This is a genomic window from Pelosinus baikalensis, assembly GCF_020819555.1.
GTDB classification, from domain to species: domain Bacteria; phylum Bacillota; class Negativicutes; order DSM-13327; family DSM-13327; genus Pelosinus; species Pelosinus baikalensis.
The window spans coordinates 57,672-102,892 of sequence record NZ_JAJHJB010000019.1; the positions used below are offsets into that span (position 1 = coordinate 57,672).

General features: G+C 40.5%; 42 protein-coding genes, 1 tRNA gene and 1 other RNA gene (1 of these 44 only partly in view). 33 read left to right on the forward strand and 11 right to left on the reverse strand.

Features of this window, described 5'->3' with window-relative positions; translation table 11 throughout:
* Nucleotides 1–409, reverse strand: partial view of a flavodoxin family protein gene (locus LMF89_RS14215; RefSeq protein WP_229535670.1) — the 5' portion only. The gene continues 260 nt to the left of window position 1, outside the view; the window shows 409 of its 669 coding nt (coding positions 1–409); its start codon is at nt 407–409; the stop codon falls past the left edge of the window.
* A 123-nt stretch (nt 410–532) separates the two neighbouring features.
* Between LMF89_RS14215 and LMF89_RS14220 the strand changes: the two genes are divergently transcribed.
* The 6 genes from LMF89_RS14220 (at nt 533) to LMF89_RS14245 (ending at nt 5,170) form a co-directional block, all read left to right on the forward strand.
* On the forward strand, nt 533–862 hold the full coding sequence (locus LMF89_RS14220) for a winged helix-turn-helix transcriptional regulator (protein ID WP_007955077.1): 330 nt from the start codon (nt 533–535) through the stop codon (nt 860–862).
* Nucleotides 863–1,287: 425 nt separating this feature from the next.
* Nucleotides 1,288–1,578, forward strand: a complete 291-nt coding sequence (locus LMF89_RS14225; RefSeq protein WP_229535671.1) for a hypothetical protein — start codon at nt 1,288–1,290, stop codon at nt 1,576–1,578.
* A 466-nt stretch (nt 1,579–2,044) separates the two neighbouring features.
* Nucleotides 2,045–2,917: a 2-hydroxyacid dehydrogenase gene (locus LMF89_RS14230; protein WP_229535672.1), complete on the forward strand. Its 873-nt coding sequence runs from the start codon at nt 2,045–2,047 to the stop codon at nt 2,915–2,917.
* An 86-nt stretch (nt 2,918–3,003) separates the two neighbouring features.
* A complete protein-coding gene (locus LMF89_RS14235; protein WP_229535673.1) occupies nt 3,004–3,852 on the forward strand; it encodes a hypothetical protein in 849 nt (282 codons plus the stop codon).
* 56 nt (nt 3,853–3,908) lie between these two features.
* Entirely contained in the window at nt 3,909–4,424 is a 516-nt protein-coding gene (locus tag LMF89_RS14240; protein WP_229535674.1) for an ECF transporter S component, read from the forward strand.
* Complete coding sequence (locus tag LMF89_RS14245) at nt 4,421–5,170, forward strand: AIR synthase related protein (protein WP_229535675.1); 750 nt, start codon at nt 4,421–4,423, stop codon at nt 5,168–5,170. Before LMF89_RS14240 ends, LMF89_RS14245 begins: the two co-directional genes overlap by 4 nt.
* 134 nt (nt 5,171–5,304) lie before the next feature.
* On the opposite strand, the gene LMF89_RS14250 is transcribed toward LMF89_RS14245, so the two are convergent.
* From LMF89_RS14250 to LMF89_RS14285, 8 genes are all read right to left on the reverse strand, one after another.
* The gene (locus tag LMF89_RS14250; protein ID WP_229535676.1) at nt 5,305–6,429 is read right to left on the reverse strand and encodes an amidohydrolase; all 1,125 of its coding nucleotides are present in this window, start codon (nt 6,427–6,429) and stop codon (nt 5,305–5,307) included.
* 29 nt (nt 6,430–6,458) lie between these two features.
* A complete protein-coding gene (locus LMF89_RS14255) occupies nt 6,459–7,352 on the reverse strand; it encodes a S66 peptidase family protein (protein ID WP_229535677.1) in 894 nt (297 codons plus the stop codon).
* Between the two features lie 272 nt (nt 7,353–7,624).
* Nucleotides 7,625–9,217, reverse strand: coding sequence for a peptide ABC transporter substrate-binding protein (locus LMF89_RS14260; RefSeq protein ID WP_229535678.1), 1,593 nt, complete (start codon nt 9,215–9,217; stop codon nt 7,625–7,627).
* Nucleotides 9,218–9,292: 75 nt separating this feature from the next.
* The gene (locus LMF89_RS14265) at nt 9,293–10,084 is read right to left on the reverse strand and encodes a serine hydrolase (protein ID WP_229535679.1); all 792 of its coding nucleotides are present in this window, start codon (nt 10,082–10,084) and stop codon (nt 9,293–9,295) included.
* A 9-nt stretch (nt 10,085–10,093) separates the two neighbouring features.
* On the reverse strand, nt 10,094–11,092 hold the full coding sequence (locus LMF89_RS14270; RefSeq protein WP_229535680.1) for an ABC transporter ATP-binding protein: 999 nt from the start codon (nt 11,090–11,092) through the stop codon (nt 10,094–10,096).
* Nucleotides 11,092–12,102 (reverse strand): ABC transporter ATP-binding protein, encoded by a 1,011-nt coding sequence (locus LMF89_RS14275; protein WP_229535681.1) that lies wholly within the window; start codon nt 12,100–12,102, stop codon nt 11,092–11,094. Before LMF89_RS14275 ends, LMF89_RS14270 begins: the two co-directional genes overlap by 1 nt.
* A 10-nt stretch (nt 12,103–12,112) precedes the next feature.
* On the reverse strand, nt 12,113–13,024 hold the full coding sequence (locus tag LMF89_RS14280) for an ABC transporter permease (RefSeq protein WP_229535682.1): 912 nt from the start codon (nt 13,022–13,024) through the stop codon (nt 12,113–12,115).
* Nucleotides 13,025–13,029: 5 nt separating this feature from the next.
* Nucleotides 13,030–13,962: an ABC transporter permease gene (locus tag LMF89_RS14285; RefSeq protein WP_229535683.1), complete on the reverse strand. Its 933-nt coding sequence runs from the start codon at nt 13,960–13,962 to the stop codon at nt 13,030–13,032.
* A 634-nt stretch (nt 13,963–14,596) separates the two neighbouring features.
* Between LMF89_RS14285 and LMF89_RS14290 the strand changes: the two genes are divergently transcribed.
* The 6 genes from LMF89_RS14290 to LMF89_RS14315 all read left to right on the forward strand — a co-directional run bounded on the left by LMF89_RS14290 (nt 14,597) and on the right by LMF89_RS14315 (nt 20,788).
* On the forward strand, nt 14,597–14,932 hold the full coding sequence (locus LMF89_RS14290) for a L,D-transpeptidase (RefSeq protein WP_229535684.1): 336 nt from the start codon (nt 14,597–14,599) through the stop codon (nt 14,930–14,932).
* Between the two features lie 590 nt (nt 14,933–15,522).
* Nucleotides 15,523–16,788, forward strand: a complete 1,266-nt coding sequence (locus LMF89_RS14295) for an S-layer homology domain-containing protein (protein ID WP_229535685.1) — start codon at nt 15,523–15,525, stop codon at nt 16,786–16,788.
* Between the two features lie 74 nt (nt 16,789–16,862).
* Nucleotides 16,863–18,299, forward strand: coding sequence for a glycoside hydrolase family 1 protein (locus LMF89_RS14300; RefSeq protein ID WP_229535686.1), 1,437 nt, complete (start codon nt 16,863–16,865; stop codon nt 18,297–18,299).
* Between the two features lie 458 nt (nt 18,300–18,757).
* Nucleotides 18,758–20,047: a PTS cellobiose transporter subunit IIC gene (celB, locus tag LMF89_RS14305; RefSeq protein ID WP_229535687.1), complete on the forward strand. Its 1,290-nt coding sequence runs from the start codon at nt 18,758–18,760 to the stop codon at nt 20,045–20,047.
* 114 nt (nt 20,048–20,161) lie between these two features.
* Nucleotides 20,162–20,467, forward strand: coding sequence for a PTS sugar transporter subunit IIB (locus LMF89_RS14310; protein WP_229535688.1), 306 nt, complete (start codon nt 20,162–20,164; stop codon nt 20,465–20,467).
* Between the two features lie 21 nt (nt 20,468–20,488).
* Nucleotides 20,489–20,788, forward strand: a complete 300-nt coding sequence (locus tag LMF89_RS14315) for a PTS lactose/cellobiose transporter subunit IIA (RefSeq protein ID WP_007935638.1) — start codon at nt 20,489–20,491, stop codon at nt 20,786–20,788.
* Between the two features lie 161 nt (nt 20,789–20,949).
* Here LMF89_RS14315 and LMF89_RS14320 read toward each other — a convergent pair whose 3' ends face one another.
* A complete protein-coding gene (locus LMF89_RS14320) occupies nt 20,950–22,281 on the reverse strand; it encodes a 6-phospho-beta-glucosidase (RefSeq protein WP_229535689.1) in 1,332 nt (443 codons plus the stop codon).
* A 198-nt stretch (nt 22,282–22,479) separates the two neighbouring features.
* On the opposite strand from LMF89_RS14320, the gene LMF89_RS14325 reads away from it, so the two are divergent.
* The 11 genes from LMF89_RS14325 to LMF89_RS14375 all read left to right on the forward strand — a co-directional run bounded on the left by LMF89_RS14325 (nt 22,480) and on the right by LMF89_RS14375 (nt 36,969).
* A complete protein-coding gene (locus tag LMF89_RS14325; RefSeq protein ID WP_229535690.1) occupies nt 22,480–22,806 on the forward strand; it encodes an aminotransferase class I/II-fold pyridoxal phosphate-dependent enzyme in 327 nt (108 codons plus the stop codon).
* A 248-nt stretch (nt 22,807–23,054) separates the two neighbouring features.
* On the forward strand, nt 23,055–25,865 hold the full coding sequence (locus tag LMF89_RS14330; protein ID WP_229535691.1) for a sigma-54-dependent transcriptional regulator: 2,811 nt from the start codon (nt 23,055–23,057) through the stop codon (nt 25,863–25,865).
* 92 nt (nt 25,866–25,957) lie between these two features.
* The gene (locus LMF89_RS14335; RefSeq protein ID WP_229535692.1) at nt 25,958–27,250 is read left to right on the forward strand and encodes a PTS sugar transporter subunit IIC; all 1,293 of its coding nucleotides are present in this window, start codon (nt 25,958–25,960) and stop codon (nt 27,248–27,250) included.
* Between the two features lie 75 nt (nt 27,251–27,325).
* The gene (locus LMF89_RS14340) at nt 27,326–27,634 is read left to right on the forward strand and encodes a PTS sugar transporter subunit IIB (protein ID WP_229535693.1); all 309 of its coding nucleotides are present in this window, start codon (nt 27,326–27,328) and stop codon (nt 27,632–27,634) included.
* Between the two features lie 21 nt (nt 27,635–27,655).
* A complete protein-coding gene (locus tag LMF89_RS14345) occupies nt 27,656–28,000 on the forward strand; it encodes a PTS lactose/cellobiose transporter subunit IIA (protein WP_007955143.1) in 345 nt (114 codons plus the stop codon).
* Between the two features lie 307 nt (nt 28,001–28,307).
* A complete protein-coding gene (locus LMF89_RS14350) occupies nt 28,308–29,726 on the forward strand; it encodes an aldehyde dehydrogenase family protein (protein WP_229535694.1) in 1,419 nt (472 codons plus the stop codon).
* 39 nt (nt 29,727–29,765) lie between these two features.
* Nucleotides 29,766–31,004, forward strand: a complete 1,239-nt coding sequence (locus tag LMF89_RS14355; RefSeq protein WP_229535695.1) for a PucR family transcriptional regulator — start codon at nt 29,766–29,768, stop codon at nt 31,002–31,004.
* 245 nt (nt 31,005–31,249) lie between these two features.
* Nucleotides 31,250–32,569 carry a 4-aminobutyrate--2-oxoglutarate transaminase gene (gene gabT / locus LMF89_RS14360; RefSeq protein ID WP_229535696.1) on the forward strand — a complete coding sequence of 440 codons (1,320 nt, stop codon included), beginning with the start codon at nt 31,250–31,252 and terminating at the stop codon, nt 32,567–32,569.
* Between the two features lie 93 nt (nt 32,570–32,662).
* Nucleotides 32,663–34,072 (forward strand): amino acid permease, encoded by a 1,410-nt coding sequence (locus LMF89_RS14365; protein WP_229535697.1) that lies wholly within the window; start codon nt 32,663–32,665, stop codon nt 34,070–34,072.
* A gap of 690 nt (nt 34,073–34,762) precedes the next feature.
* Complete coding sequence (dapA, locus tag LMF89_RS14370) at nt 34,763–35,641, forward strand: 4-hydroxy-tetrahydrodipicolinate synthase (protein WP_229535698.1); 879 nt, start codon at nt 34,763–34,765, stop codon at nt 35,639–35,641.
* Nucleotides 35,642–35,937: 296 nt separating this feature from the next.
* Nucleotides 35,938–36,969 (forward strand): HD-GYP domain-containing protein, encoded by a 1,032-nt coding sequence (locus LMF89_RS14375; protein WP_229535699.1) that lies wholly within the window; start codon nt 35,938–35,940, stop codon nt 36,967–36,969.
* Between the two features lie 311 nt (nt 36,970–37,280).
* On the opposite strand, the gene LMF89_RS14380 is transcribed toward LMF89_RS14375, so the two are convergent.
* On the reverse strand, nt 37,281–38,144 hold the full coding sequence (locus LMF89_RS14380; RefSeq protein WP_007955171.1) for a MurR/RpiR family transcriptional regulator: 864 nt from the start codon (nt 38,142–38,144) through the stop codon (nt 37,281–37,283).
* Between the two features lie 431 nt (nt 38,145–38,575).
* Between LMF89_RS14380 and LMF89_RS14385 the strand changes: the two genes are divergently transcribed.
* From LMF89_RS14385 to LMF89_RS14430, 10 genes are all read left to right on the forward strand, one after another.
* Entirely contained in the window at nt 38,576–38,911 is a 336-nt protein-coding gene (locus LMF89_RS14385) for a GntT/GntP/DsdX family permease (RefSeq protein ID WP_229535703.1), read from the forward strand.
* A gap of 53 nt (nt 38,912–38,964) precedes the next feature.
* A complete protein-coding gene (locus tag LMF89_RS14390) occupies nt 38,965–39,090 on the forward strand; it encodes a hypothetical protein (RefSeq protein WP_229535704.1) in 126 nt (41 codons plus the stop codon).
* A gap of 109 nt (nt 39,091–39,199) precedes the next feature.
* Nucleotides 39,200–40,741: a gluconokinase gene (locus LMF89_RS14395; protein WP_229535700.1), complete on the forward strand. Its 1,542-nt coding sequence runs from the start codon at nt 39,200–39,202 to the stop codon at nt 40,739–40,741.
* Nucleotides 40,742–40,938: 197 nt separating this feature from the next.
* Nucleotides 40,939–41,028 (forward strand) — tRNA-Ser (locus LMF89_RS14400).
* A 34-nt stretch (nt 41,029–41,062) separates the two neighbouring features.
* Nucleotides 41,063–41,271, forward strand: an RNA gene (ffs, locus tag LMF89_RS14405) — signal recognition particle sRNA large type.
* A gap of 172 nt (nt 41,272–41,443) precedes the next feature.
* A complete protein-coding gene (dnaX, locus tag LMF89_RS14410) occupies nt 41,444–43,174 on the forward strand; it encodes a DNA polymerase III subunit gamma/tau (protein WP_229535701.1) in 1,731 nt (576 codons plus the stop codon).
* A 3-nt stretch (nt 43,175–43,177) separates the two neighbouring features.
* A complete protein-coding gene (locus LMF89_RS14415; protein ID WP_007935593.1) occupies nt 43,178–43,504 on the forward strand; it encodes a YbaB/EbfC family nucleoid-associated protein in 327 nt (108 codons plus the stop codon).
* Between the two features lie 3 nt (nt 43,505–43,507).
* Complete coding sequence (gene recR, locus LMF89_RS14420) at nt 43,508–44,104, forward strand: recombination mediator RecR (RefSeq protein WP_007955184.1); 597 nt, start codon at nt 43,508–43,510, stop codon at nt 44,102–44,104.
* A gap of 53 nt (nt 44,105–44,157) precedes the next feature.
* A complete protein-coding gene (locus tag LMF89_RS14425; RefSeq protein ID WP_007955185.1) occupies nt 44,158–44,451 on the forward strand; it encodes a DUF2508 family protein in 294 nt (97 codons plus the stop codon).
* Nucleotides 44,452–44,688: 237 nt separating this feature from the next.
* Nucleotides 44,689–44,967, forward strand: coding sequence for a pro-sigmaK processing inhibitor BofA family protein (locus LMF89_RS14430; RefSeq protein WP_007955186.1), 279 nt, complete (start codon nt 44,689–44,691; stop codon nt 44,965–44,967).
* Nucleotides 44,968–45,221: the final 254 nt, after the last annotated feature.

Here is a 45,221-nt window from a genome sequence, read left to right on the forward strand (position 1 = left end):
CATGAGTTACATTCATAGTATAGATAAAGCCGGTTGGTATTTTTCGACCAAATATAGTTTTGTACCCAGATGTATATGTTTGATAGGGGAACATTAATCTTTCCATAAAAGATCTCATATTACCAGTAACTGATTCAAAATATATTGGCGAACCAAGAATAATTGCATCTGAGGTTGCTGCTTTTTCGAGAATCGGTGTTAATCCGTCTTTAAAAGCACATTTTCCATAGCTTTTACCGTTTTTTAATTTACAGGCAAAACAGCTAATGCACCCTTTGTAATCTAAGTCGTAAAGATGAATTAATTCTGTTTCAGCTCCATGTGATGCTGCGCCTTCAAGTGCTTTCTTAAGTAAAGTTGCAGTATTTTTAGTCTTTCTCGGACTTCCATTGATTGCTATTATTTTCATATAAATACCTCCCTAAGTTCAATCTTGACTTTATGTTTCAAAGTATATATTCTTATAGGAAGATAATCAAGTATGCACAAATTTGTTATATACTAACCTTTTGGTTAGCATGGGGAGGCTATCATGGTAGATTTTGAGAGTAAATTTGGGAAATGTCCGATGTACTACACAATGTCAGCAGTGGAAGGTAAATGGAAGTGGATTATCCTGTGGGAAATTTATAAAGCCGAAGTAATACGGTATAACAAATTGAGAGAAGAACTTCAGCCGATTGCACATAAAACATTAAGCAAACAGCTAAAGGAATTGGAAGCGAGTAAATTGGTTCATCGAGAACAATATAATGAAGTACCTCCCAAAGTTGAGTATTCGTTAACCAATGAAGGCAAAACGTTAATTCCCATTCTTGATCTCATGTACCAATGGGGAGAGAAGCATATCGATATGGAGTAAGCCGAAGGGATAAAAAAGAAATAACGCCAGCTCAAAGACGGCGGTTATTCTTAACCCTATAATCTGAGCTAACCGCTCCCGGTTAGAAGCCTGTGGGCTGGCGTGTTAGAGCACGTCAGTCCTTTTCTTATATTCATAGAAATAAAAATATGCAGTCGGTATGAAAAAATCTTGCCCGAGTAGGGACATTGGTTATTTTTGTATTAATATTTTGTGAAATATTAAAATCTATATCTTTCAGGAGAGGTAATGATTCTCAAAATGGTTTATCCTAATGGTAAGTGTGATTAAAAGGACAAGTCATTTGTTAATTGCATGATAGCTAAAAGATGCTGTTATTACACCAAATAAATAAAGATAATAAAAAGGAAATTACTGCACAATAAGATCAAGGGGATAAACAAAAAAAACGGGAGGGAAACAACGTGATTGTTTTTGATGAGGCTGTTGTAAAAAAGATACTGTTAGAAGAAGGGTATTCAGATGAGGGTGAGATAGACATGATATTTAATGAATTAAGTATCATTGATGCAAGTTTACAAAGAGTACTTGATGCCTATCTGGCAGATCGAACAATCGTAGATGAGTTTAAGGTGGAAGGTCTAACGATAAATATAATCATGAGTAAGTTTAAATGTGATTTTTGGAAGGCATTAGGCTTTATGAATACAAGTATTACAAACCATCAACTGGCTAAGGAGCTATATGATATGTAGCCAATGAATTGGGATTCATTGGAGATGGATAGGGGAGCCCTGAAAAGACAGGATGATAGGAACCATACTGCCAGGAGTTGCAGCTGCTTGCAGTGAAGACTTCTGGTTTTTATGTTCAGAATCATCTGTAAAAGGCAGAGATGGCGGTAGCGTCTTGTGAAGGAGTACTGCATGTTAAGCTTTTGTGTTTTAGCATTAGATGTTTAAGGCGCAAAGACGCTATTTAAAAATTTTGGATCATACAGGATGAGAATCGTTAAAGAGTCTTATTGTCATGCAGGATTTTGTATAGACTTGGCAAATAGAAGGAATATAGATATTGAGATAAAGATAGGGGTGTTGAAGATGAGTAAACCGAATGTAGTAGTCATTGGTGGACTGATGACTCCAGCATTAGAACGACTGCAAAATTTTTGCAGTATTAAGCAATGGAAGACAAGAAAATGACATTCCCCGAGATATTTTATTGGAATGGGTTGCCGATGCTGAAGGTCTGATTGTAAATAATAGTGTGGCAGTAAATGAGGAATTGTTACAGAATGCACCGAGGCTCAAAGTGATCGCTCAGATGGCTGTGGGATATGACAACGTTGATATCGAAGCTTGTTCAAAATACAATATACCCTTTGGCAATACGCCGGGAGTTCTTGTTGATGCTACTGCTGACCTGGCATTTTCTCTTTTGTTATGTTCAGCGCGGCGAATTCATGAAGGGTGGGATTTTGTAAGGGCAAACTCTTGGGCTCTTGGTCATAAACTATCTTTTGGTATTGATATTGCTGGTAAGACTCTCGGAATCGTCGGTATGGGGCAAATTGGAGCTGCAGTTGCTCAAAGAGCAAAGGCATTTGGCATGAATGTGATCTATTATAATCGGAATCGTCGTCATGATGATGACAAGATTGGTGTAGCATATCAATCTTTTGAGAATCTATTGGACAAATCCGATGCGATTATCGTCTTGACTCCTCTGTCTCAAGAGACCAGAGGCTTATTTGGTAGAGAAGAGTTTCGAAAAATGAAATCTACGGCTTATTTCATTAATGTATCAAGAGGTCCAGTAGTGAATACAGATGCATTAGTGGAGGCCTTGCAATCAGGAGAAATTGCTTATGCGGCCCTTGATGTTACTGATCCAGAACCTGTGGCCCAGGATCATCCCTTGCTGAAGCTTTCTAACATTCTCATTACACCTCATATCGGCAGCGCAACGGTAGAAACTCGTACTGCAATGGCACAGATTACCGTCGATAACCTTCTTGCAGGATTGGCAGATAGGCCTCTGGCAGCTTGTGTGAATGCAAGCAGGATCATTGGAAAGAGTGAGAAGTCGTTATAATTGTATTTAGATTGTTTAATTTAATCCGAATCAGGTAATAGTATCAATGATCGCATGGCGATATTATAAAAGGTGAGGAGATCAAAATGCTGTCTTCTGCTTATTGGTACTATGGGCTAATCATGATAAGCCTGATTCTTGTAGCAGCATCACTCGTTTATAAAAAAGACTGGAAAATCCTCCTATTGCATTTGCAGACAAGCGCCGTGATTCACCCCTTTGAGATCGTCATTTTAATTTTATTGAATGGGTATCATTACTTCCCTGGTATTTTGCAGGATGCAAGGTTGGATAACTACTTGGGCTCCTATATATCTAATTCATTGATTGTTCCGGCTTCTGCTGTTGCAATCAATGCTTTTTCACTTTCCTGGAATTATGTAATTAGTATTGCGGCTGTTTTTACTGGGTTAGATTGGTATTTTACAGAACTAGGAATCTATCAGCACTTCTGGTGGAGATCTTTTTATACTGGAATTGGGCTTTGCATTCTTTATGCAATTAGTAAATGGATTTGGCGAGGGCTGCATGATAAAGAGCCTTCTTTCGTTTTTAAGTTTCTTACCATTTATATGATTTATGCATCCATCCACAATTTAATTGTCTTTATTCTGAATGAAGGAGGACGATTATTTAGATTTGATGTTAACTGGTTTTCAGATCCAGAGAAAGGTCATCAGATTTTTTTCTTCCTCCATTTGATAATCACTAGTATTATTATTACAATGTGTATTGGCCTGCGATTACGATTTCGTTATAGGCTAATGGGGATCGTTGTTTTAGTCGCACTCAATTGGTTTCTTGGGCAATATCATATTTTTGTTCCCTCTGCGGAAAATATTTCAGCAGTTCAGTTCATCCTAGTTTCCATGCTAGCACTACCTCTTACCATTCTCCTTTTTAAACTAACCAAATTAAAATATTTATTTCCGTAATATAAGGAATTCACACTCATAGCTATTTTGAGTATATAGAAAGCGGGAGAGGAAATTTGAAAACAAAAGAAATCGTTTTGACATCTCTATTTATCGCACTGAGCTTTATTGGAGCTAACATAAAAGTTATGGGTAGTATTGCTTTTGATTCGATGCCAGGATTTTTAGGAGCACTGCTGCTTGGTCCGGCCTATGGTGCTTTCATTGGTATGATGGGACATTTGTTGACGGCGCTGCTGTCCGGATTTCCATTGTCCTTTCCTGTTCATATTGTCATCATGATCGATATGGCAGCAACAATGGCAATTTTTAGTCTTGTTTATCGCAAGGTGGCAGAGGGTGAGGAGTTTTCTCTAAAAGCAATCACCCTAGCGGGAGTTTTGGGGGTTATCATGAATGGGCCAGTCTCACTGCTAATGTTAACTCCATTGTTGCTGCCTGTGATCGGTATAGCAGGAATGATCGCGTATCTGCCTGTACTTTCAGGTATCGCGACGCTTAATATTGTCCTTGCATGCCTTGTATATAAGTTGTTGCCCAATAGGATAAAAAAGGTTAGGAAGAAAATATGAAGGTACAAAAAGTAAGAGATTTGACGTTGATTGATTTGGGCCAGGCAAAAACCATAGTAGTTGCTTGTGACAGCTGTGGTGGAATCGGATTGAAAGAGTATGATGTTCTTAAGGTTTCTCCTTTTGTTACTGGAAAGTACACCGCAAGGGTTGCTCTTTTTGAGATTCTGTGTTCAGGAGCAGAGGTCGTTTGTTTGGCTAATACCATTTGCAATGAAATGGAAGTCACAGGTAAAAAAATCATAGCAGGTATTGAAGAGGAATTAGAAGAGGCTGGTATTGGTAAAATTGTACTGACGGGAAGTACAGAAGAAAATTTTGCAACTTTTGCAACTGGTTTCGGAGTTACGGCTGTGGGACTTGTCGAAAATAAAAATCTAAAAGTGAATAATGTTAAACAGGATGCTTTGCTGGTCGCTATTGGGAAACCCAAAGTTGGAGAAGAAGTACTAAAAAGTGAAAAAGGGGATATCGCCGGTTATCAATTGATAAAAACGTTGCTTGGCTCTGAACGTGTATATGAATTGGTTCCTGTAGGTTCTAAAGGAATCTTGTATGAGGCACAGCAATTAGCTGAGAATAATAATATGCATTTAATTTTACATAGTGGGATACAAATCGATATTCATAAATCTGCAGGACCAAGTACTGTAGTTGTAGCAGCAATGGAAGAGGCTTTATTCTATCAAATGGATCTTCCGGGAAGTATCGAAGTAATTGGAATGCTTCGACATGTAAAGCGTTAATAAAAAAGATAATGAACCGCGAAGGTCGCGAAGAAACACAAAGAACAGGTCGGAATCGTATGGATATTCCGACCTGTTCTTCATCATCTTCGCGGTTCAAAAGGTTTTGTTTTTAGTAATAGCAAATATAATCTCTATAAATCAAGCAAATCAATAGCCGTCATGGCCATCGCTTTCGCTCCTATTAATAATCGCTCCTGAGCATAGGGTGATCCTGTTGCTGTGGCAAATTCCGGTGTGTGTGCTGAAAGGTTGCTTCCAATGAAAATATCGGGATGGATGGTAGGTGCCGCGTGACTGACATTACCTACATCGGTGGAGCCATCTGCATCATTTGGTTCTAACAGGGTGACTTTCTCACCCAGCAAGGTCATATTTTCTTGGAAGAATTTCATTAACTCAGGATCATTGATCAGCTCTTTGAACAAAGGCTCATAATGTACAACTTCAACCCTTGTCTTTGTGGCTAGTGCGATGCCATCTGCCAGCCTTCGTACTGCAGGAATCACGGTTTCTTCTAAATAGTGAGATGATAAAGCCCGTATGGTAAATTTCCCTTCTGCCTCATCCGTTACAATGTTAGGAGCTGTTCCTCCTTTGGTGATAATTCCTGCTAGGATGGTTTCTTGAGTAAAGGTTTGGCGTAAGGGTTTAATGCCTTGATAAAACATGACAAGGGCATCTAGAGCATTGACCCCTTTATTTGTTTTGCTGGCTACATGGGCAGGGCATCCGTGAAAGGTTACTTTTAAGGGATGAGTGGCATAAGACGTGCCACCCATGTTGTTGCTGTCTCCAGGATGAATAATGATGGCTGCCCTTAAGTCATCAAAGATACCATCAGCAGCCATGGAGACTTTAGCACCGCTGGTCTCCTCTGCAGGGCAGCCAATCAAATAGGAAACGGCCCGATCTTTTGCCACCGCCGCAAATGCTGCTGCTGCACCCCAGCTCATAGCGGCAATGAGATTGTGTCCGCAGGCGTGACCTAGTCCTGGCAGCGCATCATATTCAGCGAGGAAAGCAATTTTAGGTCCGCTAGTTCCTTTGTGGGCAATAAAGGCCGTTTCGTAACCGCTAATATTTTTTTTCGCAAGAAAGCCTTGCTTTTCAGCTGCGCTAATAAGTCGCTGAGCTGCCTGATATTCCTGGCCGCTCAGTTCAGGATTTTCGTGTAAGAACAGGCTCATATCGATAAGCTCTGGAGCCATAGCATCCACTGCGGCAATTACTTGTTCTTTCCATGCTTTTTTATCCATGATTGTCTTTCACCTCAGTTCCCCGGTCTTTAATCCGTAGTAGCAGTTTCAATAATCTCGAAGTTGTTTGAAAAAGAATTGAGTATCCCTGTGACTCCTAAGGGAAGCGTTGCTTTATCAGCAGTATGCCCAAAATGCAAATGATAGAGTACGGGTTTTTGTAAATTTCCTAAACGATCCCGCAAGACTTCTTCTACAGTGAAGTCAGGCGGTTCTAATTCTAATTCACAGTTGGCGCATACATCGAATACAATTCCTGCTGTATCTTGCAGTTTACCAGCTAACAGCAATTGGGTCAGCATTCGGTCTACGCGGTAGGGGGCTTCGGCGACTTCTTCCAGACACAGAATTTTTCCCCGGGTATCAATTTCATAAGGAGTTCCAAGAGTGGCTGTAATGAGGCTTAAATTTCCTCCTGTCAGTTGTCCCCGGGCCTCTCCCTGGGCGATAAAGCTGGGAGGCAATGAATCAGCAGGGTTTAGAATGGGACCGAGAGGCTCAGAAACCGTAATCGCTCGGGATAAATAATCCCAAGTATAATCTGTCAGACCTGTTCCCATATCTGATCCTACCATGGGTCCATGAAAGGTAACGAGGCCTGTATTTTGCCTGATACTTGTGTGTAGGGCGGTTATATCACTATAGCCAACAAATACTTTAGGATGGGTGCGTATCATGTCATAGTCTAATAATTCTAATAGCCGCATGGTACCATAGCCGCCCCGCAAACAAATAATGCCATTAATATCAGGTGAGGTAAACATAGTATTGATATCCGCTGCCCGCAAGGCGTCTGATCCTGCTAAATATCCGAAGGTTTGGTCGATTGTTTTTCCTAGATGAACATGAAAGCCTTGTGCTTCTAGCCATGCTATGCCTGCCAGAGTGGACTCTTCATCCCCAGGGCTGGCGGGAGCAACCACACCGATCGTGTCTCCAGGCAAGAGGCGCTTCGGTTTAATTTGAGGAATAGAAAAAATAAGATCACCTCCTATATGGAAATATTTTTTATAGAACTAGAATTTATAAGTTTTTTAAGTGAAAAAATATAAGTAATTATATGAACCACAAAGGCATAATGCCGCTGCTGCGGCACACAAAGGAGTACACGAAAAATATAAATAAGCCCCTTTGTGTCCTTTGCGTTTGTGGTTCGATTGTTTTAAATGTTTTTAAAGGACCAGTCAACGTTTTCTTACTTCTCTATATATGCTGTTTTGAAATCAGCAAGACCAAGTACAGACCAGAAATAGCCTTTCACATAGGGTCTCGCAACAAATGGCTGGGTTGTGTAATAAAGGGGAAGGATCACTGCATCATCAAAGAGAACTTTCTCTCCATCATGCATGATCTGCATACGAACCTTTTGATCCATTGTGGATTGGGCCTTTTCTATCAGGTTATTATATGCTGGATTCTTATACTTGGCATCATTGGTGGGATCGTTAAATACATCCATAAAGGTCATGGGATCGGCATAGTCACCGACCCAAGAAGCCCGGGCAACTTGAAATTCACCTTGGGTTCGTGATTCTAAGAATACTTTTGATTCCTGATTGGCTAAGCTCGCGGATACCCCCAAGTTCTGTTTCCACATTTCTTGAATCGCTTCGGCAATGGATTTATGTATCTCGCCAGTATTAAACAAAATGGTAATAGGAGGCAATCCCTGTCCGCCGGGGTAGCCGGCTTCCGTTAATAGCTTTTTAGCTAACTCGATATCTTCTATGGCATAATTTCCGCCTTCTTCACGAAAATCTTTACCAGTAGAAGGATTCGTAAGACCTGGTGCCACCCAAGCGTAGGCTGGTTTTTTCCCACCTTTGATTACATTTTTCACAAGTGCATCGCGATTAATGCCCAAGGTAAGAGCTTTACGTACTTTAGGATTGTCAAAGGGAGCCTTTTGGGTATTAAATACATAGTAATAGGTGCCTAAGTAAGGTGATATTTGGAGAAGTCCCTCTTTATTCAGGCGGTCATGCTCTACAACAGGCGGCTCCACCATCATGTCAACTTGCTTATTTTCGATTAGTGATAGCCGGGTAGATTGGGAATCACTAATTGGCCATTCCATTTTTGTTAGTTTCACAGCTGCTGCATCCCAGTATTGATCATTTTTTGCAAAATGAATTTGCCCACTGTGAACCCAATTGGTTATTTTGAAGGGACCATTACCAACTAAGGTATTTACTTCATTAGCCCATTTGTCCGGGCTGGCAGTTACTGTTTTTGAATGAACTGGATAAAAGGCATGGAAAGCTGCTAAACTTAGAAAATAAGCTGTAGGTTTTTCTAAAGTCACTTCCAAGGTATGCTCATTTAAGGCTTTCACCCCTACAGCGTCAGCTGCTGCTTTCTTTTCATTGTAAGCTTGGGCGTTTTTTATGGAGAATAACATATAGGCATTTTCAGAAGCAAATTCAGGATTTAAGACTCGCTTCCAGGCAAACTCAAAATCTCCTGCAGTTACAGGATCACCATTGGACCATTTTGCATTTTGGCGTAAATAAAAAACATATTTCAGGCCGTCAGGAGTTACCTCCCAGCGTTCCGCCACGCCAGCTGCAGGTTGGTCTTTTGCATCCAGGCGGGTCAAACCTTCAAAAATCTGCAATTCGACTAGGGATTCTGGAATGGCTGTGGACTTGGCAGGGTCTAAGGTTGCCGGTTCTGCCTCTAAGGCATAGCGAAGCACCTGCTCGTTGCTGTCAGATTTACTACAGCCTACTGTTAGGCTAAGGAGCATTACTAGCATCATCATAGCTAGAAGGATTTTCTTATACATTGTTTTTCCCCCTTAATGTGAAAATGAATTCTCGCCAAAACAACCATCAGGAATGGACTTTCTTGCCAGGGCATCTTACTTGGTTTGGATACGCCCAAAATGTTCGTATATTACCTTGCCAAGGGCGGCAACTAGCTGAAGTCCTTCTACATTAGCGGGAAGATCAGCAGTCATGATGCAAATGATAAAAGGTCCGCCGGGTAAGAATAGGATTCCTCCATCATGCTCCACTCCCGGGAGAGTTCCTGTTTTATGAGCAATTACTATTTCTTCTGGTAAGAAAAAGGGTAATTTATCTCTAACTTGCTGCCTGGATAAAATATCAATCATTAGTTTGCCATAATCAGCAGGAAGATCGGTATGATCGTAAATTGTTGTTAATAAACGTATGATATCTGCTGAAGAGGTTTCGTTTTCCTGACCTGCTGCAGCGGCGGCAAAATCCATCATTTGGCGGCGCAGTACTGTTGATTTTAATCCCAAACGCTCCATGGTTTGGTTGACTGCGCTCATACTAAGAAGATCAATGAGCATATTGGTTGCTGTATTATCACTGAGGATGATCATTAAGGTGACAAGTTCTCGAATCGTCATAGAGATACCTGGCCGCAATTCTTTTAGAATACCAGCTCCATCTACGCGCAATTCATCCTTTACAATCAGAAGCTGTTCAAGGTCGATTCTGCCAGCTGCTGCTTGGCGCATTACTTCATACATAATAGGGAGTTTTATCATACTCGCTGCGGGGAAGACCATATCAGGGTTTAATGCGAAATGCTGTCCACTGGAATGATTCAGAATCACCATTCCCCAGCGGCCCCTGTATGCTGCTAAGGTAGCTTCGATTTTTTTTTGCAATTCTTTCATTATTTTCTCCTAAATCGTAGAGTCTTTTAGCTCCTTTTTTGAAATGAGATGGCATGCTGCCATGTGCCCAGCTCCTATATCTTGCAAGACGGGCTCTTGCTCAGAACATAAGGTCATAACATGGGGACAGCGAGAGGAAAACCGGCAGCCGGCAGGAGGATTAAGAGGGCTTGGAACATCGCCTGTTAAGGGAATACGCTGCCGCTTGGCCTCTGCTAATGGATCTGGAATGGGTATAGCGGATAGTAGTGCCTTAGTATAAGGGTGCTGAGGTCTGCGGTATAATTCAACGCTATCGGCCAGTTCCACAATTTTCCCCAGATACATGACCGCCACCCTATCGCTGATATGTTTTACCATGGCTAGGTCATGAGCAATAAACAAATAAGTCAGTCCTAGTTCGTCCTGCAAGCGTTCTAATAAATTAACCACTTGGGCTTGAATCGAAACATCTAAGGCAGAAATCGGCTCATCGCAAATGAGAAAACTTGGCTCTACCGCCAATGCACGGGCAATGCCGATTCGCTGCTGCTGACCGCCGCTAAACTCATGAGGAAAGCGGCTCATATGTTCTGCACTGAGTCCCACCATTTGTAAGAGATTTAGTATTCTCTCTTTTCGTTCCCCAGAGGAAGCTAACCTGTGAATGTCTAGGGGTTCACCGATGATATCACTCACCTTCATGCGAGGATTTAGCGATGCATAGGGGTCTTGAAAAATCATTTGCATTTCACGGCGCAATTTCTTTTCTTCCATTAGATGATTGATATTTTTTCCATGAAAGAGAATTTCTCCAGCGGTAGGTTTATACAATTGAAGAATCGTTTTTCCTGTGGTGGATTTGCCGCAGCCGCTTTCGCCCACGAGGCCGAGGGTCTTACCCTTTTCAATGGAAAAGCTCACGTCATCTACCGCTTTTAGGTAAGAGGCAGGGCGTCCCAAAAAATCGGTGTCAGTAATGAAATACTTTTTAAGATTACGCACTTCCAGTAGCGCTGTCTGTTCCATTAGGCTGTTTCCTCCCGTTTTGGCTTAGGTGCATCGGGATGCTGCAGCCAACAGTGTACCATATGCTCCTTAGTCAGTACTGTTGTTTCAGGATAAAGCTCCTGACAGATAGACATGGCGTGAGGGCAGCGGGGATGAAAAGGGCATCCGGTTGGTGGTGACAAAAGATCAGGAGGCTGACCGGGGATGATAGAGAGTTTTTGTTTTTGCATCATATCGATGCGAGGTAAGGATTGTAAGAGTCCCCAAGTATAAGGATGCTGGGGCTGGTGAAAAATGTCGATTGCCGTACCTGCTTCTGCAATTTTACCCGCATACATTACAATGACACGGCTGCACAGACTGGCAATGGCACCAAGATCATGGGAGATTAAAATAATGGCGGTATTTAGTTTTCCCTGAAGATCTTTCATTAAATCTAAAATTTGTGCTTGTATCGTAACATCCAGGGCCGTAGTGGGCTCGTCGGCAATCAATAGTTTCGGATTGCAGGAGAGAGCCATGGCAATCATGACCCGCTGGCGCATACCGCCGCTGAATTGATGGGGATATTCTTTAATCCTCTCTTCGGGAGATGGTATGCCGACCAGGCGCAGCATTTCTACTGCCCGTGCATAGGCATCTTGTTTATTCATATGCTGATGCAGCTGCAGGGATTCTCCAATCTGCATTCCAATCGTAAGGACTGGGTTTAAAGACGTCATAGCATCTTGAAAAATAATACTGATATCATTGCCACGAATTTTTGCCATTTCTGCCTCAGATTTCTGCAATAGATCATCTTTTCCAAAATGGATTTTACCTTTGGCATAGCGGCCAGGAGGCGTAGGAATAAGCTGCATAATGGAATGGGCAGTAACACTTTTGCCGCAGCCTGATTCGCCAACGATGCCGATGGCTTCCCCTGGGTAAACCTGAAAACTAATACTATCCACGGCCTTTACTTCACCTGCATAGGTATCAAAAGACACGGTTAATTCTTCTACTGTAAGCAATGGGTTGCTATTCATTCTATACCTCCTAACGCCGTACGCGAGGATCTAAGGCATCCCGCAGCCCATCCCCTAAAAAATTAAATGCCAGCATGGTGATGCTGATTGCCATTGCGGGAAAGAACAATTGGAAAGGATAGGAACGCAAACTGGTGATTCCCTCAGAGGCCAGCACTCCCCAGCTGGCCATAGGAGCGGCAACTCCTAAACCAATAAAACTTAAGAAGGCTTCGGTAAAGATGGCTTCGGGAATCGCCAGTGTCATGGTAATAATAATGGGACCCATACTGTTAGGAATCAGATGGTGGAATAAAATTCTCCAGTTGCTTGCTCCGAGAGTCCTTGCCGCAAGCACATAGTCTTGTTCTTTCAGACTCAAAATCTGGCCGCGGACAATCCGTGCCATACGCAGCCAGTACGCAATGCCCAATGCGATAAAAATATTGATTAGGCCAGGTTCTAAGACTACCATTAGCAATATTACATACAGTAAGACTGGTATACCATATAAGATGTCAACGATATTCATCATGACCTTATCAATACGTCCGCCAAAAAAGCCGGCGATACCCCCATAAATTACACCGATAGTAAGATTCAGTATGCTGGCGACAATACCGATGGACAGAGAGATTCGTGCACCATACAGAACACGAATAAACAAATCCCGACCAAGATTATCCGTACCGAACCAATGCTCAGCGCTGGGAGATTGGTTGGTTGCCATGAGATCTTGGTCAGAGTAAGAAAGAGAAGACAGCCAGGGACCTGCAAGGGCAATGAGAAGAATGAGCAGTATGACATAGAGTCCGATCATGGCAAGTTTATTCTTTTTCAAACGACGCCAGGCATCTTGCCGATAGGTCATACTAGGACGAATATGGTTTGTGGCAGCATCCTTTTGCAGAATGGGTTCAAATGAGTGACTATTAAGATGCATTGCTGTTATTCCCCCTGTTTCCCGTTTAGTTTAATACGGGGATTGAGCAGCGGATAGATCAGATCCACGATAAGATTTAAACCAATAATCAAGACGCTGTAAAAAATGGTCACACCGAGAATTACGGTATAGTCCCGGTTATAGATACTGGTAACGAAATGCCGTCCTAAACCAGGAATCGCAAAGATATTTTCAATAATGAAACTTCCCGTTAGAATCCCTGCAGCCGTAGGTCCGATATAGGTGATTACTGGAATTAAGGCATTTTTCAGTGCATGACGATAGAGGATGAGGGCAGGGGATAAGCCTTTTGCTCGGGCGGTCTTAATATAATCCTGGGCCAGAACCTCTAGCATGCTGGAACGGGTAAGGCGGGCGATGAAAGCTGTCGGTTGTCCCGCTAAGGTTAAGGCTGGTAAAATCATGTAAGTAATGCCACCCCACATGGCAGCAGGTAATAAGGAAAGCTTGATTGCAAATATATATATAAGTAGGGTAGCAAGAACAAAACTAGGTACGGAGACACCCAAGGTGGCAAAAAACATAGTAGCATAATCCTGCCACTTATTTTGGCGCAGAGCTGCTATGGCACCAGCGGGAATTCCCAACAGAATAGATAAGGCAATGCTCACCATACCCAACTGCAAGGAGACAGGAAAGCTTTCACGAATGAGATCGTTAACCGTACGACCTGCGTACTTAAACGAAGGCCCTAAGTCAAAGCGGATTAGATTGCCCAAATAGTCTATGTATTGTTTCCATAATGGGTCATGCAGGCGATAACGCTCTTCAATATTTTTCAAAACAGCCGCAGGAATATTCTTTTCGCTAGTAAAAGGTCCGCCGGGGATGGCATGCATTAAGAAAAATGTAATCGTAATGATGGCGAGCAGGACTAACAGAGAATTAAAGATGCGAATTAGCATGTAACGTAGCAAATAGGGGACTCTCCTTCCTGAATACAATAAAAAGGCATACTTACTGTACACCTTTTTATGAATTAATTATAGGCTCTCTTAGATAAGGTGGACTTATGTAGTATCCTTTTTATTTGATAAAGCTTTAAAGGTATGATACTGATTCTATAAAAACGTTTTAAAGTCCTTCTAAGAGATAGTATTCTTATTCTACATTTTTTAATACCCATGGTGATGATGCCCTATTTTGTACCATTGTAAAATGAATCCAATACCGCCTTAGATAAAAGTTTGATTGAAGAGCATTTACAATTGATTAGGGAATTAAAGGAAGAAAATAAAATAATGTGGAAAGTTATCGATACCTATATAAAGTCTCCATACAAAAAAAAGATTGAGCCTCCTGCACATAAGAAGAAACACTTAATCGCTAAATATAAGAATTGTAAGTGAAATAGTTTTCTGACGCTTACTATTTAGCATACAAAAAAATGGTCTGTATCTCTTACATTGAGTAGCAGACTATTTTTATGCGATCTATTAAGTCATACATACAAATTACAGGATCTGTTAGGTAAATATTACATAATAGAATTATATTTTTGGATTAGGCATTATATAGTCCACTTGCATATGTTATAGAGGAGGTGATGAATTGGCGTATTCAATTACTGTAAATTTGTCAGCCAAGCGACTTACCCTCTATCGGGATGGTTCCCAAGTCCGAGCTTTCCCTGTTGGTGTTGGTAAGAAAAATACTCCCACACCAATCGGTAACTATTACATTGCGAGTAAGATGGCGAATCCGGGTGGAGCATTTGGCGCTATGTGGATGGGGTTAAATGTTCCCCATTATGGTATCCATGGAACCAATAATCCATCATCAATTGGTAAGATTGTATCCCGTGGCTGCATTCGTATGTATAATAATGACGTCCTTGTGCTATCGCGATTGGTGTCCATCGGTACACCAGTAAGAATACATTATTAGTGAGGGATTCTTTACTAGTAGGAAGTATAATCTTTTTCTTGAAGAATATTGTCAATTGCCAAAGTTAATACACTATGTGATATAAGCGAATGAAAAAGGACGAAAAGAATACACATCCAATTTTAGAAAAATACACACATCATTTGGAGAAGATCATTTCAAGCTGCCAATACATATTTTGGCGGCTTTTTTATTTTATAAAAAATTCCCCAAGGCTTGTATCCTTTATAGGAAAGAGCTATTCTTGAGCTTTTCTTTAAAGATGACAGATTTTTTTGAAAACATTGGCATAGTACTTGCAAAAAGTAAGAGTGAATGTAAAAAACAATTTTAAAGAGACCGATTGAATTCCAAGAAAAATAGGGTAACGCCAGAGCTTCTTGTGAAGATCATTAATTGCATCATGCTGATCCAGGAAAGGAGGCCTAATGAGTTAGAGACGTAGGATCAGTATATGAGGTAATGGTAGATATGAGCTTGTTGGTTAGGGGATATGTAAGGAAATGTAGAAACTTAGATACATCCCTCTCCAATAAAGGTCAGTTGTACAAGCAATGAACAGGTAAATTAAACCTAAGGAGAGATTGTAAATGAAAAAAAAGTTAGTCGCTTCCCTTGCAGCTGCAATGATACTTGGTGTAGCTGGTACGTCCTTCGCAGCGGTAGTAAATCCTTTCTCTGATGTACCTGCAAAACACTGGTCTTATGACGCTGTTACAAAGTTGGCTCATGATGGTATTTTAGACGGATATGGTGATGGAACGTTTCGCGGTGATAAAACCATTAGCCGTTATGAAATGGCTATTATCGTAGCAAAGGCAATGTCGAAAGTCGATCAAGCTGATGCAGGCAACAAAGCTCTTATTGAGAAATTATCCAATGAATATGCCAGCGAACTTGATAAATTGGGTGCTCGCATGACGACTGTGGAAAATAAGGTTGATAATGTAAAATGGAGCGGCTTCGTCCGCGGGAAATATGACAGCGATACCAGTGATGGTCATAATATTAGCGGAGGTAACAAACATTACTTCTTGGCATTGGAAGGAACCGCCAAAATCAATGATCGATGGGAAGGACATTTTGCAAGTGAAACAAGACATGACTACACGACTAGCGGCTGGGGCGGCGTAAACCCTCCTGATACGAATGAGGGGGATGGTACCTGGTTTAGAATCTGGGCCTCTGGTTCCGTTGGTGAAGTAGGTGTCGCGGCTGGTCGAAAATGGTTCGGCTATGGGGATAATATGGTGTGGGGCCATGAAGCAACAGGTATTTGGCTGGATATTCCTACAGGGACATTTAAAACCAGTTTGTTTGCTGCGAAACCTACACAAGGAAATGGCGCAGTAAGCCTTAATGATGCTTATGATACCAATATTTACGGCGCTAACTTCAATGGAGATATAGCAAAAAATGTAAATTTTAACTTACTTTTAGGTGGCAATAAAGATGATGGTGAACAGCAAATGAGTCGCTGGGGTGGAGCAACAGTTACTGCTAAGATTGCTCAGGATTTGAAATTGACAGGCACTTATGCTAAGACGAATGCAGATGATTTTAATAAAACCCATCACATTAGACTGGATTACAAAGGAACAGATCTCAATAAACCTGGATCTTATGGGGTTTATGCTAGATTCTTCAAATTTGGCCGAAATGGCGACCCTTCACATGATGATGAGTGGGATTCGTTGAAAAGTGACTCCAGAGGTTGGATTGTAGGTGTGGATTACGTAGTTGGGAAAAACATCCAATGGACAAATCTTTACTCCGATCAAAAAGTAGATATTTCCAATTCCGCTAAAGAGTATAACAGAAAACTGTTCCGCACCCAGTTTGACCTTCACTTCTAATTCACATATGCAAAAGACCGCTAACAAGTTGTTAACGGTCTTTTCAGACTTAAAAAGTACAAGGAGAGATAAATATGATTCATAAAACAATAGCAGATTTTCCGAAGGACTTTTTGTGGGGAGCAGCTTCCGCGGCATATCAGGTAGAGGGCGCTTGGAATGAAGACGGTAAGGGGCCTTCTAATTGGGATGTGTATGTAAGGTTTCCTGGAACAACTTTTAAGGGGACGAATGGAGATGTGGCGGTGGACCATTATCACCGCTATAAAGAAGATGTTGCGTTAATGGCCCAAATGGGGTTGAAAGCTTATCGATTTTCCATTGCTTGGACTCGTATTTTCCCCAAAGGGCGAGGTGAGGTTAATGAGACTGGCTTACGATTTTACGATGATCTAATCAATGAGTTGCTTAAGAATCAGATAGAACCGATTATCACCTTATATCATTGGGATTTGCCTCAGGAACTGCAGGATGTCTATGGCGGGTGGGAATCGCGGGAAATTATTGAAGACTTTCATAACTACTCCGTAACCCTCTTTAAAAGGTATGGTGATCGAGTCAAATATTGGGTAACACTAAATGAGCAAAATGTTTTTATTATGCATGGTTATTTAAATGCCATTCATCCACCTAAAGTTGCCGATCTTAAGAGAATGTATCAGGCAAACCATATCGCCAGCTTAGCAAATGCAAGAGTCATTGCGTCCTTTAGAAACTATGTTCCTGAAGGAAAAATCGGTCCGAGCTTTGCCTATGGTCCTGCCTATGCTCATACGGATAAACCAGAGGACGTTCTGGCCAGTGAGAATGCAGAAGACTTCAACAATCATTGGTGGATGGATGTATATGCCTGGGGGGAATATCCAAAGGTGATTTGGAATTATCTTACCAGAGAGGGGCTTGCCCCTAGCCTAGAAGAGGGTGATTTGGAAGTATTAAAAAAGGGCAAGCCGGACTTTATGGGAGTCAATTACTATCGGACGACTACGTATGAGATGAATCCACTTGATGGTGTTAGTTCCGGTAAGATGAATACGACGGGCAAAAAAGGAACCACACCGGATACAGGCGTGCTAGGCTTATTTAAAACTATCAGAAATCCCAATTTGGAGGCAACAGACTGGGATTGGGAAATTGATCCTATGGGTTTACGAATTGCCTTACGCAGAATTACCAGCCGATACAGGCTGCCAATTCTTATTTCTGAAAATGGCTTAGGGGCTTTTGATGTTCTAGAAGAAAACAATGTAGTAAATGATGAATATCGAATTGCTTTTATTCGCAGACATCTTGAAGAATGCCAGCAGGCAATTACTGACGGAGTGGATTTATTAGGATATTGCGTTTGGTCCTATACAGACTTATTGAGCTGGCTAAATGGTTATCAAAAACGATATGGTTTTGTATATATAAACCGGGATGAAGATAGTGAGAAAGATATGAGGCGAATCAAGAAAAACAGTTACTTCTGGTATCAAAAAGTGATTGAAACCAACGGGAAGCAATTATAAGAAATCCCAGATGCTTATGTAAGCCGAGAGTACCTGCCAAATGATATTTCTGGCAGGTACTCTTGCACTCTGTTCGCAATGACAAAAAATAGTTATAAATAATCCCCTTTCTGTCCTTTGCGTTTTTGTGGTTCGATTCGTTTTATGTTTTAAAGGACGAGAAGCATTTTTCTTTAGGCAGTTACAGACTTCATCAATGAAAAATAATACACGTTACTTGAGAAATAACCCAATATCTTTAAATGCAATACAGATGATCCTAGACATAAATACACATCGTAAGTAAGGTGATAGGACTGCATTATGGCGCCAAGTAAAATAAGGGATGGATAAGCCATCAAGGCTTTACTTCCTTCATATAGAATCATGCAATGACCCCTTTTTATAGACTTACTGCGTATTGGCATGTATCTTGCAAAACATAATACCGAGTAAGATAAAAAAAGGAGTGTTGCTTTATGGACAAATTTATCAAATGGCTTGAAGAGTACTATGCACCTGTTGCAACTCGCATTGGTGAGCAACGACACTTAAAAGCAATCAGAGACGGTATCGTATCCTTAATACCATTGCTCTTAATGGGGTCGTTGTTTCTAATTATCGCCTTTCCTCCCATTCCTGCATTGGCGAAAATGGTTGAACCTTACGTAGCAAGTCTATGTTCGGTTAATAATGCCACAATGGGACTTATGGGATTAATGGCATCATTTTCTATCGCCTATTCATTGGCTAACTCGTATAAAATGGACCCATTAGGAAATGGATTAATCAGTGTTGCTACCTTTATGCTGGCTACCCCATTTACCAAAGATGGTAATATTACCGCAGGATGGATGGGAAGTAAGGGTTTGTTTGTAGCCATGATCATCGCCATTTTTGCAGTTGAAGTACAACGTTTTATGATTCGAAAAAATTTAGTTATCAGAATGCCGGAGGGCGTGCCTCCAGCGGTTGCTCGTTCCTTTATGTCTCTGATTCCCGGTTTTATTACGGTCACTGTTGTTTGGTTCATTAACAGCGTATTATCTCTTAGCGCAACCAATGTACAGGATATCATTTATAAAATACTGGCAGCACCTCTTCTGAGTCTCGGCGGCAGTTTGCCAGCCTTCTTACTTGCCATATTTTTCGCTCAATTATTGTGGTCTATCGGTATTCATGGAGCAGCTTTAGTAGGTGGCGTAATGAGTCCAGTTTATTTAACACTTGCTCAGCAAAATGCTGCAGCGAAAGCTGCAGGACTGCCTGTTCCTAACATTGTTTGTCAGCAATTATGGGACGTATATGGAAATATTGGCGGTTCAGGTGCCACCTTTGCCTTGGTACTCATGTTAATCTTTGCAGCAAGATCTACACAATTAAGAGCTCTTGGTAAATCTGGGATAGGACCCGCGTTCTTTGCTATTAATGAGCCCATTCTTTTTGGTATGCCGATTGTTATGAATCCTGTGTTAATGATTCCCTTTATCTTTGCCCCTCTTGTCTCGATAACTATTGCCTATTTTGCAATGGATGCTGGTCTGGTAGACAAGTTATTTGCTATGGCACCATGGACGACACCTCCAATCATTAATGCTTTTCTCGATTCAGGTGATATGAGATCAGCAATATTACAATTATTCTGCTTTGGGGTTACCGGTGTTATTTATTATCCTTTCTTTAGGATGTGGGATGATGCTAAATACAAAGAAGAAGCGGGTGCAAAACAAAACAAAAAAAGTGACCCTAATGTCATTATCGGAGCCTAAATGAAGAGTGTCGCGATGCTATGTTCGAGGATGTTTGAAATAATAGGGCGTTCATAGCATCGTGATAAAACATTGAATCGTATGTCTGATATTAAGAGAGAGAGGTATGTCATTGTGAAAATACTATTAGTGTGTGCATCTGGGATGTCTACTAGCTTATTGGTGACTAAAATGCAAAAAGAAAGTAATGAGAATGGCAGCAATGATGAAATTTTTGCTTGTTCTGTAGATCAGCTGGAAGAATTTATCGATAATTGTGAAGTAATTTTGATCGGTCCCCAAATCAGATATAAAGCAAAGGCCATTGGCGAAATTGCTGCTGGCAAGAAGAAAGGCTTTGCAGTCATTGATTCTGTAAGCTATGGCATGGTAGATGGCAAAAAAGTTCTTGAGCAAGCATATGCATTAAGACAATCGTAATTTTTATAGAAGGAGATAAACATGGAGAAGGAACAAGTCGCTTTTACAATTATATTGCATGCGGGCGATGCCCGCAGTCATGCCTTGGAAGCATTGAAATATGCGCGGGAAAAGAATTTTATTGCAGCAGAGGAGAGTATTGCCCAGGCAAAGAAACAATTAATAGCAGCTCATCAGATTCAGACGGAGTTATTGCAGTCTGAAGCCCGAGGCGAAAAACAAGAAATAAACCTCTTGTTAATTCACGCTCAGGATCATTTAATGACGGCCATTTTGGCGAAAGATTTAATTGAAGAAATGATTTTAATGTTTAAAGAGTAGCATATAATGAGGAAATTTTCATCTAAGCAGCTCTTTGTAGATACTGCTAAGCAGCAGCTGGATTATGAAATTTAAATTATACACTCGATGTATGATCTTCCATATAAAATAACGTCAGATCCATGGAGAGATCTGACGTTATTTTTATATGAGTGATTCACTTATCCTTTCGAGGCAAAATAAGCTGAGAATTGGGGCAAATCCTTTTGATGGGCTTCTAGCATCTCATCCAATAAGACTTTGGCCATTGTGTCAGAAGAGACAAGAGGATTGATTGTCATTGCCAGCAGCGCTTTATTGTAGTCACCGGTAACGGCAGCATCAATTACGACTCTTTCAAAAGATTTGATTTGCTGTACCAGTCCGTTTATTTCGATAGGGAGTTCACCCATAGTAAGCGGGCGGGGACCATTCTTGGTAATCACACAGCTTACTTCGACAACAGATTCAGGAGAAATGCCAGCAAGAGCACCATTGTTCCTTGTATCTACTGGCTGGATATCACCTTTGTCGTTGTAGATTGAGCTGATTAATCGGCAGGCAGCATCGCTGTAATATGCTCCGCCACGCTGCTCTAACTGGGGTGGTTTAGAGTCTAATGCAGGATCTTTGTACAACTGAAAAAGATCATCTTCCAGCTTCTTTACAATTTCGGCTCTCGTCTCCCCTTTCGAAAATTCTTCTAATTCTTTCTCCAGCATTTCTTGTCGTTTGAAATAATATCGATGATAGGGGCAGGGTATTATCGATAGACCAGCTACAAATTCTGGAACCCAATCAATGTTCATAATGTTTTTTACCGTGCTTCCCATCTTGCCGTCAGCAATTTTGTCAATGACAGATTTCGTAATGTCGTTGCCATCCATATAGGCAGACAAACCAAATACCATATGATTCAAACCAGCAAAATCAATTCGGATTCTATTGCTGTCAACATCAAAGAGTTTCGCCACACCCATTTCCATTCCGATAGGTACATTGCATAAACCGATAATTTTTTTTGTTTTGCCGTAGCGAAGTACTCCCTCTGTTACGATTCCGGAAGGATTCGTAAAATTAATGAGCCAAGCATCAGGACACAGTTCTGCCATGTCCTGGTCAATTTCCAGCATGACAGGAATGGTTCGCAGTGCCTTGAACATTCCGCCGGCCCCATTGGTTTCTTGCCCGATATAACCATGACGCAATGGAATTCTTTCATCTTTTATTCTGGCATCTAACGACCCTACTCGAAACTGAGTTGTGACAAAGTCTGCGTTTGGCAGCGCTTCTCTTCGGTTCAAAGTCGTGTAGATGGCAATCGGTACTCCGGCTTTCTTTACCATTCTTTTGGCAAGATTACCGATAATCTCTAATTTCTCCTTGCCAGTTTCAATATCCACCAGCCATAGTTCGCGAACTGGCAATTCCTCATATCGTCTAATAAATCCTTCAACAATCTCTGGTGTATAACTGGAACCACCGCCAATAGTCACAATTTTTAATCCGCTCATCTAGATTCCCTCCTACCAATTGAATATATTTCCTATAATTAATCATATCCCCATACCAGAGGTGCTGCAATCAGCATTGGAGGCAACTGTACTAGTACAGTTTGGAGGTTATAATGAAGGATATTTATCAAATCATTACAGAAGATCTGGAAGTACAGTGGTTTGGTTTACTCTGTGCCCCAAAGCGGCTACTATATTGTGGAGAACCTACACAGAATTGAGAAAATAAAGTTTTTTTATACCGTACCCCGCAATCATAATCCATTAGGAACCGCATGCGGTACCAGCCAGAGAAAAGCGATTGCAGCCTTGGCTGATAAGTATAATGTATTCATTGTGGAAGACGACTACTGCAGTGATATTTCCTTAGATCATAAATACGATCTAATTTATGCTTACGGTGATCATTTTCACCATATTTATTTGAAAAGTTTTTCTAAGATTATTCCTTGGTTCCGCATTGGGATTGTAGTGCGTCCCACACATTTAATTCCGATTTTTGAGAAGCATTCAACATGGTTTTGAAATTATTTATAAAAGACTTGCACAATATGTAAAATCATAATGTATATTTCAATATGGGTAGGATGCAAATACTATTGGGTTGCAGGATTTCTCACAGAAAATCACGAAGTAAAATGGGAATATTTACATAAATTATAATATCGTCCAGATCGTAGTTGCCTTTACTCACCGAATGTAGCCCTTAGCTAATCATATAAATACATTCAACATAAAATAAAATTTCAATTAGTGAAAGGCTGGAGGTAGGAATGAAACGAATTGAAAGTGTATTGATGGTTGTAAAAACATTATGTGAAGAACAATATCGTATAGATGGAATGGTATCGGGTGTTTCTACTGACCAGGTAGCCATGGAGCTTAGTATTTTAAGACCAAATGCTTCTGGTGACTTAAATGCGTTGGTAAAAGCAGGGAAGTTAGAAAAACTGGAAGGTAAACCAGTGCTATATAAAACTCTGGATAGTGAAGCCAGTGAAGAGGATGCAACGGAAAAATCTGTATTAGATGCTATTATTGGTGCGGATAAAAGTCTTAAAAATGCGGTTAAGCAAGCAAAAGCGGCGGTGAGATATCCGCCATTAGGGCTGCATACCTTACTATTGGGGGAGACTGGTGTTGGTAAATCCATGTTTGCCGAGACTATTTTTCGTTATGCGCAGGATATAGGTCGGTTCCAAGATAACGCTCCCTTCGTTGCTTTTAATTGCGCCGATTATGCTCATAATCCCCAATTGTTATTGGCTCAGCTTTTTGGAGCAAAGAAGGGAAGCTATACAGGGGCAGAACGGGATCGGGTAGGTTTAGTAGAAAAAGCAAATGGCGGTATTTTATTTTTGGACGAGGTTCATCGATTGTCGCCAGAGGGTCAGGAAATGCTGTTCTATCTGATTGATAAAGGATTATTTCGCAGCATGGGAGAGGTTGAGGAGTATAGAAAGGTAGAAATACTCATTATCTGTGCTACCACAGAAAATGCCGATTCTACTTTGCTCAGGACCTTTACTCGGCGTATTCCCATGATTATTAAACTTCCAGTTATCAGGGAACGAACGATAGGAGAACGGTGGGAATTAATTAAAACCTTTTTTAAACAAGAGGTACAATGCATTCATGTTCCCATTCGGGTATCGCCAAATGCATTAAAAGCCTTTCTGCTATATGATTGTCCCAATAACATCGGACAATTAAAGAGTGATATTAAACTTAGCTGCGCCAGAGCCTTTTTAGATTATGTAGGAAGTAAGGATGAAAATTTGAATGTCAGCAGTGAGGAACTGCCCGAATATATTCTGAAAGGGTTTGTAAAATACAAGGAGCATCGGGATGATCTTGATATTCTTGGTTTAACAGAAGATATTATTTTTCAAGTTACAGATGGAAAGCAAATTAATGTCAAATATAAAGATACTATAAGTATTTATGAAGTTTTAGAGCAGAAAATTCAAAACCTTAGAATGAAAGGAATGAGCGAGAAAAATATCCAGCTGATTATGGGACTGGATATTGATACCTATATTAAGCAGTATATGGCCAAGTTCCGCAAAGACAATTTGGAAGCGTTATATAAAATTGTTGATAAAAAAGTAGTGGATATAACCCAGAGGTTTCTAAGGTATGCTAGTAATAAAATTGGCAAAAAATTTAATGATAAAATTCTATTTGGTATGTCGATACATATCTCCAGTACACTGGAAAGAATTCGGGAAGGGAAGGAAATTTCAAATCCCAATCTCGTAGAAATCCAGAAATCCTATAGTAAAGAGTTTGCGGCTGCCATGCATTTTAGCATTTTATTAAAGAACAGCTTTGATATACAAATACCTCTTGATGAAATTGGCTTTATTACCATGTTTATTGTATTAGATGAATATGTGGGCAAAGAATATCCTGGCAGGGTTGGCGTGATTGTTGCCATGCATGGCGTTAGTACTGCTACTTCTATGGTGGAAGTTGCCAATCGGCTATTAGGGGAAAGCCATGCAGTGGGATATGACATGCCTTTAGAGAAAAAGACGGAAACGGCCTTGGCGGAAATTACGCAGCTGGTAGAAGACAACAATGAAGGACAAGGTGTCATCATGCTGGTTGACATGGGATCTCTAGTGATGTTTGGCCATATGATTTATGAAAATACAGCCATTCCCATAAAAACCATAGAGATGGCTAGTACGCCAATGGTGCTGGAAGCAGCACGAAAGTCTTTAATGCGAGTTCCTTTAGATGACATCTATTATGCCGTGACCAATCTTAGTCCCTATATTGGGCGTATATACGGAAATACTTCGGATTTTAATAATTATTTTAAAGATAACGTGATTGTTGTAGCCTGTATTACGGGTAAAGGTACTGCTATTAAATTAAAGGAAATTATTGAAGGCTTACTATTGGGAAAAGGCAGAAAAATCGATATTATTCCCCTGGAAATTGCCAGCATGAATGATTTCACTGCAAAAATAAAGAAAATAAAACGAGAAAAAAATCTAATAGCAGTGGTAAGCAGCATTAAACCCCAAGACAGCACGGTGCAGTATCTTTCTCCCAAACAATTACTGGAAGGTAAGCTTGAGATTGTATTATCAGAGATTTTCCCTAATGTGATACTAGAGGTTCCTTGCGCCAGCTGTTCTGATGAAAGCAAAAGCTGTGATCCTGCTGATTTGGAATCGGATATGGAGGAAGTCCCAGACGGCTTAGCAGCACCTTTTGCATTAGATCGGTTAGCCTTTATGAAAAATGTTATCAATGAACATACCAGCCTTGATGGCGAAGAATTCATGGAAGTCTTTGCGCTGTTTTATTTAGAGCTGGCAAAACATAATTTCATCATTAGTGAAGATGCAAGTATTGGTTTGATTTTGCATCTTGCTTGCGCAATTGAAAAATTATCGTCAGGGGAAGTGATTGGTTCTTCTAATCGCTGTAAAAGGGTAGATCAGCATAAATATGAGGAGAGCCACGCCATTGTAGGGGCAGCTTTGCGGCCAATTGAAGAAAGGCTGCATGTTACATTGCCTGATAATGAATATTACAATATCGTGGATCTCATGCATTACATGTAGGTGTAGTAAATGAATCAGAATGTGTGGCTGTGCTCTAATAGTAAAAACGCAAGATAAACAAGGCGAGAATGAATAAAAAGGAGTGTTATTTGTTGGAAAGAGTTATTCAATTTCTCGAAAGACACCTCCTTCCAGTTGTAAGAATCATTGCGGAGCAGCGACATTTACAAGCCTTACGGGATGGGATTGTTTCCACGGTTCCCCTATTATTGATTGGATCTTCTTTTTTAATTTGTGCATTTCCGCCCATACCTTATCTTGCCAGATTGGTAGATCCTTATGTTAGTGCTTTATTGACCGTTGTGAATGCTACTTTTGGCATTATGGGACTGGTTGCCTCTTTTTCAATCGCCTATGCTTTGGCCGCTTCTTACGCCATTGATGCTCTCTCTTCCGGATTGCTGAGTGTTTCTGCATTTATTCTTGCTTCGCCTTTCACGAAGGAGGGGCATATTGATTCAGGATTAATGGGGAGTAAAGGATTATTTGTTGCCATGATTATCGGGCTTTTAGTTGTAGAAGTTCAGCGTTTCATGATTAAAAAGAACATCATTATTAAAATGCCCGAAGGTGTCCCTCTCTCTGTAGGGCGCTCTTTTGCAGTCTTACTGCCCGGCGTTGTGATTTTAGTCAGTATCTTTATCATCAATGTAATGCTAGCAAAAATAGAGGAAGGATCGATCCCGGAAGTGATTAATCGAGTGGTTACAGCTCCCCTCTTACATCTTGGAGGTACATTGCCTGCCGTGTTAATCGCTGTGTTTGCCATTCAACTGTTGTGGTGTTTTGGCATTCATGGACAAGCTTTAGTGGGAACAGGGGTTATGGCTCCGATTTGGTTAGCCTTTACACAGCAAAATGCGGTGGCAAAAATGGCTGGTGAAGCGGTTCCCAATATTATTTGCCAGCAATTTATTGATGTCTTTATCTTAATTGGTGGTTCTGGTACCACTCTTGCATTAGCAGTATTATTGTTTACGACAGTAAAATCCAATCAATTAAAAGCATTGGGAAGAACTTCCCTTTTACCAGGAGTTTTCAACATTAATGAACCGATTATTTTTGGCATTCCAATTGTAATGAATCCAATCATGATTATTCCTTTTATTGTGGCTCCATTACTATGTATCATAACAACCTATTTATTTATGACCTCAGGATTTGTTGATAAGCCTTATGCCCTAGCGCCTTGGACCACCCCGGCCTTTGTCAGTGGTTTCTTAGTTACGGGGGATTGGAAAGGGACTGCACTGCAAGTATTAAATTTTATCATTTCCGGTATTATTTATTACCCTTTCCTAAAAATATGGGATGAAAATAAGGTAAAAGAAGAACAAGAGCAAATCAGAGCTGAGCAAATGAATACCCAGCTACCCCAGGAGTAAAATTGCTTTTTAAGGTGGATTTGCCGCAGATGAAGAAGCAGGCACACGTAAAATAAGCAATACAAGGAGGACGAGATGAATATTTTACTGGTATGTTCATCAGGCATGTCGACAGGTCTCTTAGTGGATAAAATGCTTATGGAGGGAGAGAAACGTAATATTCAAGATCTAAAGATTGTCGCTTGCTCCGTTGATGAAATAGAGAAATATATCAGCAACTACGATGTAGTGCTGGTTGCGCCACAAATTCGTTATAAAGAAAAATATATTTATGCGTTAGCGATGTCAAAAAATAAAGGGTATGCCATTATTGATGGGGTGCATTACGGACTTGTAGACGGGAATAAAATCCTGGATCAAGCCTTTGGAATAATGGGGAAGTAACGGGATTTTGAGAGGTGTAATGTGGACAAAGAGCAAATTGTATTTACCATCATTCTACATGCAGGCAATGCACGCAGTTATTGCTTTGAAGCTCTAGCGTTAGCTCGCGAGGGGAAACATACAGAAGCATCAGCGCGTCTTGGTAAGGCTACCCAGGAACTAAAAAAAGCACATAGTATGCAATTTGATTTATTACAAGCCGAAGCAAATGGTGAAAAACAAGAAATGAGTTTATTATTAATTCATGCCCAGGATCATCTAATGAACGCATCCTTAGCGAAAGATTTAATTAAAGAGCTGATTAGTATGGTGCGTGAAAAACAGCTTAGTTCTGTAGGGATGAATAACGTGGAGCAGGGAGAATGAAATCAAAGGCATTGATCCTAGACTTGTGATAAATGCACAAGAATAATTGATATTGCTATGAATATCTCACAATGGCTTTCTGTTGACTGACTTGTAAGAGTCTGTTATTCTAAAAAAAACAATATAATTCCTACAAGGAATTGGTAGTCAATGGAGACTGAAAAATCATGTATAGGAAGCATGATTTTCAGTCTCTTTTGTACGATCAAAGAACATCGTGTTTTGCTTGCAAAAAAGAACTAGGGTTTCGCCGTTTCTGTTGTGTGGCAAAATCCAAATTTTCTAATGTGGATAAGGAGGTAGTAAGGTGAAAGAATATGGTTTATTTATTAATGGCGAATGGAAAGTAACAGATGAAAAGATTGGTATCGTGAGTAAAGCAACAGGCAGTGAGGTTGCCTTGATTTCCGTGGCCGGTGAGGCAGAAGTAAAGGACGCGGTCGATGCTGCTGAAAAGGCATTTAAAACAATACATATAGAGCCATATCGGCGTTATGAAATATTAATGAAAGCTAGCCGAATTCTCATGGAGAAGCAGAAACAAATGGCAGAATTCCTTGTACAAGAAGTGGGAAAACCCATCAAAGAAGCTATGGCTGAAGTGGCGCGGGCAGAACAAACACTGATTCTGTCTGCTGAAGAAGCAAAGCGGATGACTGGTGAAATGGTGCCCTTGGAAGGAGCACCCGGCTGCGATAACCGATGGGCTTTTACAATGCGGATTCCTGTAGGGGTTGTTTGCGCCATTACACCATTTAATTTTCCTCTTAATTTAGCCTGCCATAAGATCGGTCCGGCTCTCGCCGCTGGAAATTCAGTGGTGTACAAACCAGCTACCGTGACTCCTTTATCGGCAGTGCTGTTATGCGAAATTTTTGCAGAAGCAGGGTTGCCTGATGGCTATCTCAATTTGTTGACAGGGTCGGGTGCCAAACTTGGCAAACTGTTGACCGAAGAACAGCGAATTGGTTTTTACAGTTTTACTGGCAGCCCTGCTGTCGGGAAGACTTTATTGCAAAATGCAGGGTTTCGCCGTGTAGCTCTTGAGCTAGGGTCAAACTCGGCAAATATTGTTCATCACGATGCGGATATTAAACTGACGGCAGGATTGTGCGTCAAGCATGCCTTTGCGAATGCAGGTCAAGTTTGCATATCCTGCCAGAGAGTGTATGTCCATCGCAGTGCCTATAAAGAATTCTGCGATGAGGCAGCAATACACACAGAGCAATTAGTTATGGGCAATCCATTTGATCCTGCTACGGACATTGGCCCCATGATCAGTGAAGCAGAAGCAATCAGAGCAGAAGAATGGGTGAATGAGGCGATCTCTCAAGGAGCGAGAGTACTTGCAGGCGGCAAACGCCGTGGAACTTGGTTTGAGCCTACCATTTTAACCGATGTGCAGCATGGTATGAATATTGTGAGTATGGAAGCCTTTGCACCTGTTTTTTCCATTGTACCTTATGATGAGATTGAGGAAGCCATTGATTTGGTGAATGCTTCTATATATGGACTGCAAGCAGGTGTATTTACGAATTCCTTAGAGATTGCCAGACTTTGCGCTATGAAAATTGAGACTGGCGGGGTTATCTTCAATGATGGGGCGACCTTCAGGACGGATAACATGCCTTATGGCGGCATTAAGGAAAGCGGTATTGGTCGAGAAGGTCCACAGTACGCAGTGAAAGAAATGACAGAAGAGAAATTAATCGTTTTCAAATTTTAGTAAATTGAAGGTTTTCAAATTGATAGGAGGATGCCAGTTATGATCAGCTGCCGGGAAATAATGAATTTACCTTCTCTAACCAAGCTTACTCTTGTGGCTGGAAAGTCAGGTTTGGATCGATTGGTGCGTTGGGTCCATTTTATTGATCTGCCTGACGTGATTCCCTGGGTGCAGGGCGGAGAACTCCTGATTATCACTGGTATCGGCTTGAATGGTGATGAAAATAAGCTCAAAGAGATAGTGCAAGGAATTATAAAGAAGAAGCTGGCTGGGCTGATTATTAATATTGGTCCTTATATCAAAGCGGTCCCTGTTGAGGTTATCAATTTAGCAGACCAAGAGAACTTTCCTATTTTTGAACTTCCCTGGGAAGTAAAACTCATTGAGGTAACGCGGGAAATATGCGGTCATATTGTCATGAAGCAAACAGAGCAGCGCTCCATAAAAGATTTTTTGGAACAACTGCTGCTTTGTCCTCTGGAGAACCCTGAAGTATTAATTCAGCGGGCGGCTTATTACGGCTATGACTTGGCAAAACCTCACCAGGTAGCCATCCTAAGTCCAGACTGTTTGGCTGCATTTCTGCAGACGCAAAAGGCAAGAGGCGAAAAAGCCTTAGTAGCTCTTAAGGTACGTTTTGAACAAATTGTCCATGAGGTTTTGACGGCACAAGGCAGAAAAATTCTGCAAATGCTATGGGCAGATGATATTGTTCTCTTAGTGCCCTATGAGGATGAAAGTACAGGGGGACATCATAACATTAGGATTTTAACTCAGATATTGGAAAAACTTGCAGTTAAAATGCCAGGCTTAGGATTTACTGTTGGTTTAGGCGGCAGATTTGAAAGTTTGCAAGCTGCCAGACAAGGTTATCTCCAGGCCGTTAAGGTTCTGCGCTTTGCTAAATTAAAGAAGGCTTCTCGGTCTATATATGCTTATGAACAGCTAGGAATCTATAAACTGCTATTTGAGATTGAGCCTGAGAAACTGGCAATGTATTATCAGGACGTAATTGAACCCCTTAATGCATATGATGGTAAACATCACATGGATATGGTTTCTAGCTTGTTTGTATATTTTGAAGAAAATTGTAATGCTGTAAAAACAGCTAAACGACTGTATGTGCACCGTAATACTCTTGATTATCGCTTGAAAAAAATTGAGGAAATCACTGGAAGGAGCTTAGATGACCCTTATGATCGCCTGACGCTGCAGCTAGGGGTTATTGTGGGAAAACTGCTGACGAGTGAGATTTTTCCTAATGTATTGCGAGAATAAAAGAAAACTAAGTATAGAATGTGAGGCTTTCCTAGAAGCTCTATATGGTTCATTCATAGGACAAGTGAATACATCACAAAAAAGCACAAGATATTCTGTGATCTGTTCACATAGACGCAGACTGACATCTGGTGGTAGTATTCATATATAAACCAAATGCGAGTGATGTATTTAGCAATGGCGCTGAATGTATATCTGATGAGATATATTCAGTGCCTTAATTTTTAATGCTAGGGGGCTTTACAATGAGTATTGCAGAAACTAAGACAGAAAAATTGATTCAGAGAAAAAACAATGCAGTTGCGAGGGGAATAGCCAATTCCACAGGTGTTTTTGTAGAGAAAGCCAGCGGAGCGGTGATTACCGATGTAGAGGGTAGAGAATTTCTTGATTTTTATGCAGGTGTAGGGGTTTTAAATGTTGGGCATTGCCCAGAACCTGTGGTGAAGGCCATACAAAAACAAGCAGAGCAATTACTTCATTCGTTCTTTGCTATCGCTATGTATGAACCATATGTAGAGTTGGCAGAAAAAATGAATTCCTTGATGCCGGGCGGGTCTTTGAAAAAGACCATGTTTGCCAACAGTGGTGCGGAAGCCGTGGAAAATGCGGTCAAAATTGCTCGCCATGCTACAAAAAGAACAGGAATTATTTCTTTCGAAGGCGCATTCCATGGGCGTACATTTATGACCATGAGTCTTACTAGCAAGGTGAAGCCCTATAAATATGGTTTTGGACCTTTTGCCCCAGAAACTTACAAGGTGCCTTCCGCTTACTGCTATCGCTGTCATTATCGTTCCACCTATCCAGGCTGTGGTATGCACTGTCTAGAAAATTTTGAACGGTTTTTTACGGCGGAAATTGATGCGGAGCATATTGCCGCTATGATTATTGAACCGGTGCAGGGCGAAGGTGGTTTTATTGTACCGCCGCCAGAATTCTTGCCAGGTCTTAAGGCGATTTGTGAAAGTAAAGGAATCTTGTTTATTGCAGATGAGGTACAAACAGGGTTTGGCCGTACTGGAAAAATGTTTGCCATTGAAAACTGGGGAGTGGAACCTGACATAATGACTACGGCAAAATCCATTGCTGCCGGTATGCCTCTCAGTGCTATTACTGGAAAGGCTGAATACATGGATGCACCTGATGCTGGAAATATTGGCGGGACCTATGGTGGGAATCCCTTAGCTTGTGCGGCTGGTTTAGAAACCATAAAGTTTATTGAGGATAACAACCTCTGTAGTCGGGCTGCACAAATAGGCAGCACAACGATGAAGAGACTGAAAGCATTGCAGGAAAGATGCACTGTTGTTGGTGATGTGAGAGGCGTCGGTGCGATGATTGGGATTGAGCTGGTTAAAGATCGGCAAACGAAAGAACCAGCCAAGGAAATTACGAGTAAGGTTGTGAAATATTGCTTGGAGCAAGGGGTAATGTTAATCAGTGCTGGAATTTTTAGTAACGTAATTCGTTTATTGATCCCTCTAGTGGTTACGGATGAACAGCTGGATCGTGGACTTACTGTTTTAGAGCAAAGTATCTTAAAGGCGGCGAAAGAAGGCTAGTATAACAGCATATTTGCAAGCAAAGGCGCTTGTCGGCAACTGGTAAGGTTGTTGATGAGCGCCTTTTTATATAAAAAAAGGAGGCGAACCGATATGAAAGAACAATTCTTACATTTAGAGAAAGAAAACTTAAAAAAGGATCTCAAAAATAGGCATATTCAATTAATTGCCATTGGTGGTGTTATTGGTGTTGCACTATTTATGGGTTCTGCTCAAGCAAGTAAGATGGCAGGTCCAGCCCTTACTTTAGCCTATGCTCTTGGGGGTATCGTCATGTATTTCGTACTGCGTGCCCTTGGTGAGGTTGCTGTAGAACATCCTGTTGCTGCATCATTTGCTGGTTACGCACGAGCTTTTTGCGGACCATTAGTATCCTTTATTACTGGATGGACCTACTGGTATCAATGGGTCGTGTTAGCTATGTGTGAAATTTCGGCAGTAGGCATGTATATGAAATATTGGGCACCGGATATACAGCAATGGATTCCGGCACTCATTTGCCTGGCTGTAATTCTTGCCATTAACCTAGTTTCTGTTAAATACTATGGTGAGTTTGAATTCTGGTTTGCACTGATTAAAGTTGTGACGATTATAGCCATGCTCCTTGTTGGTTTTGCAATGATACTCTTTGGATTTGGTAATGATGGTGTGGCAATTGGCTTTTCCAACTTGTGGACTCATGGTGGCTTTATGCCCTTTGGCTGGACGGGTGTATCCATGGCTTTGGTTATGGTCGTATTTGCTTATTCAGGAGTGGAACTTATCGGTATCACCGCAGGTGAAGCCGCTGACCCGGAAGCCTCTCTTAAATCCGCCATTGATAAGGTATTCTGGCGGGTCCTGGTGTTTTATGTTGGTTCAATGGTAGCCATACTATCAATATTTCCTTATGAGACGCTGCCGAAAGGTGTGAGTCCTTTTGTAATGATATTTGAGAAAGCAGGTATTCCCTATGCGGCGTCCATTATAAACATTGTCATTATTTCTTCTGCTGCTTCTTGCTTAAATAGTGGTATGTATGTTTGCGGACGTATGCTATACGGTCTGGCTTTAAGGAACGAAGCTCCCGCATTTTTAGGTAAACTCTCTGCTAATCAGGTTCCCGCCAATGGTATATTAGTCTCCAGTGGGGTTTGTCTAATTGGTGTCTACTTGAACTATGCGTCTCCTGACAGCGTCTTTTATTATATGTCTGCGATTACGACAACAGGCTGCATGTGGACTTGGTCTTTAATTATGTATATTCAGTTCAAATGGCGCAAAAGTCTAAGCAGCGAGGCAATTGCCAATCTGAAATATCCTATGCCGTGCTACCCATATGCCAATTATGCAGTAGGGGCATTTATGCTTGCAGTAACACTGGGTATGGGGTACGATCATGATAATTTAGTTGGTTTATATGTTGCTCCTGTCTGGTATGGTGGTCTTTTTCTTCTATATAAATTATTCAAAATAGGTGAAGCCCAGCAAAAGGCTGATTTGAGCATTCAGACGGAATGGTAAATTGACAATCTAAGATTACATGAGGTGTTCATTGTAAGCAGCAAAAATCCTGAGGAAATTCTAATGCTGAATTTCCTCAGGATTTATTTTTTTCTCTCCCGATGTAAGGTAGAATAGTTGCTTCTTAGCATTGTTACGTTATATCCAGCTATTGTGGTATTCTAGCAAACATATGCACCAATACTCCTAAAGTGACTGCACCAATTACTGCCAATCCATATAAAAGAACTAACATAGTATACCTCCTCAAAGCAAGTTGAAACAATACAGTATTCTATGCGGCTACTTGCGAATTGATACATGTACATTCAAAAAAACGTCTGCCTTATATAAGGCAGACGAAATGTAAAAGTTGTATCAACAATGCTATGATAAAGGGAGATCAAATAATTCACGATACTCGGAAAGAATACTAAATTGATACAAGTACATCAAAATAAATAGAATTGCAAATAATAAGAAGAAAATAGTAGTGGATTTGTCAGACATACGAATCACCTGCACTTCTTGCTTAACATCTACTACAAGCATATCAGCTTTTATGTGAGTGTATATTATGTTCATGTTATGAATGGATTAAATTTTATGTTTAGAAAGAGACTCTTCAATTCCTTTTTGCCTGATTATCGGCTATAATTATACTATTAATGATTTTCATATAATAAATATGAGTAAAAGGCGGCTAACTTTATGAAAAAACCATTATTTATCGGATCAGCAGTAGCGATTGTAACTCCCTTTACTGACAATGGTGTTAATTATCAAACCTTAAAAGAGCTGATTGAGTTCCAGATTAAAGGTGGCTCTGATGCCATTGTAATCTGTGGAACCACAGGAGAGGCTTCTACTATGCCGGATGATGAGCATATTGCCGTTATCAAATTTGCGGTAGAAGCAATCAACAAACGCGTACCAGTCATAGCTGGTACAGGCAGCAATGATACCCGCCATGCCATCGAATTATCGAAAGCGGCGGAAGAAGTTGGTGCTGATGGTATTTTATCAGTCACCCCATATTACAATAAAGCTACGCAAAAAGGTTTATATGAACATTTTAAAGTCATTGCCAATAACGTAAAGATACCCATGGTCTTGTATAATGTGCCTAGCAGAACCAATTTGAATATTAATCCTGAGACCGTAAAGGCATTATCACAAGTTGATAATATTATCGCCATTAAAGAATGCAACCTTGGGCAAGTAGGAGATGTAGTAAATTTATGTGGAGAAGATTTTGCAGTATATTCTGGTGATGATAATACTGTATTGCCCATGTTGTCACTAGGTGGCAAAGGCGTCATTTCTGTTATGGCAAATATTATTCCCCAGGATACTCACAATATGGTTGAGCGTTTTTTCCAAGGTGACAGCAAGGGTGCTATCAAACTGCAACTTCAAACATTGAATCTCATAAAAGCATTATTCAGCGAAGTCAACCCGATTCCTATTAAAGCTGCTGTAAATTTACTGGGCTTTAAAGCTGGTCACTGTCGTATGCCACTGACAGAAATCAGCGAGAATAACCTTGAGCTTCTTCGCACTGAAATGAAAGCTTACGGATTACTATAATTGGTTCATTCATCGCTGCACGGTTGTGTATTAACTGCCCAGTAAAAAATGTACCTGAGCAATAGAGCTAGAGTCTCGATTGTTCAGGTACATTTTTTTCTATTTGCTTATTCAGATGTTTTAAGTATTTTGCTTTATCTTCCGATATAACTAGTAGAATTAACAGGTAACATGTTTATCGTAGGAGGAGGATTCTTATACAAAGTGTAACGATAGATGAAATTCAGCCAGGCATGTACTTATCAAAACCGCTCATGTCAGCTGATGGTACAGTTTTGCTCCATGAGGGCATCGTTATGAAGGAACGGTACATTGAGTATCTTCGAAATAAAGGCTTCACCTCTCTCTTTGTAGGTGAACCGCAAATTCAAGAGATCATCGCCCTGGAGGAAGATTTTTATGGTTCTAAATACAAAAAGGAAGCCATTGGTGCTGCGCGAGATGCAATTCATCACTTTAGTGTAGGCAAAGGCGTAAACCTCAATAAAGTAAAAAGCCTTGTCAGTGAATGGATTAATCAGCTCGGCGAGAAGCCGGAGAACATGATGAACCTTCTGGATATACGCCGTAAAAAGGGGTATATGTTCTCTCATGCCGTCAATACTTGCATTTTGTCAATTATGACGGGTATTGCTATGGGATATGATGCTAAACAGTTAGATGAGCTGGGGCTCGCTGCGATACTTCATGATGTTGGCAAAATAAAATTTTCAAAGAACGTAGCACGGCAGTTTCCCGGTTATTTGACAAGACGTGAAAAAGAAGAGTACAAGCGGCATCCGTTTTACTCTTTGGAGATCCTGCGGAGAAATAATACAGTATCTGTCAATGTTCTTAACGCCTGCTTTCAGCATCACGAACGCTGGAATGGCAGTGGTTACCCCATGGGTCTTAAAGGGGACTCTATTTCTGAATATGCCCAAATTATTAGTATTGCTGATGTCTATGAGCGTTTGATCGTGGGGATGCCACATCGCCTGCCGACGCCTGTGTATTATGCAGCTGCGATTTTAAGTAAAGCTGCAGGAGAGTATTTTAATCCGGTCATTGTTGACAAGTTTAACCAGAATGTTGCCATCTATCCGATTGGAAAGACGGTGCGGCTAAACAATCAGCAAAGTGGTGTAATTCTTGGTGTTGATCTAAAGAATAAAACTACGCCAGTTGTCCGCATTACGTCCAGTCAAGATGAGCAGGACATCGATCGAATTGTTGAACTTGATCTAATAAAAACGCCTGAACTTTTCATCGTCGATTTTGAAGAAATACCTCCAAGTTATTCGCAAGTTCATGCTGATCAGGCATATATTTCTCACATCAAAGAGTAGCAGGCATATCTTCAGCTACTCTTTTCTGACAGACTTATAATGGATATACCAATTTTAAAATTGCATCGTATGCAAAAAAGACGAAAACCTCCAATCCATCTTTAGCAATGAGATGAATTGGAGATTTTTCATAATTATTGATGATTGGAATAGATACTATTGATTTCAGCTTAGATAGTTAGTAGCAAAGATAAAAAAAATAATTTCGCTTGCAAATGACTCTTTATGGTTCCTTTTATCTTATTGCCACTCTGGTCTGCAACTTCTTTTTACAAGTCGAAGCTTTTCCTAGATCGGCTGAGAATGCTGTATTATATTTTACGTTTGGCAATTGACTTACGTACCTTGTTCATATTTTCGATGATTGTATCCTGTTGGCGGAGAAGCGATCCAATGTATAAAACATCGACAATGGCCAGGTGAATTAAGCGTGAGGCCATAGCTTCTGAACGGTAATTGATTTCTCTGCCCATACCATGAAGTGAAATATCGGCCAATTGGCTGAGAGGTGATCGTATATAACTAGTAATTGCAATGGTGGTAACATGATTGCTTTTTGCCATAGCAACAGCATCTAGTATATCACGATTAGCGCCAGTATGAGATACCGCAATAACTAAATCACCAGGTTGGAGCAAAGTGGCTGATGCGATTTGTAGATGTGGGTCAGAGTAAGCCCTTACGGAAATACCAAAGCGCATAAAACGGTGCTCAATGTCGGAAGCGATTACTGCCGATCCGCCTGAGCCGTAAACATCAATCCGACGTGTGTTGGTGATCGCTTGGATCGCATTTTCAATTGCTTCTTCGTCAATGATCTTAAGGGTATCTTGCAGACCTTCATTTATGCCTAAGAAAATCTTGTTAGTCATATTTCTGATGGAATCGGTAGGATCAACTTCTTTATAGACGGATTCTAAGGGAGTATATAAATCCCCGGCAAGGGCAATCTTCAATTCTTGGTACCCCGAAAAACCTAATTTTTTGCAAAGACGAAAAACAGTTGCTTCTGCATTCTTCGCAGCTTCCGCTAATTCCGTGATGGTCATATGTATGACTTCAGAAGGATTTTCCAGAATATAAGTTGCAGTTTTTTGTTCGGTCTTAGTTAAATCATTAAAACCACTGCGTATACGCGGTAAGCATGAATTCAAGGTGCTTTCCGTTCTTTCCATTTCTTAACCTCCAACCTTTGTGAGAAGAGAAAATTGGATTTTTATGTATCAATATTGTATCAGACACCTTAAAACCATGCAAGTTTGCTATTTGGTATAGTAATTCTTTTAATAAAAACTTGCAGAATTTTTTTTGAGATATTGCCTTTCCCCAAAAAAGAGTATATTATAATAAGTGAAAATATTTTTCAACAATTACATAAATTCAGATAATGAATTTCAGAAGATATATTATCTGATGTCTACCTCGTGGCCCACTTCTTCTATCAAGTTAAAAATGAGGGCCCGCGAAGGACTAAGTCCGGCAGCTATATGACTAAGATTCGGTGGACTTAAGAGATGAATCAAGCCTTTTTATAGAAGTTTGAATTTTCCCATTATAGTAGTGGTCCCATATATGAAATTATCAGCTAAAGGTATTTATATCCTTGATGATTGTTTCCTTTTTCGTTGGATTATCTACGGGAATGCTTCTTGATAAAATCGTTGCATCTATCCAGGCTGGTCTGGGTAATACATTAAGATTCATTGCAATTGTATTAGGCTTGGGAACCATGCTTGGTAAGTTAATGGAAGAATCGGGTGCTGCTGAACGGGTAGCACGTACGCTGATTAATCGCTTTGGTGAGAAAAATGTGCATTGGGCAATGATGTTTGTTGCTTTTATTGTTGGTTTGCCAACGGCTATCTTAGCTGGGCCTGTTTTTGCTACGTTTATTAGTAAAAAGATAAAAATTGCGCCGCCTCAAAGCATGACAAATACGTAAAAATTGGTCGTACTGATGAGGAGTTACCTGGGTTTGGCATTACGATCATTACGATTCTTTTTCCCGTATTTTTAATGCTGCTGTCAACTTTTGCTGATATTTATTTGGAAAAGGGTACTACTGCTCGTGGTTTTCTAAAGTATAAAAAGGCAAGATTGATTGCTTGTGTTACTCTTTAAGTGATTGTACATGAACAAGAAAGAAATGATCAAACCATTAGTTTGGATCATTTCTTTCTACTACTACTATATAGAAGATAAATGTGTTATAAAAGGGGAGGTTGTTAATATGAATACACAAAAGATTATTGGTGTAGATATTGGCACAACCGGTTGCCGAGCCGTTATATATCAGCAAGATGGTACGACGGTTGGCAGTAAATCTGTAGAATATCCATTATATACACCACAAGCTGCCTGGGCTGAACAAGATGCAGAAGAGATATTGCAAGGGGTGTTAGTCGTATTAAAAGAAGTTATCGCTGAGGCAAGATTAGCTCCCCATGATATTGCAGGAGTATGTTTTAGTTCTGTTATGCATAGCATGATTCCTGTAGATGCTGCTGGTCATCCTCTAGATCGTATGCAAACATGGGCTGATTCCCGTGGGCAGGACTACATTGAAAAAATAAAAGCATCTCATGATGCCGACTCTATATATTTTAAAACGGGTTGCCCAATTCATCCTATGTATCCTTTGTTTAAAATGATTTGGTTAAAAAATGAAAGAGCGGAGATTTTTTCTCGTGCGGTTAAGTTTATTGGAATTAAAGAATATATCTGTCATCACTTACTAGGCAAATATCTGGTAGATGAATCCATTGCATCTGCTACGGCTGTTTACAATATTCATGCTCGCACGTGGGATAAAGACTTACTTGATATGGTAGGAATTACAGCAGATAAATTATCAGAGATACTGCCTACCACTCATATTGAAAGGAGTATCAAACCGGAGATTGCTGCTATGCTAGGTTTAGCACCAGATACTGCTATCATTTTGGGCGCTAGTGATGGGGTTTTATCTACCTTAGGTTCAGGTGCTGTCAATCCTGGTCAAGTTACAGCTATGATTGGTACTAGTGGTGCTGTACGGATGATCACTAACAAACCACAGGCTGATGAAAAACAACGCACCTGGTGCTATAATTTAGCTGGTGATACCTGGGTTTTAGGTGGTGCACTTAGCAACGGTGGTGTAGCATTTCGGTGGGCTCGGGATAAATTTGCGACAACAGAACAGCGTGTTGCTGCAAATTTAGGGCTTGATACTTATGAAATTTTAGGTCGCTATGCAGAGCAAAAGCCTGCGGGTTGTGAGGGTTTAATTATGTTGCCTCATTTCTCTGGAGAACGGGCACCTTATTACAATGCCAATTCTCGAGGAGTATTATTTGGTCTTAACCTTAATCATGGTAAACGCCACTTGATTCGAGCAACGCTAGAAGGAATTATTTATGGGATGTTTAGTATTTTTAAATCCTTAGAAGAAGTTGCAGGAGCAGTAAATGAAATCCGGGTTGGGGGTAGCTTTACTCGTTCAAAAGTATGGGTTCAGATCATGGCAGATGTTTTTGGCCGAACCATTCATGTTCCCGGAGAACCAGAAGGATCAGCTTTTGGTGCTGCAGTTTTGGGTATGTATGCTTTAGGCATAATTGGTGACCTTAAAGAAGTGGAAAAGTTTATTACAATAAAAGAAACGTACAATCCTAATGAAGACAATAAAGAAATTTACCAGAAACTCTTTGGTATTTATGAAAGAATATACTGGAACCTGCAAAAGGAATATGAAGAAATAGCTGAAATTCAACGTAATTGGAAAAAATGAAGGCTGAGTAAAATGAGTTGAATTCTCTTTGTAAAAATAGTGTATAGTAGGCTCCTAGGGGTCTACAATACACTACTAAGAGTAATACCATCCATTGGGATTTTAATCCTTACATATTCTTGTTGACAATATTGTTGAGAAATGATATTATATTTCTTGCAGTCAAGTAATATAAATTTGACTGGTGTAAACACCTTGGAGAGATGTCCGAGCGGTTGAAGGAGCACGCCTGGAAAGCGTGTGTACGGGAAACTGTACCGAGGGTTCGAATCCCTCTCTCTCCGCCATAAAATTTTAATAGGGATGTCAGTAAGTACTGATAGTTGTTGGCGTAAAATTTAATATTTTAGCCATTTATTTATTTTAGAGTGGGGCCACAGCAAAAGTTGGGTCTTACGCAATGGGAACTCATGAACCCCGTCAGATCCGGAAGGAAGCAGCGGTAAGTGATAATTTTTATGTGCCGTGAGGTTGCCTGACTTTTGTTGTGGCCCGACGCTAAAATGATGAATGCAACCTAAGAAGCAACCAGATTTCTGGTTGCTTCTTAGTGTATTCTATGGAAGAAATGATCAGAGTGTTAGCCGCTCTTGACTTTACAACGATAGAAAAGCGAGCCTAACTGTAGTTTGCTCATCAAAGAAAAAGGGAAAGCTACTTTCGTGTAGAATACCATAAATGTTGTAAGGAGGTGTTGGGTAGATGGCTTATGTTGCGTTGTACCGCCAGTGGCGCCCACAGGATTTTGAAAATCTAGTAGGACAAAAGCATATTAGTGTTACTTTGAAAAATGCAATTGTATCGGGGAAAATTGCCCATGCTTATTTATTTTCGGGACCACGAGGTACAGGAAAAACAAGTACTGCCAAGATTTTGGCGAAATCTTTGAATTGCATACATGGTCCGACACCTGAGCCTTGTAATGTGTGCTTAAATTGTCAGTCGATTAATACTGGAACCTCTATGGATGTATTTGAAATTGATGCTGCCTCTAATCGGGGGATTGATGAAATTCGCGAACTTCGGGAGACTGTTAAGTTTGCGCCTGTAGATGGTCGGTATAAGGTATATATCATCGATGAAGTACATATGTTAACAACTGAGGCGTTTAATGCACTATTAAAGACATTAGAAGAACCGCCTGCCCATGTAGTGTTTATTCTGGCCACGACGGAAGCGCATAAAATTCCAGCGACAATTCATTCGCGTTGTCAACGTTATGATTTTAGACGTATCGATGCTGAAGCAATAGAAGGTCGCTTAACTGCAGTTGTTCAGCACGAAGGGCTAAATGTAGCACCAGATGCATTAAAGTTGATTGCTTCTCATGCAGATGGAGGGCTTCGGGATGCTCTAAGTATTCTTGACCAATGTACTACCATGGAAAATGGGATAATTACTGCAGAGAAGGTTCGACAATTATTAGGTCTTATCGGCCATGAGTGGGTATGGAGTATTACCGAAGCGTTGGCGGAACGTGATTTTAAAGCGGTATTGATGGCATTAGGAGAATTAATTGCACTAGGTAAAGAAGTACGTCAGATACTCTTAGAAGTGGCTTTATATATGAGAAGTATCATGCTATTCAAAGCTGCTCCTGATATTGATAGCATTGAATTATATGGAGATGATCGAAATGTATTAGCCAAGCATGGAGAACAGTTTAAGCATGATGAATTAATTGATATGATCAAGATATTAAATGAAGGTGCCAATGATGCAAAATGGGCGCCTGAGCCTCGAATTACAGCAGAGATGACCCTGTTGTCCCTTTGCCGTCGTTCAGCACAAGCAGATATGGCGAACTTGCTGGAACGAATAGCAATATTAGAAGAGAAAGTATCGGGGCAGTCCTTCCCACGAATAGAGCCCCCAATTATAAAACAAGTAGAAACTGTGCGTCCCCCTACCCCGGTAAAGCCGGTTGTTGTTCAACCCGTGAGTCCAAAGTCGATAGAAAAAGTTGAGGTAAAGCAGGAAATATCCCATGAGCAACCACAGACAGAACCCGTTGTGAGTAGCAGCTCGTCATCAAGCGATGTAAAAGAGATTTGGGACAATGTCCTTAAAGAATTGGTGGCAAGTGGTAAGCGTTCTGTACATGCCTGTGTTTCTCAAGGGAAATTGATAAGCTTGGATGATAAACAGGCTATTGTGCAGTTTGCAGCTGCTTTTCCTAAGGAACGTACTGAAAAAGAAGATTATCGAATTATGATAGAAAAAGTATTAACCCAATTTTGTGGAAAAACAGTGCAACTTTGTTGTATACTGGGAAGTGCAGCGGTAGCCCCAAAGGCAGCTGCTCTACCGCCTAAGGAGAAGCCGGTCACGACTGCACCGCCGCTGGAAGAAGAAGTTCACCCGGCTTTGCGTCAGGCTATACATATGTTTGGTGGTAAGGTTATAAAAAAAGAAGAATACAAGGGGGATTAAGATATGTTTGGGAATATGGGAAACATGGCTGGTATGATGAAGAAAATGCAAAAGCTGCAAGGTGAAATGAGTAAAATGCAAGAAGAACTTAAAACGCGTACCTTGGAAGCTACCGCAGGTGGCGGCGCAATAAAAGTAGTTATTACTGGTGAAAAACAAATTCAATCTTTGAAAATTGATCCCAGCGTAGTGGATGCAGAAGACATGGAGATGCTGGAAGACTTGGTGACAGCAGCCGTCAATGAGGCTATTAAAAAAGTCGACGATATGATGGCTCAAGAAATGGGAAAACTCACTGGTGGTATGAATCTGCCTTCTGGTTTATTTTAAACGATGCAATATATAGCACCATTGGCGAAATTGATAGAGCAGTTTCGCGCACTGCCGGGAATCGGTTCTAAATCAGCTGCACGTTTAGCGTATCATGTTTTAGAGATGGATAAATCTCGAGCAGAAAGCTTAGCTCAGGCGATTATAGAGGCCAAAGAGAAAATTGGTTATTGTGATGTTTGTTTTAATTTAACAGATTGTAATCCTTGTTCTATTTGTCGGGATGCTGGACGGGACGTCAGCATCGTGTGCGTGATGGAAGAACCGCGGGATGTAGCTGCTGTGGAACGTACGCGAGAATATCGCGGCAGGTATCATGTATTGCATGGACAGTTATCTCCTTTAGAAGGGGTTGGACCTAATGATATTAGAATAAAGGAATTGCTAACACGTATTGGAGAGGGAGAGATCCAAGAAGTGATTATGGCAACCAATCCGGATGTAGAAGGTGAGGCTACAGCAATGTATATTGCGAGGCTATTAAAACCTCTAGGGATAAAAGTCACCCGAATTGCTCATGGATTGCCAGTAGGTGGCGATTTGGAGTATGCTGATGAAGTGACTTTGTCCAAGGCTATGGAAAATCGCCGAGAAATGTAATGTTTAAATACTCCTGTTTTTGGTAAAAATAACCGTAAGACAGGAGGGGAATTATGAATATAATAGAAGCATTACAGAAAATACAAGATTATATTTATGGTAACGAAAATTTGGATGCCAAACCCTTGCCCTCTTTATCCATTGTGGTGGAAGAAGCCAGGCAAGAATGGTTAAATGCCCAGCATTATTATAATAGTGTTTCTGATCAAGATTTGGTTGACCATGCTGTTTATTTAATGCAGGCAGCTGAAAAGAAATATGTATACCTATTAAAAAAAGCTCGTCAAGAAGGTATTGTACGCTCTCCTTATACTGTTGCTGATAGTGATGAGTACAAAAAACAATAAAAATTCATTCTTAAAAAGACCAGAGTCTTCACTCTGGTCCTTCTTCGTGAAGGGAAAGTAAAATCACCTCTTCTTTATCATACTTGGACCAGAATGACAATATATTGTATTACAAATATATATTAGAAGAAAGGTGAGAACGAGAGATAGAAGAGAGTGGGATTATAAGTTATAATAAGGTGTTAGTAAAGAGTTTAAGACGTGTGAAAAGAAACAGTAAGAGGGGGAGGGTGTGCTATGCTTGGTGGATTTGGAGAATTTAATGTAATTCTGGCATATGTTTTTGGCATTATTCTATTATATGTTGTGGGGCGAATGTTCTTAATGCCTATCAAATTAATTTTTCGCTTGATATATAATGGTTTAATTGGTGGTGCCATGTTGTGGGCATTGAATTTTGTGGGGCTGCATATAGGATTTACAATTGCAATTAATCCAATTACGGCATTAGTGGCAGGGTTTCTAGGACTTCCAGGGGTAATATTACTTATTTTGTTTAAGTTGTTTGTTGCCTAACTGTGGGGAAGCAACAAGGTTTGTTTGCTTCCCGATTTATAATTGCATATAATGAAAAAACATTACAGCATTGTAAGCCAATTACTAGCATTACAATGTATTTAATTAAAAACAATAAAAATATAAAAAAGATAAATAAAAAGTATTGACATGTATGAATTATTTATGATATTATAAGTGAGTCGCCACAAGCGGCAACGTGTTCCTTGAAAACTAAACAATGTAAGTAAGGTTAAAATAAGCCAGATGTGCGG

Coding starts and splice junctions, on each gene's coding strand:
- LMF89_RS14220 (WP_007955077.1), top strand. CDS start 533: ATGGTAGATTTTGAGAGTAAATTTGGGAAATGTCCGATGTACTACACA.
- LMF89_RS14235 (WP_229535673.1), top strand. CDS start 3,004: ATGCTGTCTTCTGCTTATTGGTACTATGGGCTAATCATGATAAGCCTG.
- LMF89_RS14245 (WP_229535675.1), top strand. CDS start 4,421: ATGAAGGTACAAAAAGTAAGAGATTTGACGTTGATTGATTTGGGCCAG.
- LMF89_RS14250 (WP_229535676.1), bottom strand. CDS start 6,429: ATGGATAAAAAAGCATGGAAAGAACAAGTAATTGCCGCAGTGGATGCT.
- LMF89_RS14260 (WP_229535678.1), bottom strand. CDS start 9,217: ATGTATAAGAAAATCCTTCTAGCTATGATGATGCTAGTAATGCTCCTT.
- LMF89_RS14265 (WP_229535679.1), bottom strand. CDS start 10,084: ATGAAAGAATTGCAAAAAAAAATCGAAGCTACCTTAGCAGCATACAGG.
- LMF89_RS14270 (WP_229535680.1), bottom strand. CDS start 11,092: ATGGAACAGACAGCGCTACTGGAAGTGCGTAATCTTAAAAAGTATTTC.
- LMF89_RS14275 (WP_229535681.1), bottom strand. CDS start 12,102: ATGAATAGCAACCCATTGCTTACAGTAGAAGAATTAACCGTGTCTTTT.
- LMF89_RS14280 (WP_229535682.1), bottom strand. CDS start 13,024: ATGCATCTTAATAGTCACTCATTTGAACCCATTCTGCAAAAGGATGCT.
- LMF89_RS14295 (WP_229535685.1), top strand. CDS start 15,523: ATGAAAAAAAAGTTAGTCGCTTCCCTTGCAGCTGCAATGATACTTGGT.
- LMF89_RS14300 (WP_229535686.1), top strand. CDS start 16,863: ATGATTCATAAAACAATAGCAGATTTTCCGAAGGACTTTTTGTGGGGA.
- celB (WP_229535687.1), top strand. CDS start 18,758: ATGGACAAATTTATCAAATGGCTTGAAGAGTACTATGCACCTGTTGCA.
- LMF89_RS14315 (WP_007935638.1), top strand. CDS start 20,489: ATGGAGAAGGAACAAGTCGCTTTTACAATTATATTGCATGCGGGCGAT.
- LMF89_RS14320 (WP_229535689.1), bottom strand. CDS start 22,281: ATGAGCGGATTAAAAATTGTGACTATTGGCGGTGGTTCCAGTTATACA.
- LMF89_RS14330 (WP_229535691.1), top strand. CDS start 23,055: ATGAAACGAATTGAAAGTGTATTGATGGTTGTAAAAACATTATGTGAA.
- LMF89_RS14340 (WP_229535693.1), top strand. CDS start 27,326: ATGAATATTTTACTGGTATGTTCATCAGGCATGTCGACAGGTCTCTTA.
- LMF89_RS14355 (WP_229535695.1), top strand. CDS start 29,766: ATGATCAGCTGCCGGGAAATAATGAATTTACCTTCTCTAACCAAGCTT.
- gabT (WP_229535696.1), top strand. CDS start 31,250: ATGAGTATTGCAGAAACTAAGACAGAAAAATTGATTCAGAGAAAAAAC.
- LMF89_RS14365 (WP_229535697.1), top strand. CDS start 32,663: ATGAAAGAACAATTCTTACATTTAGAGAAAGAAAACTTAAAAAAGGAT.
- dapA (WP_229535698.1), top strand. CDS start 34,763: ATGAAAAAACCATTATTTATCGGATCAGCAGTAGCGATTGTAACTCCC.
- LMF89_RS14375 (WP_229535699.1), top strand. CDS start 35,938: ATGAAGGAACGGTACATTGAGTATCTTCGAAATAAAGGCTTCACCTCT.
- LMF89_RS14380 (WP_007955171.1), bottom strand. CDS start 38,144: ATGGAAAGAACGGAAAGCACCTTGAATTCATGCTTACCGCGTATACGC.
- LMF89_RS14385 (WP_229535703.1), top strand. CDS start 38,576: ATGATTGTTTCCTTTTTCGTTGGATTATCTACGGGAATGCTTCTTGAT.
- LMF89_RS14395 (WP_229535700.1), top strand. CDS start 39,200: ATGAATACACAAAAGATTATTGGTGTAGATATTGGCACAACCGGTTGC.
- dnaX (WP_229535701.1), top strand. CDS start 41,444: ATGGCTTATGTTGCGTTGTACCGCCAGTGGCGCCCACAGGATTTTGAA.
- LMF89_RS14415 (WP_007935593.1), top strand. CDS start 43,178: ATGTTTGGGAATATGGGAAACATGGCTGGTATGATGAAGAAAATGCAA.
- recR (WP_007955184.1), top strand. CDS start 43,508: ATGCAATATATAGCACCATTGGCGAAATTGATAGAGCAGTTTCGCGCA.
- LMF89_RS14425 (WP_007955185.1), top strand. CDS start 44,158: ATGAATATAATAGAAGCATTACAGAAAATACAAGATTATATTTATGGT.
- LMF89_RS14430 (WP_007955186.1), top strand. CDS start 44,689: ATGCTTGGTGGATTTGGAGAATTTAATGTAATTCTGGCATATGTTTTT.